The sequence below is a fragment of the Pseudomonas sp. PDM01 genome (genome assembly GCF_014852325.1).
Classification (GTDB): domain Bacteria; phylum Pseudomonadota; class Gammaproteobacteria; order Pseudomonadales; family Pseudomonadaceae; genus Aquipseudomonas; species Aquipseudomonas migulae.
Genome location: NZ_JACVBK010000003.1, coordinates 114,153 through 171,823, shown reverse-complemented (window position 1 = coordinate 171,823; position 57,671 = coordinate 114,153). Strand labels below are relative to the sequence as shown.

48 protein-coding genes and 2 tRNA genes (1 of these 50 only partly in view) are annotated in these 57,671 nt (G+C 60.1%); 31 read left to right on the top strand and 19 right to left on the bottom strand.

Translation table 11 applies throughout. From position 1 onward, the window contains the following. The first annotated feature begins 248 nt into the window (after positions 1–248). The 3 genes from IB246_RS08750 (at position 249) to IB246_RS08740 (ending at position 4,866) form a co-directional block, all read left to right on the top strand. Positions 249–1,436 carry an ATP phosphoribosyltransferase regulatory subunit gene (locus IB246_RS08750; RefSeq protein ID WP_008035324.1) on the top strand — a complete coding sequence of 396 codons (1,188 nt, stop codon included), beginning with the start codon at positions 249–251 and terminating at the stop codon, positions 1,434–1,436. A 55-nt stretch (positions 1,437–1,491) separates the two neighbouring features. Then, on the top strand, positions 1,492–2,781 hold the full coding sequence (locus IB246_RS08745; protein WP_008035326.1) for an adenylosuccinate synthase: 1,290 nt from the start codon (positions 1,492–1,494) through the stop codon (positions 2,779–2,781). Positions 2,782–2,931: 150 nt separating this feature from the next. Beyond that, a complete protein-coding gene (locus IB246_RS08740) occupies positions 2,932–4,866 on the top strand; it encodes a methyl-accepting chemotaxis protein (RefSeq protein ID WP_008043120.1) in 1,935 nt (644 codons plus the stop codon). 97 nt (positions 4,867–4,963) lie between these two features. Here IB246_RS08740 and IB246_RS08735 read toward each other — a convergent pair whose 3' ends face one another. The 4 genes from IB246_RS08735 to IB246_RS08720 all read right to left on the bottom strand — a co-directional run bounded on the left by IB246_RS08735 (position 4,964) and on the right by IB246_RS08720 (position 8,132). Continuing rightward, entirely contained in the window at positions 4,964–6,529 is a 1,566-nt protein-coding gene (locus IB246_RS08735; protein ID WP_008043122.1) for an ABC transporter permease, read from the bottom strand. Further along, positions 6,529–7,539 carry an iron ABC transporter substrate-binding protein gene (locus IB246_RS08730; protein WP_008043124.1) on the bottom strand — a complete coding sequence of 337 codons (1,011 nt, stop codon included), beginning with the start codon at positions 7,537–7,539 and terminating at the stop codon, positions 6,529–6,531. The genes IB246_RS08735 and IB246_RS08730 overlap by 1 nt, the downstream gene beginning before the upstream one ends. A 253-nt stretch (positions 7,540–7,792) precedes the next feature. Then, positions 7,793–7,879: transfer RNA gene (locus IB246_RS08725), tRNA-Leu, on the bottom strand. Between the two features lie 166 nt (positions 7,880–8,045). Then, a tRNA-Leu gene (locus tag IB246_RS08720) sits at positions 8,046–8,132 on the bottom strand. A gap of 224 nt (positions 8,133–8,356) precedes the next feature. On the opposite strand from IB246_RS08720, the gene rnr reads away from it, so the two are divergent. The 11 genes from rnr to IB246_RS08665 all read left to right on the top strand — a co-directional run bounded on the left by rnr (position 8,357) and on the right by IB246_RS08665 (position 25,244). Continuing rightward, positions 8,357–10,975, top strand: a complete 2,619-nt coding sequence (gene rnr / locus IB246_RS08715) for a ribonuclease R (protein WP_008043129.1) — start codon at positions 8,357–8,359, stop codon at positions 10,973–10,975. Then, positions 10,972–11,733 carry a 23S rRNA (guanosine(2251)-2'-O)-methyltransferase RlmB gene (gene rlmB / locus IB246_RS08710; RefSeq protein WP_008043131.1) on the top strand — a complete coding sequence of 254 codons (762 nt, stop codon included), beginning with the start codon at positions 10,972–10,974 and terminating at the stop codon, positions 11,731–11,733. Before rnr ends, rlmB begins: the two co-directional genes overlap by 4 nt. A gap of 286 nt (positions 11,734–12,019) precedes the next feature. Further along, a complete protein-coding gene (gene rpsF / locus IB246_RS08705) occupies positions 12,020–12,442 on the top strand; it encodes a 30S ribosomal protein S6 (protein WP_008035342.1) in 423 nt (140 codons plus the stop codon). A 28-nt stretch (positions 12,443–12,470) separates the two neighbouring features. Further along, positions 12,471–12,701: a 30S ribosomal protein S18 gene (gene rpsR, locus IB246_RS08700; RefSeq protein ID WP_002551829.1), complete on the top strand. Its 231-nt coding sequence runs from the start codon at positions 12,471–12,473 to the stop codon at positions 12,699–12,701. A 36-nt stretch (positions 12,702–12,737) separates the two neighbouring features. After that, positions 12,738–13,631, top strand: coding sequence for a hypothetical protein (locus tag IB246_RS08695; protein WP_008035345.1), 894 nt, complete (start codon positions 12,738–12,740; stop codon positions 13,629–13,631). A gap of 19 nt (positions 13,632–13,650) precedes the next feature. After that, entirely contained in the window at positions 13,651–14,097 is a 447-nt protein-coding gene (gene rplI / locus IB246_RS08690) for a 50S ribosomal protein L9 (protein ID WP_008035347.1), read from the top strand. A 119-nt stretch (positions 14,098–14,216) separates the two neighbouring features. Beyond that, on the top strand, positions 14,217–15,611 hold the full coding sequence (gene dnaB / locus IB246_RS08685) for a replicative DNA helicase (RefSeq protein ID WP_008035349.1): 1,395 nt from the start codon (positions 14,217–14,219) through the stop codon (positions 15,609–15,611). 191 nt (positions 15,612–15,802) lie between these two features. Next, on the top strand, positions 15,803–18,106 hold the full coding sequence (locus IB246_RS08680) for a YgiQ family radical SAM protein (RefSeq protein ID WP_008043135.1): 2,304 nt from the start codon (positions 15,803–15,805) through the stop codon (positions 18,104–18,106). A gap of 397 nt (positions 18,107–18,503) precedes the next feature. Beyond that, positions 18,504–21,779: a DUF2126 domain-containing protein gene (locus IB246_RS08675; RefSeq protein WP_008043137.1), complete on the top strand. Its 3,276-nt coding sequence runs from the start codon at positions 18,504–18,506 to the stop codon at positions 21,777–21,779. 88 nt (positions 21,780–21,867) lie between these two features. After that, positions 21,868–24,354 carry a circularly permuted type 2 ATP-grasp protein gene (locus tag IB246_RS08670; protein WP_008043140.1) on the top strand — a complete coding sequence of 829 codons (2,487 nt, stop codon included), beginning with the start codon at positions 21,868–21,870 and terminating at the stop codon, positions 24,352–24,354. Beyond that, positions 24,354–25,244 (top strand): transglutaminase family protein, encoded by an 891-nt coding sequence (locus IB246_RS08665; RefSeq protein WP_008035361.1) that lies wholly within the window; start codon positions 24,354–24,356, stop codon positions 25,242–25,244. Before IB246_RS08670 ends, IB246_RS08665 begins: the two co-directional genes overlap by 1 nt. A 255-nt stretch (positions 25,245–25,499) precedes the next feature. On the opposite strand, the gene IB246_RS08660 is transcribed toward IB246_RS08665, so the two are convergent. Both IB246_RS08660 and IB246_RS08655 read right to left on the bottom strand, forming a co-directional pair. Beyond that, a complete protein-coding gene (locus IB246_RS08660) occupies positions 25,500–25,691 on the bottom strand; it encodes a hypothetical protein (RefSeq protein WP_008035362.1) in 192 nt (63 codons plus the stop codon). A 68-nt stretch (positions 25,692–25,759) separates the two neighbouring features. Continuing rightward, positions 25,760–26,347 (bottom strand): TIGR00730 family Rossman fold protein, encoded by a 588-nt coding sequence (locus tag IB246_RS08655; protein WP_008035363.1) that lies wholly within the window; start codon positions 26,345–26,347, stop codon positions 25,760–25,762. A gap of 343 nt (positions 26,348–26,690) precedes the next feature. Between IB246_RS08655 and azu the strand changes: the two genes are divergently transcribed. Further along, the gene (gene azu / locus IB246_RS08650) at positions 26,691–27,137 is read left to right on the top strand and encodes an azurin (protein WP_008035372.1); all 447 of its coding nucleotides are present in this window, start codon (positions 26,691–26,693) and stop codon (positions 27,135–27,137) included. 168 nt (positions 27,138–27,305) lie between these two features. Here the strand turns inward: azu and nadE are convergent, their stop codons facing one another. The 3 genes from nadE to IB246_RS08635 form a co-directional block, all read right to left on the bottom strand. Then, positions 27,306–28,133 (bottom strand): ammonia-dependent NAD(+) synthetase, encoded by an 828-nt coding sequence (gene nadE / locus IB246_RS08645; protein ID WP_008043144.1) that lies wholly within the window; start codon positions 28,131–28,133, stop codon positions 27,306–27,308. Between the two features lie 4 nt (positions 28,134–28,137). Then, positions 28,138–29,364, bottom strand: coding sequence for a nicotinate phosphoribosyltransferase (pncB, locus tag IB246_RS08640; protein ID WP_008043148.1), 1,227 nt, complete (start codon positions 29,362–29,364; stop codon positions 28,138–28,140). A gap of 216 nt (positions 29,365–29,580) precedes the next feature. After that, the gene (locus tag IB246_RS08635) at positions 29,581–30,486 is read right to left on the bottom strand and encodes a LysR family transcriptional regulator (RefSeq protein WP_008043152.1); all 906 of its coding nucleotides are present in this window, start codon (positions 30,484–30,486) and stop codon (positions 29,581–29,583) included. Between the two features lie 174 nt (positions 30,487–30,660). On the opposite strand from IB246_RS08635, the gene IB246_RS08630 reads away from it, so the two are divergent. The 8 genes from IB246_RS08630 (at position 30,661) to IB246_RS08595 (ending at position 40,605) form a co-directional block, all read left to right on the top strand. Continuing rightward, entirely contained in the window at positions 30,661–32,151 is a 1,491-nt protein-coding gene (locus IB246_RS08630; protein ID WP_008043154.1) for an aldehyde dehydrogenase family protein, read from the top strand. 118 nt (positions 32,152–32,269) lie between these two features. Next, complete coding sequence (locus tag IB246_RS08625) at positions 32,270–33,553, top strand: NAD(P)/FAD-dependent oxidoreductase (RefSeq protein ID WP_008035381.1); 1,284 nt, start codon at positions 32,270–32,272, stop codon at positions 33,551–33,553. Between the two features lie 365 nt (positions 33,554–33,918). Further along, positions 33,919–35,052, top strand: coding sequence for a branched-chain amino acid ABC transporter substrate-binding protein (locus tag IB246_RS08620; RefSeq protein ID WP_008035383.1), 1,134 nt, complete (start codon positions 33,919–33,921; stop codon positions 35,050–35,052). A 171-nt stretch (positions 35,053–35,223) separates the two neighbouring features. Then, positions 35,224–36,138 (top strand): ABC transporter permease subunit, encoded by a 915-nt coding sequence (locus IB246_RS08615; RefSeq protein WP_008035385.1) that lies wholly within the window; start codon positions 35,224–35,226, stop codon positions 36,136–36,138. A gap of 3 nt (positions 36,139–36,141) precedes the next feature. After that, on the top strand, positions 36,142–37,425 hold the full coding sequence (livM, locus tag IB246_RS08610) for a high-affinity branched-chain amino acid ABC transporter permease LivM (RefSeq protein ID WP_008035387.1): 1,284 nt from the start codon (positions 36,142–36,144) through the stop codon (positions 37,423–37,425). Further along, positions 37,422–38,297 carry an ABC transporter ATP-binding protein gene (locus IB246_RS08605; RefSeq protein ID WP_008035389.1) on the top strand — a complete coding sequence of 292 codons (876 nt, stop codon included), beginning with the start codon at positions 37,422–37,424 and terminating at the stop codon, positions 38,295–38,297. The genes livM and IB246_RS08605 overlap by 4 nt, the downstream gene beginning before the upstream one ends. Beyond that, positions 38,294–39,010: an ABC transporter ATP-binding protein gene (locus IB246_RS08600; RefSeq protein WP_008035391.1), complete on the top strand. Its 717-nt coding sequence runs from the start codon at positions 38,294–38,296 to the stop codon at positions 39,008–39,010. Before IB246_RS08605 ends, IB246_RS08600 begins: the two co-directional genes overlap by 4 nt. A gap of 830 nt (positions 39,011–39,840) precedes the next feature. Next, positions 39,841–40,605, top strand: coding sequence for an SDR family oxidoreductase (locus IB246_RS08595; protein ID WP_008035394.1), 765 nt, complete (start codon positions 39,841–39,843; stop codon positions 40,603–40,605). A 94-nt stretch (positions 40,606–40,699) separates the two neighbouring features. On the opposite strand, the gene IB246_RS08590 is transcribed toward IB246_RS08595, so the two are convergent. The 7 genes from IB246_RS08590 to IB246_RS08560 all read right to left on the bottom strand — a co-directional run bounded on the left by IB246_RS08590 (position 40,700) and on the right by IB246_RS08560 (position 46,151). Next, complete coding sequence (locus IB246_RS08590; RefSeq protein ID WP_008043159.1) at positions 40,700–41,827, bottom strand: AGE family epimerase/isomerase; 1,128 nt, start codon at positions 41,825–41,827, stop codon at positions 40,700–40,702. Between the two features lie 191 nt (positions 41,828–42,018). Continuing rightward, a complete protein-coding gene (locus IB246_RS08585; RefSeq protein WP_008043161.1) occupies positions 42,019–42,591 on the bottom strand; it encodes a HupE/UreJ family protein in 573 nt (190 codons plus the stop codon). Between the two features lie 34 nt (positions 42,592–42,625). Continuing rightward, positions 42,626–43,240 (bottom strand): urease accessory protein UreG, encoded by a 615-nt coding sequence (gene ureG / locus IB246_RS08580; RefSeq protein ID WP_008035409.1) that lies wholly within the window; start codon positions 43,238–43,240, stop codon positions 42,626–42,628. 23 nt (positions 43,241–43,263) lie between these two features. Beyond that, positions 43,264–43,938, bottom strand: a complete 675-nt coding sequence (locus IB246_RS08575) for an urease accessory protein UreF (RefSeq protein ID WP_008043162.1) — start codon at positions 43,936–43,938, stop codon at positions 43,264–43,266. Beyond that, positions 43,935–44,435 (bottom strand): urease accessory protein UreE, encoded by a 501-nt coding sequence (gene ureE / locus IB246_RS08570; RefSeq protein ID WP_008035414.1) that lies wholly within the window; start codon positions 44,433–44,435, stop codon positions 43,935–43,937. The genes IB246_RS08575 and ureE overlap by 4 nt, the downstream gene beginning before the upstream one ends. Positions 44,436–44,806: 371 nt before the next feature. Then, the gene (locus tag IB246_RS08565) at positions 44,807–45,439 is read right to left on the bottom strand and encodes a TetR family transcriptional regulator (protein WP_008035416.1); all 633 of its coding nucleotides are present in this window, start codon (positions 45,437–45,439) and stop codon (positions 44,807–44,809) included. A gap of 157 nt (positions 45,440–45,596) precedes the next feature. Next, complete coding sequence (locus tag IB246_RS08560) at positions 45,597–46,151, bottom strand: hypothetical protein (protein ID WP_192226941.1); 555 nt, start codon at positions 46,149–46,151, stop codon at positions 45,597–45,599. 388 nt (positions 46,152–46,539) lie between these two features. Here IB246_RS08560 and IB246_RS08555 point away from each other — a divergent pair, with 388 nt between their 5' ends. Then, complete coding sequence (locus IB246_RS08555; RefSeq protein ID WP_008045217.1) at positions 46,540–48,615, top strand: AsmA family protein; 2,076 nt, start codon at positions 46,540–46,542, stop codon at positions 48,613–48,615. Between the two features lie 62 nt (positions 48,616–48,677). Here the strand turns inward: IB246_RS08555 and IB246_RS08550 are convergent, their stop codons facing one another. After that, positions 48,678–49,640, bottom strand: a complete 963-nt coding sequence (locus IB246_RS08550; protein WP_225609037.1) for a LysR substrate-binding domain-containing protein — start codon at positions 49,638–49,640, stop codon at positions 48,678–48,680. 108 nt (positions 49,641–49,748) lie between these two features. On the opposite strand from IB246_RS08550, the gene IB246_RS08545 reads away from it, so the two are divergent. From IB246_RS08545 to IB246_RS08535, 3 genes are all read left to right on the top strand, one after another. Next, positions 49,749–50,387: an FMN-dependent NADH-azoreductase gene (locus IB246_RS08545; RefSeq protein ID WP_008045212.1), complete on the top strand. Its 639-nt coding sequence runs from the start codon at positions 49,749–49,751 to the stop codon at positions 50,385–50,387. Further along, the gene (locus IB246_RS08540) at positions 50,388–50,693 is read left to right on the top strand and encodes a DMT family transporter (protein ID WP_008031171.1); all 306 of its coding nucleotides are present in this window, start codon (positions 50,388–50,390) and stop codon (positions 50,691–50,693) included. 108 nt (positions 50,694–50,801) lie between these two features. Further along, complete coding sequence (locus tag IB246_RS08535; protein ID WP_008045209.1) at positions 50,802–51,692, top strand: esterase/lipase family protein; 891 nt, start codon at positions 50,802–50,804, stop codon at positions 51,690–51,692. 97 nt (positions 51,693–51,789) lie between these two features. Here the strand turns inward: IB246_RS08535 and IB246_RS08530 are convergent, their stop codons facing one another. After that, on the bottom strand, positions 51,790–52,677 hold the full coding sequence (locus IB246_RS08530; RefSeq protein ID WP_008045208.1) for a DMT family transporter: 888 nt from the start codon (positions 52,675–52,677) through the stop codon (positions 51,790–51,792). Between the two features lie 96 nt (positions 52,678–52,773). Here IB246_RS08530 and IB246_RS08525 point away from each other — a divergent pair, with 96 nt between their 5' ends. The 3 genes from IB246_RS08525 (at position 52,774) to IB246_RS08515 (ending at position 55,179) form a co-directional block, all read left to right on the top strand. After that, positions 52,774–53,568 carry an AraC family transcriptional regulator gene (locus IB246_RS08525; protein WP_192226946.1) on the top strand — a complete coding sequence of 265 codons (795 nt, stop codon included), beginning with the start codon at positions 52,774–52,776 and terminating at the stop codon, positions 53,566–53,568. Between the two features lie 64 nt (positions 53,569–53,632). Continuing rightward, entirely contained in the window at positions 53,633–53,938 is a 306-nt protein-coding gene (locus IB246_RS08520; RefSeq protein WP_008031179.1) for a PsiF family protein, read from the top strand. Positions 53,939–54,165: 227 nt separating this feature from the next. Beyond that, entirely contained in the window at positions 54,166–55,179 is a 1,014-nt protein-coding gene (locus tag IB246_RS08515) for an AI-2E family transporter (protein ID WP_008038685.1), read from the top strand. Positions 55,180–55,297: 118 nt separating this feature from the next. Here the strand turns inward: IB246_RS08515 and IB246_RS08510 are convergent, their stop codons facing one another. Next, positions 55,298–56,572 carry an Hsp70 family protein gene (locus IB246_RS08510; RefSeq protein WP_008031182.1) on the bottom strand — a complete coding sequence of 425 codons (1,275 nt, stop codon included), beginning with the start codon at positions 56,570–56,572 and terminating at the stop codon, positions 55,298–55,300. A gap of 298 nt (positions 56,573–56,870) precedes the next feature. Between IB246_RS08510 and IB246_RS08505 the strand changes: the two genes are divergently transcribed. Further along, positions 56,871–57,671, top strand: partial view of a DnaJ C-terminal domain-containing protein gene (locus tag IB246_RS08505; protein ID WP_008038686.1) — the 5' portion only. The gene runs 147 nt beyond the window's last position; the window shows 801 of its 948 coding nt (coding positions 1–801); the start codon lies at positions 56,871–56,873; the stop codon falls past the right edge of the window.

The window sequence follows — 57,671 nt, the reverse complement described above, 5'->3', positions numbered from 1 at the left end:
ACGTGTGTATGATGCGGCAGCCGGGAAATTCCCGGCTTTTTTGCGTCTGCACGTTTGATTGCTGTTGTTTATGCAGGCGCCCGAGTTGAATGACTCGACAGGTTTTTCGAGGAAAGTGATTGGCGAAGCTTATTTTCAGGCTTTTCGCCGCGTTGTTTATGGGTGGCTTGTAAACAAAGCCGATCATTTTCTGCTTCACTCAAGGCTCGCCCATAGGCTTGCCGCCCGGACCATAGGGGAATGGCGTAATGGCAACGGTAGACCGCTGGCTGCTGCCAGATGGCATCGAAGAAGTACTGCCACCGGAAGCGGCGCGCATTGAAGTCGCGCGTCGTCAGGTGTTGGATCTGTTCCAGAGCTGGGGTTACGAGTTTGTCGTGACTCCCCATATCGAGTACCTGGAATCCTTGCTGACCGGCGCGGGCCAGGACCTCGATCTGCGTACCTTCAAGGTCATCGACCCGCAATCGGGCCGGCAGATGGGTTTCCGTGCCGACATCACGCCGCAAGTGGCGCGCATCGATGCGCATACCCTGCGTCGCGAAGGTCCGAGCCGTCTGTGCTATGCCGGCAGCGTACTGCACGCTCAGCCACGCGCCTTGTCGTCCTCGCGCAGCCCGATTCAACTGGGCGCCGAGTTGTACGGCGATGCCAGCCCGAGCAGCGACGTGGAAGTCATCAGCCTGATGCTGGCCATGCTGCAACTGGCCGACGTGCCGGAAGTGCACATGGACCTCGGTCATGTCGGCATCTACCGTGGCCTGGCTCGCGCGGCCGGTTTGTCAGGTGAGGTTGAACAACAGTTGTTCGATGCGTTGCAACGCAAGGCCATCGACGAGGTCATTACCTTGACCGAAGGTTTGCCTGCCGATCTGTCGGGCATGCTGCGTGCGTTGGTCGACCTGTGTGGCGGCCGTGAAGTGTTGAGCGCTGCTCGCGAGCGTCTGGCGAATGCGCCGGCGCCGGTTTTGGCGGCACTGGACGATTTGCTGGCGATTGCCGAGCGTTTGTCCGTGCGTTTCCCGGAACTGCCGCTGTACTTCGACCTGGGCGAGTTGCGCGGCTACCACTACCACACTGGTGTGGTGTTCGCGGTGTTCGTGCCGGGCGTTGGTCAGTCCATCGCTCAGGGCGGTCGTTACGACGACATCGGCGCTGACTTCGGTCGCGCTCGTCCGGCAACCGGTTTCTCTACCGATTTGAAAACCCTGGTGACCCTGGGGCGTGCTGAAATCGAGCTACCGTCTGGCGGTATCTGGATGCCTGACAGTACGGATGCAGCACTCTGGCAGCAGGTTTGCCAGTTGCGCAGTGAGGGTCAGCGTGTCGTTCAGGCATTGCCTGGGCAACCTTTGGCCGCCGCCCGTGAAGCGGACTGCGACCGGCAATTGATTCAGCAGAACGGGCTTTGGCAAGTATCGCCACTGGCTTCTTGAGTTTTCCTGCCGGCCCTTGGCCGGCACCAAGTTTGCGCGAATGAGGACAAGTGTTATGGGTAAGAATGTCGTAGTCCTGGGCACCCAATGGGGTGATGAGGGCAAAGGCAAGATCGTTGATCTGCTGACCGAACATGCTGCCGCCGTAGTGCGCTACCAGGGTGGCCACAACGCTGGTCACACCCTGGTGATCGATGGCGAAAAAACCGTCTTGCACCTGATCCCGTCGGGCGTGCTGCGCGAAGGCGTGCAGTGCCTGATCGGTAACGGCGTGGTGGTTGCTCCCGACGCTCTGCTGCGGGAAATCATCAAGCTGGAAGAGAAAGGCGTACCGGTGCGTGAGCGTCTGCGTATCAGCCCGTCCTGCCCGCTGATCCTGTCCTTCCACGTTGCGCTGGACCAGGCCCGTGAAAAGGCCCGTGGCGAGCTGAAGATCGGTACGACCGGTCGCGGCATCGGCCCGGCCTACGAAGACAAGGTTGCGCGTCGTGGCCTGCGTGTCGGCGACCTGCTCAACATGCCGCGCTTTGAAGACAAGCTGCGTGAACTGGTGGATTACCACAACTTCATGCTGGTGGGTTACTACAAAGAGCCGGCCATCGAGTTCGAAAAGACCCTGGCTGAATGCAAAGAATACGCTGAGCTGCTCAAGCCGCTGATGCTGGACGTGACCGCCGAGCTGCACGACCTGCGTCGCGCCGGCAAAGACATCATGTTTGAAGGCGCCCAAGGTTCGTTGCTGGACATCGACCACGGCACCTACCCGTACGTGACCAGCTCTAACACCACCGCTGGCGGCGTTGCTACCGGTTCGGGTGTTGGCCCGATGTTCCTGGACTACATCCTGGGCATCACCAAGGCTTACACCACGCGTGTAGGTTCGGGTCCGTTCCCGACTGAACTGTTCGACGAAGTCGGTGCACACCTGGCCAAACAAGGTCACGAGTTCGGTGCGACTACCGGCCGTGCCCGTCGTTGTGGCTGGTTTGACGCTGTTATCCTGCGTCGCGCTATCGATGTGAACAGCATCTCGGGCATCTGCCTGACCAAGCTGGACGTACTCGACGGTCTGGAAACCATCAACATCTGCGTCGGCTACAAAGATGCCGAAGGTAACGCTGTTGCCCCGACTGATGCTGACAGCTACGTGGGTCTGCAGCCTGTGTACGAAGAAGTGCCGGGCTGGACCGAGTCGACCGTGGGTGCCAAAGCCCTGGAAGAGCTGCCAGCTAACGCACGCGCCTACATCAAACGCGTCGAAGAGCTGATCGGTGCACCGATCGACATTATTTCGACGGGCCCGGACCGCAACGAAACCATCGTTCTGCGTCACCCGTTCGCTTAATAAGTCGTTGATGTAAAAAACAAAGGGCCCTTAATCGGGCCCTTTGTCGTTTATGCCTGTTGGACGGCATGACCTTTGCTGTGATCTTCATTAAGAGCGCGTCTTCTGGCGTGCCATCAATTTAATGGCGTCAATGCAGAGGGATATCAAGTGTCGGCGGTTCTCTCATTGTTACAAAGCCGTCTATTGCGGCCTGTGTTCGTTACCCTTGGTATCGCCCTTTTGGTGCAGGTGCTGGTAGCTGTTGCTCTGACGCGGAGCACAGTGACTGCACTGGAAGCTGATTTGGGTGTGCGCCTGGGTGCCGACAGTCAAAAACTTTCCGGCGAGTTGGAGCAGGCGGGACGTGAAGTCACGTCGAGCCTCGACAACCTCTCCACCAGCACGCGTCAGCGCCTCACGGCCGGTTTGTCCTCGCGACTGAAGGAAGAGCAGGTGCAGCTGCGTGCGACCCTGGAAAAGGACCTGAAGGACTCTGCCAATGATATGGCGCAGCTTCTTGCTTCCGTCGCGCCCCGCGCCATGTGGGACAGCGACGTTCCCACCCTGTCCGAATTCGCCCGCCGGGCCCAGCGCAATCCCAACGTGCTGTTCGTGATCTATGACGACGCAACGGGGCAGCACCTGACGCGCTACCTCAACCGCGAAAACCCGATCAACAAGGCCCTTCTGGAGAAAGGTCAGGGCGAGCGTGCGCTGGATAAAGTGCTGGATGCGGCGAAAAACGATCCATCGGTCTACTACGTCGAAGCCTCGATCAACCCTAATGGCGTGGAAATCGGCAAAGTCTTGATGGGCGTCTCCACCGCCTCGGTGGAAACCGATCTGGTGGCGCTGGACAAGCGTTTCTCGGCACTGATCTCCAGCAGTGATCAACTGGTCGGCGACAGTCTCAAGGGCGCGGCGGCTGATAGCGCCACGGCGATGCGGGCGCGTCTGACGTCTGCTCAGTCCACCGCCTCGGAAATGAAAGCCAACACCACCAGCACCGTGCAGGAAGCCGCGGCGACCTTGCGCTGGCGCATCGGTATGGGCCTGGCACTGGTCGGTTGCGGTGTGCTGCTGTTGCTGGCGGTCGTTTTGGGTCGGCGCGTAGTCAATCGCTTGAAGCTGTTGATTGCCGCGATGGACGACCTGGCGGCGGGCGAGGGCGACCTGACCAAGCGCGTGCAGATCAACAGCAAGGACGAAATCGGCGACATGGCCTCGGCGGTCAATCGGTTTGTGGATAAGTTGCAGCCGATCGTGCGCGAAGCGGGCGATGTGGCCCAGCGCACCGGCGTGGAAATCGGCGCCATGACCCTGCGTAACGCCGGTGCCGATGCGGCGGCGGGCATGCAGCGTGACGAAGTGGCCGAAAGTTTGCGCGCCTTGTCGCAAATGGCTGATGAGGCCCAATCTGAAAGCCACGCCATGCAGGCAGCCTTGAAGCAAGTGGTGGATATCCGTTCGGCCACCGATGAAAACACCCGGACCTCGGCGAAGGTCGGCAGCCTGATCGAAGCGTTGGCCGGGCAAGTCGATACCGGCGCGAAAGTCATCGAGCGACTGGCGCAGCAAAGTGAGCAGATTGAAGTGGTGCTGACCGTGATTCACGGGATCGCCGAGCAAACCAACCTGCTGGCACTGAACGCTGCCATCGAAGCGGCGCGTGCCGGTGAGACCGGTCGCGGCTTTGCCGTAGTGGCGGACGAAGTGCGGGCACTGGCGAGCAAGACCCAGAGTTCCACGGGCGACATTCAGGCGCACATCGTGGCGTTGCAGCAAGGTGCGCGTGAGGCGGTGGAAGTGATCGGCCAGGCCGGGCGTCAGGCCAGCGAGGGTTTGCTGGTGTTGCGTGACAGTGCGCAGTTGCAGCAATCGGTGCAGGTGTCGGTCGAGCAGGTGCATGCGGCGATTGGTCTGGCGACGCAAGCAGCGGCTCATCAGGCGCAAGGTGCGCAAGCGGTGCGGGGCCGGGTTGAAACCATTCATGCGCAGGCTGAGAAGGCGGCTCAGGCGGTGGTGGAAACCACGGCCAGCGGCAAGGTGCTGGATGGCCTCGCGGCGCAGTTGAAGGCGAGCCTGGGCCAGTTCAGGGCTTAAGATTTGTATTGGCGGGTATGACGCCTTCGCGGGCAAGCCTCGCTCCTACAAGGGTTGTGTAACCCCCTGTAGGAGCGAGGCTTGCCCGCGAAGCTTTTCAGCGGCTCAAATACATCCGGGTTGTTAACAGGTACACAGGCAGCCCCGACACCAATATCAACAACGCCGCATAAGGCGCCGCCGCCGCAAACTCCACATTCGCGGTATGCGCCCAAACCTCTGTCGCCAGCGTATTGAGCCCGGTCGGACTCAGTAGCAGCGTCGCCGTCAGTTCCTTCATCGCATCCAGAAACACCAGCGCAAACGCCGCGCCCAGCGCCGGGAAGATGATCGGCAACGTCACCCGACAAAACGCGCTGAACGACGAGGCGCCCAGCGTGCGAGCCGCCTCTTCCAGCTGCGGAGCAGCCTTGTTCAGTGCCGTGCGAATCGGTGCCTGTGCCAATGGTAAAAACAGCAGCGCATAAGCGATCAGCAGCAACGCCGACGTTTGGTACAGCGCCGGCACATAGTGCAGGGCGAAATACACCAACGTCAGCGCAATCACCAGCCCTGGCAGCGCATGCAACAGGTACGGCAAGCGCTCGGCCCAGATCGCCAGTTGGCCTTTGTAGCGCACGACCAACAAGCCCACCGGCACCGCCAGCACCAGGCACAGCGCGGCGCCACCCAGCGAAAGCGCAAGGGACGACAGCAGCGCCTCGCTGATCGCCGCCACCGGAAACGCTGCCGACGAACCTACCGCCAGCCAGTACACCAGCATCCCCAGTGGAATGCCGCTGCCGATGATCGCCAGTGCCAGACAGTAAATCTGCCCAAGGGCCGCCCAAGGCCCCAGCTGCACCTGTTCCGCCTGCCGCGCCGCGCCCTGGCCGGTGCGCACGTGCCGACCCTTGCCACGGGCTCGCAGCTCAAGCCACAAGAGCATCAGGCACAGCGCGAGCAGCACGGCGGAAAGCATCGCCGCATTGGCATTGCTGAATTCCAGTTCGAATTGCTGATAGATCGCCGTGGTGAACGTCTGCAAGCCAATAATCGACAGCGCGCCGAACTCAACGAGCATGTGCAATGCGATCAGCAGCGAACCGGCGAGCAGCGACGGCCACAGCAGAGGCAGGGTGATCCTGAAAAACACGCCCCAGCGATTCTGCCCGAGCGTGCGTGCGGACTCTTCAAGCGAAGGATCGAGATTGCGCAGGGTCGCCGCCACCGGCAGAAAAATCAGCGGGTACTTGGACAGGGTCATCACCAGAATCGCCCCGCCCAAACCCTCGAAGTGCGCGCTCAGCGAGACCCAGGTAAAGCTGCTGACAAACGCCGGCACCGCAAACGGCAAGCACAGGATCACGCCCCACAAACGTCGGCCTGGCAGATTGCTGCGTTCCAGCAGCCAGGCCAGCGACAAACCGATCACGCCACAGGCGACCGTTACGCCGACCATCAGCTCCAGGGTGTTACGCAGCAAGCCAAACACGTAGGGCCGCCACAGCAAATGCAGTGCTTGGGCCCAACCGGCCTGCCAGGTCTTGAGCCCGACATACACCAGCGGCAACACGCTGAGCAGTACCAACAGCAAAACCGGCAGCAGCAGCCAGATCGACGGCCGCTTGCGCCGTGGCACGTAGCTTCCGCGCACGGCTGGGGCAGATAGCGGTGCGCTCATCAGTTCAAGCCAACGTCGCGTTCCAGGTCCAGGGCTTCTTCGGCGTTGCCGAGGTCGGCTGGCGTGACTTTCGGTGCTTCAAGCTCGCTGAACGGCTTGAGGCCGCGGTCCGATTCCATGCCTTTGTGCAGCGGGTATTCGGCGGTGGTCTGGGTGATCACGCGCTGACCTTCTTCGCTGGCCATGTAGGCGAGGAATTGCTGGGCTTCCTTTGGGTGTTTGCTGGACTTCAGCACGGCTGCACTGGAAACGGTGATCAGCCCGCCGACGTCGCCGCCAGTGAAGTAATGCAGTTTCGAATCGAGCTGGCCTTTTTCGCGTTGCAGGGCGAACCAGTAGTAGTTGTTCACCAGCACGGTCGCGACTTCGCCGTTCTCCACGGCTTTCAAGGCGACCATGTTGTTGCTGTAGGTCTTGCCGAATGCGCGCAAGCCGGTCAGCCATTCTTCGGCTGCATCCATGCCGTGCACTTTGATGATTGCCACGGCCTGTTCCTGGAACGCGCCGCTGGTGGGCACGAAGCCAACCTTGCCTTGCCATTTTGGGTCGGAGAATTCCATCACCGATTTGGGCAGGTCTTTTTCATCGATCAGTTTGGGGTTGAACGCAACCACGCGGACTCGCGCGGTGATGCCGATCCAGGTGCCATTGCCGGCGACGTAGTCTTTTGGCAGCACGGCGAGGGTGGCGGCATCGGTTTGTGCCAGCAGGCCTTGCTCGCCGAGTTTGTTCAGCGGTGGCGATTCTTCGGTGTAGATCACATCGGCCGGGGAGCGATCGCCTTCTTCGACGATCTGGCTGGCAAGCTGGTTGCTGCTGCCTTTGCGCACGTTGACGTGGATGCCGGTCTTGGCTTCGAAAGCTTTGGCGACGGCGTCGCCGACTTCTTTGTGTTGACCGTTATAGAGTGTCAGGGAAACTGGATTAGCAGCCTGGGTGAGGGGGGTAGCGAGTGCCAGGCCGAGCAGGGTGATGGTCAGGCCGCGGCGCAGGGTATTTCGAAACGTCATTCGCAGGGTTCCTCACTGTCGCATTGCAAAAACTTGAAACAATGATAAACGATATTGTTTCTCAAGTGCGCCTTGCGGAGTGTGGCCTGACTCCTGTAGGAGCGAGCCTGCTCGCGATGGACGTGAACGATGACGGCGGCGCCTGTGAGTTCATCACGAGCAGGGGGGGGTGTGGTTTTTCGAATGCCAGAAACGCAAAAACCCGCTTTCGCGGGTTTTTGTGAAATTCCAGAGCAAGCTCTGAAATTTGAATTGGTGCCCAGAAGAAGACTCGAACTTCCACGACCGTAAGGTCACCAGCACCTGAAGCTGGCGTGTCTACCAATTTCACCATCTGGGCATAATCTTCAGCGTTGCCGCTGTTGATGTGGCGCACTATACGGAGAGCAGTTTGATCTGTAAACCCCTGATTTGGTTTTAATAAATCAGAACCGTAGAATGCAAAAAACCCGCTTTCGCGGGTTTTTGTGCGAGCCTTGAAATTGATCTAATCTCAAGCTCTGAATTGGTGCCCAGAAGAAGACTCGAACTTCCACGACCTTGCGGTCACCAGCACCTGAAGCTGGCGTGTCTACCAATTTCACCATCTGGGCAGTATCGGCAACGTCTCCGTCGTCGATGGCGCGCACTATACGGAGCGTCTTTTTAACTGTAAACCCCCAGCGTCAAAAAAACCTGGAAAATTTTACCAGCGGCATTTAAATCAGCTTTGCGCTGTCGATAAAGGGCTTTAGATGGGCTCTCGTAGCCTGAAATTTCCCGTTTCATTACGCCTATGCCAAACTAACCCGCATATAGACAAGGTGAAAACTCTCTAATGGCCGATTGGCAGTCCCTCGATCCCGAGGCCGCTCGTGAAGCGGAAAAATATGAAAACCCTATTCCTAGCCGCGAACTGATCCTTCAGCACCTTGCTGATCGGGGTTCGCCTGCTAACCGCGAGCAACTGGTCGAAGAGTTTGGTCTGATCACAGAAGACCAGATCGAAGCCCTGCGCCGCCGCCTGCGCGCCATGGAGCGCGACGCTCAACTCATCTATACCCGTCGTGGCACGTATGCGCCGGTGGACAAGCTCGACCTGATCCTGGGCCGCATCAGCGGTCACCGTGACGGCTTCGGCTTCCTGGTCCCGGACGACGGCAGTGACGACCTGTTCATGAGCCCGGCGCAAATGCGTCTGGTGTTCGATGGCGACCGTGCCCTGGCCCGTGTTTCCGGTCTGGACCGTCGCGGTCGTCGCGAAGGCATGATCGTCGAAGTGGTGTCCCGCGCTCACGAAACCATCGTCGGCCGTTACTTCGAAGAGGGCGGTATCGGCTTCGTGGTGGCGGACAATCCGAAGATCCAGCAAGAAGTGCTGGTGACTCCGGGCCGCAATGCCAACGCCAAAGTCGGTCAGTTCGTCGAAGTGAAGATCACTCACTGGCCGACGCCACGCTTCCAGCCGCAAGGCGACGTGGTCGAAGTCGTGGGCAACTACATGGCGCCGGGCATGGAAATCGATGTCGCCCTGCGCACCTACGATATTCCGCACGTCTGGCCTGAAGCGGTCTTGAAAGAAGCCGCCAAGCTCAAGCCGGAAGTTGAAGAAAAAGACAAAGAGAAGCGCATCGACCTGCGCCATCTGCCGTTCGTGACCATCGACGGTGAAGATGCGCGCGACTTCGATGACGCGGTCTACTGCGAAGCCAAACCGGGCAAGCTGCGCCTGTTCTCCGGTGGCTGGAAGTTGTACGTGGCGATTGCCGACGTTTCCAGCTACGTGAAAATCGGTTCCGCGCTGGACAACGAATCCCAGGTTCGCGGCAACTCCGTTTACTTCCCGGAGCGCGTAGTGCCGATGCTGCCTGAGCAGCTGTCCAACGGCCTGTGCTCGCTGAATCCACATGTCGATCGTCTGGCCATGGTCTGCGAGATGACCATCTCCAAATCCGGTGAGATGACCGACTACTGCTTCTACGAAGCAGTGATTCACTCCCATGCCCGTCTGACCTATAACAAGGTCAGCACCATGCTGGAGACGCCGAAAGTTACCGAAGCACGCCAGCTTCGCGGCGAATACACCGACGTTCTGCCACACCTCAAACAGCTGTATTCGCTGTACAAGGTGCTGCTGGCGGCCCGTCATGTGCGTGGCGCGATCGATTTCGAAACGCAGGAAACCCGGATCATCTTCGGTTCCGAGCGCAAGATTGCCGAAATCCGTCCGACCGTGCGCAACGATGCACACAAGCTGATCGAGGAATGCATGCTGGCGGCCAACGTGGCCACTGCCGAATTCCTGAAGAAGCACGAAATTCCTGCGCTGTATCGCGTCCACGATGGTCCGCCACCGGAGCGTCTGGAAAAACTGCGCGCCTTCCTTGGCGAGCTCGGCCTGTCCCTGCACAAAGGCAAGGACGGCCCGTCGCCGAAGGATTACCAGGCCTTGCTGGCAAGCATCAAGGACCGTCCGGATTTCCACCTGATCCAGACCGTCATGCTGCGTTCGCTGAGTCAGGCGGTGTACAGCGCTGATAACCAGGGCCACTTCGGCCTGAATTACGAAGCCTATACCCACTTCACTTCGCCGATCCGCCGCTACCCGGACTTGCTCACGCATCGGGCGATCCGCAGCGTCATTCATTCGAAAATGGACACCCCGCACGTTCGCCGTGCCGGCGCGATGACCATTCCGAAGGCGCGCATCTATCCGTACGACGAAGCCGCGCTGGAGCAACTCGGCGAGCAGTGCTCGATGAGCGAGCGCCGTGCCGACGAAGCGACCCGCGACGTGGTGAACTGGCTCAAGTGCGAGTTCATGAAAGACCGCGTGGGCGAGTCGTTCCCGGGTGTGATCACCGCCGTGACCGGTTTCGGCCTGTTCGTCGAGCTGACCGATATCTACGTCGAAGGCCTGGTGCACGTCACCGCGCTGCCGGGCGATTACTACCACTTCGATCCTGTGCATCACCGCCTCGCCGGTGAGCGCACCGGTCGCAGCTTCCGCCTTGGCGACACCGTTGAAGTGCGCGTCATGCGCGTCGACCTCGACGAGCGCAAGATCGACTTCGAGATGGCTGAAAAAACCATCAGCGCACCGATCGGCCGCAAAAAGCGCGGGGCTGAAACCGCTGCACCTGCTGGCAAGACTGCAGCAGAGCCGGCGCCGGCGAAAACCGGTCGTCGTCCTGCCAAGGAAAAAGCAGTCGAAGCCTATCGCCCAAGCGATGCGGCAGCGAAAAATGCTGAGCTGCGCAAAAGCCGTGAAATGAAGCAGGCGTTGCTGTCTGAAGCGAAAAGCGGTGGTAAAGCGGCGTCTGGGGGAAAGACCGGGCGGTCGGCGCCTGACAAGGCTCCCGGCAGCAAACCGAGCAAACACCGTAAAGGCCCGCCGAAAGCGGGCTCGGCCCCAGCCAAAAGCGGCGGGGCGCGTAAACCTAAGGCCAAGTCATGAGTCAGTTGGAAAAAATCTACGGCGTGCATGCGGTAGAAGCATTGCTGCGTCACCACCCGAAACGCGTCAAGCAGATCTGGCTGGCGGAAGGCCGCAGTGATCCGCGGGTTCAGACGCTGATCGCGCTCGCGGCCGAAAACCGCGTGGCCGTCGGCAATGCCGAACGTCGTGAGCTGGATGCCTGGGTTGAAGGCGTGCACCAGGGCGTGGTGGCGGATGTGAGTCCGAGTCAGGTCTGGGGCGAGGCAATGCTCGACGAGCTGCTCGATCGCACCGATGGTGCGCCGCTGTTGCTGGTGCTCGACGGCGTGACCGATCCGCACAACCTCGGCGCTTGCCTGCGTTCGGCCGATGCGGCCGGTGCGCTGGCGGTGATCGTGCCGAAAGACAAGTCGGCCACGCTGACTCCAACGGTACGAAAAGTCGCCTGTGGCGCGGCGGAAGTGATTCCGTTGGTCGCCGTAACCAACCTGGCGCGCACCCTGGAAAAACTCAAACAGCGCGGCTTGTGGGTCGTCGGTACCGCGGGCGAAGCCGAGCAGAGCTTGTATCAGCAAGACATGACCGGGCCGACCATCCTGATCATGGGCGCGGAAGGCAGCGGCATGCGTCGCCTGACCCGCGATCTTTGCGACTACCTGGTGCACCTGCCGATGACCGGTAGCGTCAGCAGTCTCAACGTTTCCGTGGCGACCGGCGTCTGCCTGTTCGAGGCCCAGCGCCAGCGCAGCGTAAAAGCCGCCACCAAAAAATCCTGATACACCCCCTGTAGGAGCCAGCTTGCTGGCGATCCAGGCACCTCGGTCCATTTGAAAGACCGCGTCGCCTGGATCGCCGGCAAGCCGGCTCCTACAGGTATGGGGTTGTTGGTGGTTGTTCAAATAATCACCAATTGCCTTGCACCTCTTCTGTCCCTTCTCTACAATTGCGCCCCTTGCTATGACGGCAGGCACGCATGTGTCTATCGCAAGCAAGTCCATAAGTGTCATTCACTCCTTGTCTGACCGCTTTTGAGCGGCAGGCTACAACCCGTAAGGAGCATTCATGCGTCATTACGAAATCATCTTTTTGGTCCACCCGGATCAAAGCGAGCAAGTCGGCGGCATGGTTGAGCGTTACACCAAGCTGATCGAAGAAGACGGCGGCAAAATCCACCGTCTGGAAGATTGGGGCCGTCGTCAACTGGCCTACGCAATCAACAATGTTCACAAGGCTCACTACGTGATGCTGAACGTTGAGTGCACTGGCAAGGCCCTGGCCGAGCTGGAAGACAACTTCCGCTACAACGATGCAGTGATCCGTAACCTGGTCATCCGTCGCGAAGAAGCCGTTACCGGCCAATCCGAGATGCTCAAGGCTGAAGAAAACCGCAGTGAGCGCCGTGAGCGTCGCGACCGTCCTGAGCACTCCGACGCCGAAGGCGTTGATGGTGATGACAGCGACAACAGCGATAACGCTGACGAGTAATCCACGGACCTTTTGAGGAGCCTATTACATGGCACGTTTCTTCCGTCGTCGTAAATTCTGCCGCTTCACCGCTGAAGACGTGAAAGAGATCGATTACAAAGATCTCAACACTCTGAAAGCCTACGTATCCGAGACCGGCAAAATCGTTCCAAGCCGCATCACCGGTACCAAAGCTCGTTATCAGCGTCAGCTGGCCACCGCTATCAAGCGCGCCCGCTTCCTGGCCCTGCTGGCCTACACCGACAGCCACGGCCGCTGAGACCGGGCAGTCGACACGTAGCAAAGGATTGAATGCATGCGTGCCATAGCTGAGTTCATCATGCGCGGCCGTATGCAGGCCACTCTCGTAGTGGCCGGATGCGCAACATTGCCGTTGTTGTATTGGTTGGGTGCTGCCGCCGGATGCCTTGTGCTCCTGCGGCGCGGATTGAAGGACGCCCTTGGCGTACTTGCTCTGGGACTGCTGCCGGCGTTGATCTGGTGGCTTTACTCCGATGACCCACGGGCACTTCTGGTGCTGCTGGGGTCTTCGAGCCTTGCGTTGGTTTTGCGCGCAAGCGAGTCCTGGAACCGCGTGCTGCTGGTCAGCATAGCGATGGGAGTGGTGTTTGCAGTGGTGCTGGGGACAGTTTTTGCTCCCCAAATCGAGATGCTGGCGCAGGCCTTGATAAAGGTCATGCCGTCGCTACTCGGTGATGTCTACCAGAAGTTGTCGGTAGACGAGCAAGCGCATTTTGCGTCCCTGATTGCACCGGTCCTGACTGGCCTGATTGCGGCCTTGTTGCAAATCGTCAGTGTGCTGAGCCTGATTGTCGGGCGCTACTGGCAGGCGTTGTTGTACAACCCGGGTGGTTTTGGTCGCGAATTTCGCGCCATCCGATTCCCGCTGGGGCTGGCGATGTTACTGCTGGCGTTCATGCTTCTGGGGCCGAACATCGGCCCGCAGATGGCCATGTTGACGCCGTTGTGCAGTGTACCGCTGGTGTTCGCCGGGCTGGCCCTGATTCACGGGCTGGTGGCGCAAAAGCGACTGGCCAGATTCTGGCTGGTGGGGTTGTACGTCACGCTGTTGCTGTTCATGCAGCTGATCTATCCGTTGCTGGTGGTCCTGGCCATCGTCGACAGCCTGATTGATTTTCGCGGTCGTTCGACGCCGAAAGACGTCGATAGCGCGAACGGTGAAGGTTAAAAGTTAAGAGGATTTTCACATGCAACTGATCCTTCTGGAAAAAGTCACCAACCTGGGCAACCTGGGTGACAAAGTAAACGTTAAGGCTGGTTACGGTCGTAACTACCTGCTGCCTTACGGCAAAGCTACCGCCGCGACCCCAGCCAACCTGGCTGCGTTCGAAGAGCGTCGCGCTGAGCTGGAAAAAGCCGCAGCAGACCGTAAAACTTCGGCTGAAAGCCGTGCCGCCCAACTGGCTGAGCTGGAAGTGACTATCACTGCCACCGCTGGTGACGAAGGCAAGCTGTTCGGTTCGATCGGTACTCACGACATCGCTGATGCACTGACCGCCTCTGGCGTTGAAGTTGCAAAAAGCGAAGTTCGTCTGCCGAACGGCACCATCCGCAACGTAGGCGAATTCGACGTAGCCGTGCACCTGCACGCCGAAGTTGAAGCCACCGTACGCGTTGTCGTGGTAGCAGCTTAAGCAGCACTTGTCGGCTGGCACCCTCGGGTGCTTGCCGGTAACATCGGGCACGATCCTGTTTACAGGTCGTGCCCTTTGTCTTTCTGCAGTTCCTGATTTTCACAACTATTCAAGTGGCCATGAACGATATCTCCGCTCCCGAGCAATACGATCTGCAAACCGCTTCCCTGAAGGTGCCGCCGCATTCCATCGAGGCCGAACAGGCCGTGCTCGGTGGTCTGATGCTGGACAACAACGCCTGGGAGCGCGTGCTTGATCAAGTCTCCGACGGCGATTTCTATCGACATGACCACCGCCTGATTTTCCGCGCGATCGCCAAACTCGCCGACCAGAACTCCCCGATCGACGTCGTGACCCTTGCCGAGCAATTGGACAAGGAAGGTCAGACCTCGCAGGTCGGTGGCCTCGGTTACCTCGGTGAACTGGCGAAAAACACGCCGTCCGTCGCCAACATCAAGGCGTATGCGCAGATCGTTCGCGCGCGAGCGACGTTGCGGCAGTTGATCGGCATCGCCACCGAGATTGCCGACAGCGCCTTCAACCCGGAAGGTCGCACGGCTGAAGAGATTCTCGACGAAGCCGAGCGGCAGATCTTCCAGATCGCCGAGGCCCGGCCTAAAACCGGCGGCCCGGTGAGCGTGAATGACCTGCTGACCAAGGCCATCGACCGCATCGACACCTTGTTCAACACCGATAACGCCATCACTGGCTTGTCCACCGGTTACACCGACCTCGACGAGAAGACCAGCGGCCTGCAGCCGGCCGACTTGATCATCGTCGCTGGCCGTCCGTCGATGGGTAAAACCACCTTTGCGATGAACCTGGTGGAAAACGCCGTGTTGCGAAGTGACAAGTGCGTACTGGTTTACTCGCTCGAGATGCCAGGCGAATCGCTGATCATGCGTATGTTGTCGTCCCTCGGCCGTATCGACCAGACCAAGGTCCGTGCCGGTCGCCTGGACGACGACGATTGGCCGCGCCTGACATCGGCGGTCAACCTGCTCAACGACCGCAAGCTGTTCATCGACGATACGGCGGGTATCAGCCCGTCGGAAATGCGCGCGCGGACCCGGCGTCTGGTGCGTGAGCACGGCGACGTCGCCCTGATCATGATCGACTACCTGCAATTGATGCAGATTCCGGGTTCCGGTGGTGACAACCGGACCAACGAGATTTCCGAGATCTCGCGTTCCTTGAAGGCCCTGGCCAAGGAATTCAATTGCCCGGTGGTGGCGCTGTCCCAGCTCAACCGCTCCCTGGAGCAACGACCGAACAAACGGCCGATCAACTCCGACCTCCGGGAATCCGGAGCGATCGAGCAGGATGCCGACGTCATCATGTTCGTTTACCGGGATGAGGTTTATCACCCGGAAACCGAACACAAAGGCATCGCCGAAATCATTATCGGTAAACAGCGGAACGGCCCGATCGGCACGTCGCGACTGGCGTTCATCGGTAAGTACACCCGCTTCGAAAACCTGGCGCCGGGTAGCTACAACTTCGACGACGAGTAAATTATGTAGCGCCTGTCAGGGCCTCATTCGCGGGCAAGCCTCGCTCCTACAGGGGATCACATTCCTCTGTAGGAGCGAGGCTTGCCCGCGAATGAGGTCGCCACCAATTTCCGACCATAACCGTCGGAATTGGTCATTTTTTGTGCTATATTCCGCGCCCGCGATTTTTCATCTCAACACCGGTCATCGTCATGCAAACAGCCAAGCCGTTATTTGACTATCCCAAGTACTGGGCCGAATGCTTCGGTCCAGCGCCATTCCTGCCAATGAGCAGGGAGGAGATGGATCAGCTTGGCTGGGATTCATGCGACATCATCATCGTCACCGGTGATGCCTACGTTGACCATCCGTCGTTCGGCATGGCGATCATCGGCCGGCTGCTGGAGTCCCAGGGCTTCCGCGTCGGGATCATTGCCCAGCCGAACTGGCAGTCCAAAGACGATTTCATGAAGCTCGGCGAGCCGAACCTGTTCTTCGGTGTCGCGGCCGGCAACATGGACTCGATGATCAACCGCTATACCGCCGACAAGAAGATCCGCTCCGACGACGCCTACACCCCCGGTGGCCTGGCGGGCAAACGTCCGGATCGCGCGAGCCTGGTTTACAGCCAGCGCTGCAAGGAAGCCTACAAGAACGTGCCGATCGTACTCGGCGGTATTGAAGCGTCCCTGCGCCGCATCGCCCACTACGACTACTGGCAGGACCGGGTGCGCAACTCGATCCTGATCGACGCCTGCGCCGATATCCTGCTCTACGGCAACGCCGAGCGTGCGATTGTCGAAGTCGCCCAGCGCCTGTCCTACGGCCACAAGATCGAAGACATCACCGATGTGCGCGGCACTGCGTTCATCCGTCGCGATACGCCGAAAGACTGGTACGAAGTCGACTCCACGCGCATCGACCGTCCGGGCAAGATCGACAAGATCATTAACCCGTACGTGAACACCCAGGACACCCAGGCCTGCGCCATCGAGCAGGAAAAGGGGCCGGTTGAAGACCCGAGCGAAGCCAAAGTCGTACAGATTCTGGCCAGCTCGAAAATGACCCGCGACAAGACGGTGATCCGTCTGCCGTCGGTCGAGAAGGTCCGTGGCGATGCGGTGCTTTACGCTCACGCCAACCGCGTGCTTCACCTGGAAACCAACCCGGGCAACGCCCGCGCGCTGGTGCAGAAGCACGGCGAAGTCGACGTCTGGTTCAACCCGCCGCCGATTCCGATGACCACCGAAGAAATGGACTACGTGTTCGGCATGCCTTACGCACGTATTCCACACCCGGCGTACGGCAAGGAAAAAATCCCTGCCTACGACATGATCCGCTTCTCGGTGAACATCATGCGTGGCTGCTTCGGCGGCTGCACCTTCTGCTCGATCACCGAGCACGAAGGCCGGATCATCCAGAACCGTTCCGAAGAGTCGATCATTCGCGAAATCGAAGAGATCCGCGACAAGGTGCCAGGTTTCACCGGCGTCATTTCCGACCTCGGCGGCCCGACCGCGAACATGTACCGCATCGCGTGCAAGAGCCCGGAAATCGAATCCGCGTGCCGCAAGCCATCGTGCGTGTTCCCAGGCATCTGCCCGAACCTGAACACCGACCACTCGTCGCTGATCCAGTTGTATCGCAGCGCCCGTGCGTTGCCGGGTGTGAAGAAGATTTTGATCGCGTCCGGTCTGCGCTATGACCTCGCGGTCGAGTCGCCGGAATACGTCAAGGAGCTGGTGACCCACCACGTTGGTGGTTACCTGAAGATCGCCCCGGAACACACCGAGGAAGGTCCGCTCAATCAGATGATGAAACCGGGCATCGGCAGCTATGACAAGTTCAAGCGCATGTTCGAGAAGTACTCCAAGGAAGCCGGGAAAGAGCAGTACCTGATTCCGTACTTCATTGCCGCTCACCCGGGCACGACCGACGAAGACATGATGAACCTGGCCCTGTGGCTCAAGGGCAACGGCTTCCGTGCCGACCAGGTGCAGGCGTTCTACCCGTCGCCGATGGCCACCGCCACCGCGATGTACCACTCGGGCAAGAACCCGCTGCGCAAGGTCACTTACAAGAGCGACGCCGTGACCATCGTCAAGAGCGAAGAGCAGCGTCGTCTGCACAAGGCGTTCTTGCGTTACCACGACCCGAAAGGCTGGCCGATGCTGCGTGAAGCGCTGACCCGCATGGGCCGCGCCGACCTGATCGGGCCGGGCAAGAACCAGTTGATCCCGCTGCATCAGCCAGCGAGCGACAGCTACCAGAGCGCCCGTCGCAAGAACTCGACGCCGGCCGGCAGTCACAAGGTCGCGGGTGAGAAGACCACCAAGATCCTGACCCAGCACACCGGTCTGCCACCACGTGCCAGCGATGGCGGTAACCCGTGGGACAAGCGTGAACAGGCCAAGGCAGCGGCATTCGCCCGCAACCAGCAGGCGGCCAAGGAACGCAAGGATGCAGCCAAAGGCAAAGGGCCGAAGCCCGCGCGCAAGCCGGTTGTGCCGCGCTAAACCGCACTTGAGCTGAACAGAACGCCAACCTTCGGGTTGGCGTTTTTGTGTGCGGCAACCAAGCGGGCGTTTTCAGAGTCAGATAATGGGTTGTAGCGACTGGCCTCATCGCGAGCAGGCTCGCTCCCACAGGTTTTTCTTTGGATGCAGAATTTGTGAACGACAGAGATCATTGTGGGAGCGAGCCTGCTCGCGATGAGGCCACTACAGCCGCAGCCAATTCCAGCTGACAGCCCACTGGTCGCCACATTTGCGTGCAACGCCCCCAAAGCAATTTCCTGCATCGCCCGATTTTGGTGCTGTACTGCCTCAAGCAACCGGAGAAAGCGCCAGCGCCACTGGATGGCATAAGTCTTGCGCGCTTTCGATAACGCTTAAGGCTCGCAGGAGGCACGCCGTGTCGATTCATGTCGCATTGCACCACGTCACGCATTACCGCTACGACCGCGCTGTCGAGCTCGGTCCGCAGATAGTTCGCCTGCGCCCGGCCGCCCACAGCCGTACGCGGATACTGTCGTATGCGCTGAAAGTCTCGCCCGAGCAGCACTTCATTAACTGGCAGCAGGACCCCCAAGGTAATTACCTGGCGCGTCTGGTGTTCCCGGAGAAAACCGAGGAACTGCGGATCGAGGTCGATCTGCTGGCGGAAATGGCGGTGTTCAATCCATTCGACTTCTTCCTAGAACCCTACGCGGAAAAAATCCCGTTTGCCTACGCCGCGGACGAGCGCAAGGAACTGGCGCCGTACCTGGAAACCCTGCCGCTGACGCCTAAATTCAAGGCCTATCTGGACGGCATCGACCGCACGCCGCTGCCCAGCGTGGATTTCCTCGTCGCGCTCAATCAGCGCCTGAGCGAGGACATCGGTTACCTGATCCGCATGGAGCCGGGCGTGCAAACGCCCGAACACACCCTCGAACATGCCTCCGGTTCCTGTCGCGACTCGGCGTGGCTGCTGGTGCAGCTGCTGCGCAACCTGGGCCTGGCGGCGCGTTTTGTCTCCGGCTACCTGATTCAACTGACCGCCGACGTCAAAAGCCTCGACGGCCCGTCGGGCACCGACGTGGATTTCACCGATTTGCACGCCTGGTGCGAGGTCTATTTGCCCGGTGCCGGCTGGATCGGCCTGGACGCGACCTCAGGCCTGTTTGCCGGTGAAGGACACATTCCGTTGGCGTGTAGTCCCGATCCGGGCTCTGCGGCACCGATCAGTGGCCTGGTGGAGCCGTGCGAGTGCGAATTCACCCACGAAATGTCCGTTGAGCGGATTTGGGAGGCGCCGCGCGTCACCAAGCCCTACACCGAAGATCAATGGCTGGCGATCCAGGCGTTGGGCCGGCAGATCGATGCCGACCTGCTGGAAGGCGACGTACGCCTGACCATGGGCGGCGAGCCGACCTTCGTCTCCATCGACGATCCGGACGGCGCCGAGTGGAACACCGCCGCGCTGGGGCCAGACAAGCGGCGTTTGTCCGCCGAGCTGTTCCAGCGAATGCGCAAACATTACGCACCCAAAGGACTGGTGCATTTCGGTCAAGGCAAGTGGTACCCCGGCGAGCAACTGCCGCGCTGGTCGCTGAATTGCTACTGGCGCCGCGATGGCGTGCCGATCTGGCACAACAGCGCGCTGATTGCCGATGAGCAAGAAGACTACGGTGCCGATGGCGAACTGGCCGGGCGTTTTCTGGCGAGTGTCGCCGAACGCCTGAAAATTCCGACACGCTTTGTGTTCCCGGCTTACGAAGACAATTTCTATTACCTCTGGCGCGAGGGCGCTTTGCCGCAGAACGTCAGCGCCGAAGATTCGCGTCTGGAAGAACCCTTGGAGCGTGCGCGACTACGCAAAGTCTTCAGTCAGGGGTTGGATAAAGTGATCGGCCAGGTGCTGCCATTGGCGCGCACCGCCAAGGGCGATCAGTGGCAAAGCGGTCGCTGGTACCTGCGCGACGAGCACTGCCGGTTGGTGCCGGGCGATTCGCCACTGGGTTATCGCTTGCCGCTGGGCTCGCAGCCGTGGGTGAAAGCCGCCGAGTATCCGTTCATCTACCCCAACGATCCCAATCAGGAATTCCCGACGCTCCCGGATACTCAGCAGTTGAGCCGCCCCGTCGCCGCGGCCGAAGCGGTCGAGCGTGATCTGGAAATCGACGAATCCGCCGATTGGCTGACGCGCACCGCGTTCTGCGCCGAGGCGCGGGAGGGGCGGTTGTACTTGTTCATGCCGCCGCTGGAGCGGGTCGAGGATTATCTGGAGCTGGTCACTGCAATCGAGGCCACGGCTGAGGAGCTGCATTGTCCGGTGCTGCTGGAAGGCTATGAACCGCCAAGCGATCCGCGTCTGAGCAACTTCCGCATTACCCCGGACCCAGGCGTGATCGAGGTCAACGTGCAGCCGTCCGCCACCTGGGATGAACTGGTCGAGCGCACCGAGTTTCTCTACGAAGAAGCGCGCCAGACGCGGCTGACCACTGAAAAATTCATGATCGACGGCCGACACACCGGCACCGGCGGCGGTAACCATTTCGTACTGGGCGGTGCGACACCGGCTGACTCACCGTTCTTGCGCCGTCCCGATTTGCTGCGCAGCCTGATCAGTTACTGGCATAACCACCCGTCGTTGTCCTACCTGTTTTCCGGATTGTTCATCGGCCCGACGTCTCAGGCGCCGCGCGTCGATGAAGCGCGCAATGATGCGTTGTACGAGCTGGAAATCGCCTTCGCCCAGATGCCTTCACCCGGCGAAGAATGCGCACCGTGGCTGGTCGACCGGCTGCTGCGCAACCTGTTGATAGACGTGACGGGTAACACTCATCGCGCCGAATTCTGCATCGACAAGCTTTATTCGCCCGATGGCGCAACGGGGCGCCTTGGCTTGCTGGAGTTGCGCGCTTTTGAAATGCCGCCCCACGCGCGCATGAGCCTGGCGCAGCAGTTGTTGCTGCGAGCGCTGGTTGCGCGGTTCTGGCGCGAGCCTTATGCGCCGCCGAAACTGGCGCGCTGGGGCACGGAATTGCACGACCGGTTCCTGTTGCCACACTTTATCGAGCAGGATTTCGCTGATGTGATCGTCGACCTCAATGCCGCGGGTTATCCGGTGCGGGCCGAGTGGTTTGCCGCGCATCTGGAGTTTCGCTTTCCCAAGGTCGGCGATTACGCCGTCAGCGGCATCGAACTGGAAGTGCGTCAGGCGCTGGAGCCTTGGCATGTACTGGGCGAGGAGGGCGCGGTCGGCGGCACGGTGCGCTACGTGGATTCATCCCTGGAGCGCTTGCAGGTGAAACTCACCGGCCTGGCACCGCAGCGCTATTTGCTGACCTGCAACGGCGTTCCGGTGCCTTTGCAGCCGACCGGCCGGGTTGGCGAGTTCGTCGCAGGCGTGCGCTTTCGTGCCTGGCAGCCGGCCAACTGTCTGCAACCGACGATCCCGGTCCATGCGCCGCTGGTGTTCGACCTGCTCGACACTTGGATGCAGCGTTCGCTGGGGGGGTGTCAGTACCACGTCGCCCATCCGGGCGGGCGCAACTATGACAGCTTGCCGGTGAACGCCAATGAAGCCGAGAGTCGGAGGATGGCGCGTTTCTTCCGCATCGGACACAGCCCGGGGAAACTTCCTATACCGATTCTGGAAATAAACGACGAGCTGCCGATGACTCTCGATTTGCGACGTTTCTAAACCGTACGCGACGCTCGGATTTTTCGTATATCCGGGCGTCATGAGCGTGCGTTAGTCTGACCGTTCCTTGCTGTCTGCCGAGCTTTCCATGCCTGACCTGCTTGACCGCTACCCGCTGACGGCGGGCACTTATCACGAACTGCTCGACGACAGTGGCGCCGTACGCCCGCACTGGCGCCGGTTGTTCGACCAGTTGCAACGCAGCACGCCCGCGCAGCTGGTGCAGCGTCAGGCACTGCTGACCCGGCAGATCCAGGAAAACGGCGTGACCTACAACGTCTATGCCGATCCCAAGGGCGCGGACCGGCCGTGGGAGCTGGACTTGCTGCCGCACGTGATCGCTGCGGATGAATGGGAGCACTTGTCGGCCGGGATCGCCCAGCGGGCTCGACTGTTGAATGCTGTGCTGGCGGACTTGTACGGCCCACAACGGTTGATCGCTGAAGGCTTGTTGCCGGCTGAGCTGGTATTCGGCCACAACAACTTCCTCTGGCCCTGTCAGGGCATCTCGCCGCCCGACGGGGCCTTTCTGCATCTGTATGCCGTGGATCTGGCGCGCACGCCCGACGGTCGCTGGTGGGTGACCGCGGATCGGACCCAGGCACCGTCCGGCGCCGGTTACGCCCTGGAAAACCGCACGATCGTGTCCCGGGCCTTCCCCGAGTTGTACCGTGATTTGAAGGTGCAGCATCTGGCTGGGTTCTTCCGCACGCTTCAGGAAACCCTGGCCCGTCAGGCGCCAAGCGACGATGAAGTGCCGTTGGTGGTGCTGCTGACACCGGGGCGTTTTAACGAAAGCTATTTCGAGCACCTGTATCTGGCGCGGCAACTCGGTTATCCGTTGGTGGAGGGCGGCGACCTCACGGTGCGCGATGCCACGGTTTACCTGAAAACCTTGAGCGGCCTGCGTCGGGTCCACGCGATCATGCGCCGGCTCGACGACGACTTCTGTGATCCGCTGGAGCTGCGCACCGACTCGGCGCTCGGTGTGCCGGGCCTGCTCGAAGCCGTGCGACAAGGGCGGGTGCTGGTGGCCAACGCGCTGGGCAGCGGCGTGCTGGAATCACCAGGGTTGCTGGGCTTCCTGCCGAAGATCAATCAATTCCTGTTCGGCGAAGAGTTGATCCTGCCCTCTATCGCCACGTGGTGGTGCGGCGAAGCGCCGGTGCTGGCCCAGGCGCTGGAAAAACTGCCGGAATTGCTGATCAAACCAGCGTTCCCCTCACAGAGCTTCGCGCCGGTGTTTGGCCGCGATTTGAGTGAAAAACAGCGTCTGGCGCTTTCCGAGCGCATGCAGGCACGACCTTATGCCTATGTGGCGCAAGAACTTGCACAGTTGTCCCAGGCGCCGATCTGGCAGGCCGAGGGTGGCCAGTTGCAACCCCGGGCCATCGGCATGCGCGTGTACGCGGTGGCGAGTCGTGACGGGTACCGGGTTCTGCCCGGCGGTTTGACCCGGGTGGCCGCCGAGGCCGACGCTGAAGTGGTGTCGATGCAACGCGGCGGTGCGAGCAAGGACACTTGGGTGCTGGGGGATCGACCACCCAGCGGCGAACAATGGAAAGCCCAGCGCAACATTGGCGTGCACGACCTGGTGCGACGCGATCCGTATTTGCCGTCGCGGGTGGTGGAAAACCTGTTCTGGTTCGGCCGTTACTGCGAGCGCTGCGATGACAGTGCTCGGTTGCTGCGGATCATGCTGGCGCGCTACGTCGATGGCGATGACCCGCAAGCGCTGGAGGCCGCGGTCGATCTGGGTGAGCGGCTAATGTTGCTGCCCGAAGAAGGCGAGCTGCCTGAACGGTTGTTGGCGGCGCTGCTCGGTGACGACTGGCCGTTCAGCCTGCGTTCCAACCTGCAGCGCTTGCAGTGGGCGGCGTCGCAAGTGCGCGGAAAGCTCTCGCGGGAAAACTGGCAGGCGCTGGTGGAGTTGCAGCGTGAGGCCGTCGAACTGGAAACCGAAGAACCGGATTTCGGCGAGTTGCTGGATTTTCTCAACCGTCTGGTGATGTCGCTGGCGGCACTGTCGGGTTTTGCACTGGACGACATGACCCGGGACGAAGGCTGGCGCTTCCTGATGATCGGTCGACGGATCGAGCGCCTGCAATTTCTCAGCGGCAGCCTCGCGGCGTTTCTGCGCGGTAGCGGCGCCTTTGATCAGGCCGGGCTGGAGTGGCTGCTGGAGCTGGGTAACAGCAGCATCACCTACCGCTCGCGGTATCTGGCGGTGGCGCAATTGATTCCGGTGCTGGACCTGTTGCTGCTCGACGAACAAAACCCGCATGCGGTGCTGTTCCAGTTGAAGCTGGTGACCCGCACGCTTAAACGTTTGAACGATGATTTTGGTGTGCCGCGCGAAGCTGGTCTGCCGTTTCTGGTGGAGCGTCTGGCGCGCTTTGATCTTGGGTGTCTGGAGAATTCGCTGTTCGGTGAAGCCAGCGTACGCGCCGCCATCAATGGCCTGGCCGACCTGCTGCAAGAGATCGCCGATGCGAGCGGGCAGGTGTCGGATCGTTTGGCATTGCGCCATTTCGCCCACGTCGATGATGTCAGCCAACGCACGGTGTCCGTCTGATGAGCGCTCATTACCAGATTTTCCATGACACCCATTATCACTACGACAGCCCGGTGTCCCTCGCTCAGCAGTTGGCGCATCTGTGGCCGCGCTCGTGCGCCTGGCAGCGTTGTACTGCGCAACAATTGCAGATCAGCCCGGACCCGACGGCGCGCCGCGACGAACTGGATGTATTCGGCAACCCACTGACCCGGCTGGCGTTCGAGCGGCCTCACGATGAGTTACTGGTTAATGCCAGTCTTACCGTCGAAGTGCTGGCCCGGCCAACGCTGGATTTCAATCAATCGCCGGCCTGGGAAGAAACCCGCAACGCACTGACCTACAGCAGCCAGCCGCTTTCGTCCGACGTGCTCGAAGCGTGTCGTTACCGGTTTGAATCGCCCTATGTGCATTTGAAGCGCAACTTCGTCGAATTCTCGGAAAGTTGTTTTCCTGCGGGGCGGCCGCTGTTGCTCGGCGTCCAGGCGTTGATGGAAAAAATCTTCAGCGAATTCACCTTCGACGCCGAGGCCACTCAAGTGGCAACGCCTCTGGTGGAAGTGCTGGAGCGCCGTCGCGGGGTGTGCCAGGACTTCGCTCACCTGATGCTCGCGTGCGTGCGGTCCCGTGGGTTGGCGGCGCGTTACATCAGCGGCTACCTGCTGACTCAGCCGCCACCGGGCCAGCCGCGGCTGATCGGTGCCGATGCATCGCACGCCTGGGTTTCAGTGTTTTGCCCGGTGTTGGGTTGGGTGGATTTCGATCCGACCAACAATGTGCAACCGGCACTCGAACACATCACCCTGGCCTGGGGCCGGGATTTCTCCGATGTATCGCCGTTGCGTGGGGTGATTCTGGGGGGCGGAAATCACGATCCGGAAGTCCGGGTCACCGTGATGCCACTGGAGTAACCCAGAACCCCATGTGGGAGCGGCGGTGCGACGATTCGACTTGCTCGCGAAAGCAGTCTGTCAGCCACAAAGATGTTGGATGTGCCGCCGCTTTCGCGAGCAAGTCGAATCGTCGCACCGCCGCTCCCACGTGGAATTGTGTAAGGACTTTCGGATGGGGGGGATTTCGGAAGGGATTGTGAGGGTCAGCAACATCGCTGCTGACCCTGGACACAGATCCGGTGGGCCTGATCAGATCATCGGGCCCTGAGGGTCTCAGGCGTCGGGCGCCTGATCTTTCGGTGCTTCAACATCACTTTCTGCGGTCACTTCACCGTCTGCTTCCGGGTTCAGTGCGGCGGCGTCTTCTTCAGCTGAAGCTTTCTTGCGCTGAAGCTTTTCCTCTTTCTTCTGCTCCTTGGCCAAGTCTCTCTGACGTTTGGCGAAGGAATAATTAGGTTTAGCCATGGGCGATCCTCTGGGGTCGAAGGTGAGGTTGAGCGGCGCATATTCTGCCCTGTATCGGTGCCTAGCCGTTAGCTGGGTTTTTGCTCGGCCCATTTTGGCAGTACCGAGGGCTGCCAGGCGTCCAGTGCATCGAGCAGGGTGTGCGGCGATTCGCTCACTTGCAGCATGTCACGGTGTGCTTCGCGAACGAAGCCTTCGCCGACGATATGATCAAGAAAACCGGTCAACTTGCTGTAGAAACCGTTCACTTCCAGCAGTCCCAGCGGTTTGCCGTGGTAGCCGAGCTGGCCCCAGGTCCAGACTTCGAACAGTTCTTCCAGAGTGCCCAGGCCACCGGGCAGCGCGATAAAAGCGTCGCTGAGCTCAGCCATCCGCGCCTTGCGCGCATGCATGCCGTCGACCACTTCCAGGCGCGTGAGGCCGCTGTGACCGATTTCCTTGTCTTTGAGGCTTTGCGGGATGATCCCGATCACTTCACCGCCGGCCGCCAGTGCGGCGTCGGCGACGATCCCCATCAGCCCGACGGCACCGCCGCCATAGACCAGGGTCAGCTTGCGCTCGGCCAATGCTCGCCCGAGGGCGACAGCCGCTTCACGATAAGCCGGGTTGGTGCCGGTGCTGGCACCGCAAAATACACAAACGGACGCTAAAGACATGCCTTACTCCATGGTCAGGATGGCCACAGAGTAAAGGCAGAGGCGCTATGCTCCAAGGTCTAAACTTCACGCCGGGACGTTTCACAGGTGCCACTGGCGCCACAGGCGTAAGCGGCGAGCAAACTGCACAACAGGCTATTGATGGACATGACAGACGCTCCGTATAAGTGATGACGACCTGATGATAGGGCCGCCCTAGACGTCTGGCTGGTAGATTGTTTCGATAGGTGTCATAGCCCGAAAGTTGTATACAATTTTTGATTCAGGTCATAGGAACTTGCGAAGTTTTCAGGCAGTCTTCTGTCCATTCGCACTTTTGTTAACCCTGCCTTGGAGATTCACCATGTTTGCCAAACTTGTTGCGGTATCCCTGCTGACACTGGCCAGCAGTCAATTGATGGCTGCCGAGTGCAAGACGACCATCGATTCCACCGACCAAATGGCCTTCAACACCAAGGCCATCGAAATCGACAAAAGCTGCAAGACCTTCACCGTTGAACTGACCCACTCCGGCAACCTGCCGAAAAACGTCATGGGCCACAACTGGGTGCTGAGCAAAGAAGCGGACATGCAGCCGATCGCTACCGATGGCCTGTCTGCCGGCATCGACAAGAACTACCTGAAAGAAGGTGATGCGCGCATTATCGCTCACACCAAAATCATCGGCTCCAAGGAAACCGACTCGGTGACCTTCGATGTGTCCAAGCTTGATGCTGCCGAGAAATACGGCTTCTTCTGCTCGTTCCCGGGCCACATTTCGATGATGAAAGGCACGGTTACGCTGAAGTAAGCGAATCGCGCGCATAAAAAAAGCGTCCACTTGGGACGCTTTTTTTGTGCCCGGCGTTTGACCGTGTAATCGTTATTCGCGGGCAAGCCTAGCTCCTACAGGGGCGGTGTCGAAACCCTGTAGGAGCGAGGCTTGCCCGCGAAGGCGTCGGATCAGGCACCACCTAAATCAAGGGGCGAAAGGCATCACCCGCTTGTGATGGGTCTTCCTGTACGTATCGCAAATGATCTTGAACGCTTCCTCGCGCACCGGCTGCCCATGCAGGAACGCGTCGATCTCGGCATACGTCACGCCATGGGACGCTTCATCCGGTTTACCCGGCGACAGGTCTTCAAGGTCCGCCGTCGGGACTTTTTCCACCAGCGATTCCGGCGCGCCGAAACTGCGGGCAATCGCCCGGACCTGATTTTTCACCAGACCGCTCAACGGGGCCAGGTCGCAGGCGCCGTCGCCGAATTTGGTGAAGAAACCCATCACAGCTTCCGCTGCATGATCGGTGCCGATCACCAGGCCATGGGCCGCGCCGGCGATGGTGTACTGGGCGACCATGCGCATCCGCGCCTTGGTGTTGCCAAGGACGAAATCCACCGAGACCGCGTGCTTGCCTTCGAACGCTGCCACTTCATTGGCCAGGGATTTGACCGCCGGGCCGATGTTCACGGTGTGACGCTCGTCTGGCTTGATGAAATCCACCGACGCCTGGGCGTCGTGTTCATCGAACTGGGTTTCGTACGGCAGGCGCACGGCGATGAACTTGTAGTTGTCATCACCGGTGCGGGTGCGCAGTTCACACATGGCGCGCTGGGCCAGCAGGCCGGCGGTCAGGGAATCGACGCCGCCGCTGATCCCGAGCACCAGGGTCTTGAGCCCGGAATTGACCAGGCAATCCTGGATGAAACTGATGCGCCGCGCGATTTCAGCCTCGAGGGCGGCCTCGTCGGCGAATGGCGGTTGAACCTTGAGCTGCTCAGCAATCTCACGCTGTACGGCTTGCATGAATTCACTCCTTGCTTGGTGTGCTGGAAAGGGCGGCAGGAACTTTGAAAACGTGTCGCAAATAGGCAACGAAATTCGGGTCTTTACAGTGAGTCTTGCCAGGCTCGTCGGAGATCTTTGCCACCGGCTGGCCGTTGCAGGCCGCCATTTTAAGCACGATGCTCATCGGTTCGACACCCGGAATATCGCACGTCAGGTTGGTACCGATGCCGAAGCTGACATTGATCCGACCGCGCAATGCGCGAAATATTTCCAGCGCCTTGGGCAGCGTCAGGCTGTCGGAGAACGTCAGCGTCTTGCTCATCGGGTCGATACCCAGCTTTTGATAGTGGGCGATCGCCTTTTCCGCCCAGATCACCGGATCACCGGAGTCATGTCGCAGACCGTCAAAGAGCTTGGCGAAAAACAAGTCGAAGTCGTTGAGGAAGGCATCCATGGTGATGCAGTCAGTCAAGGCGATCCCCAACAGGCCGCGGTACTCGCGGACCCAGCAATCGAGGGCGGCGGCCTGGCTGTCGATCAGCCGCGGGCCCAGTTGCTGGTGGGCCATGATCCACTCGTGGGCCATGGTGCCCAGCGGTTTCATGTCCAGCTCTCGCGAAAGGTGCACGTTGCTGGTGCCGACGAAGCGCCCGGGGAAATCGTGCTTGAGCACGTTCACCACTTCTTCCTGCACACGGTAAGAGAAGCGACGGCGAGTACCGAAATCGGCTACTTGCAATTCGGACAATTCGTCGCTGCCGGCATTCGCGGTCAGCCAGTCGAACTTGCGATAGAGCTGCTCACGCGCCTGCACCAGCACGATCTCCCGGTAGCGATAGCGGTTGCGCACTTCGCTGACGATGGACAGCAGCGGCACTTCGAACAGGATCACATGCAGCCACGGTCCGCGCAGGCGGATGAACAGTTCGCCGTTTTCGATGCCGGTGTGGACGTAGCGCAGATTGAAGCGGAACAACCCGAGAAAACGCAGGAAATCCGGCTTCATGAAGCTGATGCGCTCCATGAAGCTCAACTGGTCGGCGCTCAGGCTCAGCTCGGCCAGGCGCTCGATCTGAAAGCGGATTTCCGCCAGGTACGGGCGCAAATCCTCACTATTACGGCAACGAAACTCCCATTCGACTTCTACGTTCGGGTAGTTGTGCAGCACCGCCTGCATCATCGTCAGTTTGTAGAAGTCGGTGTCGAGCAGGTTCTGCACGATGCGATCGGCAAACACACTCTCGCTCATAACGGGATTCTCCAGGCTGGCCGCGGCCCGTGGCGGCGACGTTGCAGCTGTTTCAATGATGGGGGCTAGTGGCGCATATCAGCGCGGGGTATTGCCAGTGTTTTTTTGTGAGGGTTGTGCCGCTGCCGATGGCCTCTTCGCCGGCAAGCCCGGCTCCTACAGGACCTTTGTCTGGCCCGAAACCTGTAGGAGCACGGCTTGCCGGCGAAGGCGTCCTCAAGGCATTACAGGGCTGTCGATCTGCTCCAGCATCCACTTCACAAAATCCCGCACCTTCGGCACTTCCGCCGAATGCTCCGGGTACGCCAGGTAATAGGCGTCGGAACTGGGCATTGCATGCTGCCAGGGAATGACCAGTTTGCCGTCGGCCAATTCCTCTTCCACCAGAAACCGCGGCAACAACGCCACGCCGCAGCCGACCTGTGCGGCACGGATGCACATATAAAAGGTTTCGAAGCGCGGGCCGTGGTAGCTGTGTTCGGTGTGGTAACCCTGGCTGTCGAACCAGTCGTGCCAGGCCTGCGGCCGGGAGGCGTTTTGCAGCAGGACCAGGTCGGTAAGTTGCGTCGGATCGGTGAACGGCGTGGCCGGCAGGCTACTCGGTGCACACACCGGAACAAGCTCTTCGCCGAACAGTTTCAGGCATTCGGTGCGGGGCCGTGAGCCCTGGCCGAAATAGAACGCCAGATCGCTGCGACCTTGCAGCAGGTCATCGGCTTCCTGCTCGCTGCACAGGTCCAGATGAATCGACGGATGGCGCAGTCGCCAACCCTTCAAACGGGGGACCAGCCAGCGGGCGCCGAACGTCGGCGGGGTCGAGACGCGCAGGACTTCGGTCTCTCCGCCGTAGGAGCGCAGGTAATGGGTCGACATCTCGACTTGCGTGAGGATTTTTCGTACCTCAACCAGATACAAATCACCGGCCGGGGTCATTTGCAGGCGTCGGCGCACCCGCCGGAACAACAGGTGCTGCAACAATTCTTCGAGTTGCGCGACCTGTTTGCTGACGGCGCTCTGGGTCAGGTTCAGCTCTTCGGCGGCCCGCGTGAAGCTCAAATGCCGGGTCACGGCCTCGAAACACTGCAGCGCGGTGATCGACGGCAGGTAGCGTTTATTCAGCATGGGTTGTCCTTTTTTCTTGTTTCTTGCTGACCAGCAATTCGCAGCATGAATAAACGGAATGATATCTCTCTTAAAGGTCGTTTGTTGGGTAACCTCCGGCGAGCTAAAACTACAGGTCTGATCAGCCGTGATATTCCGGCTGCACGTTTTCTGTTTTAGCTCGAGGAGTGACCCATGGTTGCCGCATTGCTTGATCGTCTTGGTGTGAACCCGGCCCTGTACCAGAACGGCAAAGTGCCGGTGCATTCGCCGATCGATGGCAGCAAGATCGCCTCTGTGAACTGGGAAGGCGCCGCTGAAGTCGAGCAGCACATCAGTCGCGCAGATCATGCGTTCGAATTGTGGCGCAAGGTCCCGGCCCCGCGCCGTGGCGAATTGGTGCGTCAACTGGGCGACATTCTGCGCGAATACAAGGCCGACCTCGGCGAGCTGGTGTCCTGGGAAGCGGGCAAGATTACTCAGGAAGGCCTGGGTGAAGTTCAGGAGATGATCGACATCTGCGACTTCGCCGTCGGTCTGTCCCGTCAACTGTACGGCTTGACCATCGCCTCCGAGCGTCCAGGCCACCACATGCGCGAAACCTGGCACCCGCTGGGCGTCGTGGGCGTGATCAGTGCGTTCAACTTCCCGGTCGCGGTCTGGGCCTGGAACACCACGCTGGCGCTGGTCTGCGGCAACCCGGTGATCTGGAAACCGTCGGAGAAAACCCCGTTGACCGCACTGGCCTGCCAGGCGCTGTTCGACCGCGTACTGAAAAACTTCAGCGATGCACCTGCGCACCTGAGCCAGGTGATCATTGGCGGTCGCGATGCTGGCGAAGCACTGGTCGATGACCCGCGTGTCGCGCTGATCAGCGCCACCGGCAGCACCCGCATGGGCCGCGAAGTGGCACCGAAAATTGCTGCACGTTTCGCCCGCAGCATTCTCGAACTGGGTGGCAACAACGCCATGATCCTCGGCCCAAGCGCAGACCTGGACATGGCCGTTCGCGCCATCCTGTTCAGCGCCGTCGGCACTGCCGGTCAGCGTTGCACCACCTTGCGTCGCCTGATCGCTCACGAATCGGTGAAAGAAGAAATCGTCACCCGCCTGAAAGCCGCGTACTCGAAAGTGCGTATCGGCAACCCGCTGGAAGGCAACCTGATCGGCCCGCTGATCGACAAACACAGCTTCGACAACATGCAGGATGCGCTGGAGCAGGCCTTGAGCGAGGGCGGCCGGGTCTTCGGCGGCAAGCGTCAGCTGGAAGACAAATACCCGAACGCTTACTACGTCTCGCCGGCCATTGTTGAAATGCCGGAGCAGAGCGACGTGGTCTGCCACGAAACCTTCGCGCCGATTCTTTATGTGATCGGCTACAAAGACTTCGACGAAGCCCTGCGTTTGAACAATGCCGTGCCACAAGGCCTGTCCTCGTGCATCTTCACCACTGACGTGCGTGAAGCCGAGCAATTCATGTCCGCAGTGGGCAGCGACTGCGGCATCGCCAACGTCAACATCGGCCCGAGCGGCGCGGAAATCGGCGGCGCGTTTGGTGGCGAGAAAGAAACCGGCGGTGGTCGTGAGTCGGGCTCCGATGCCTGGCGCGGGTACATGCGCCGCCAGACCAACACCGTGAACTACTCGCTGGAGTTGCCGTTGGCGCAGGGGATTACGTTCGACTGATGGGCCCCTTCGCGGGCAAGCCTCGCTCCTACACAGGATCACTCAACACCTGTAGGAGCGAGGCTTGCCCGCGAAGCTTTTGCTTTGTTGTTTGTTAGGTTTCTGTTGGAGTCTGGCAATGCCGTTACGCGAAGAGTGTCTGTGGGAAAAACTGACGCCACAAAGGCCCGACAATGCTGCGCTCAAGGGCGAAGTAACGGTCGATGTCTGCGTCATCGGTGCCGGGTTCACCGGTCTGTCGGCGGCAGTGCATCTGCTGGAGCAAGGCAAGACGGTGTGTGTGCTGGAAGCTCATCGTGCCGGTCATGGCGGTTCTGGACGCAATGTCGGGCTGGTCAACGCCGGCATGTGGATTCCACCGGACGAGATCGAAGCCGGGTTCGGCGAAGCGGTGGGCAGTCAGCTCAATCGCATGCTGGGTGCCGCGCCGTCCCTGGTGTTCAGCCTGGTCGACAAATACAACATCGATTGCCAGTTACGCCGCGAAGGCACGTTGCACATGGCGCACAACGCCCGTGGCGAAGCGGATTTGCGCAGTCGTGAAGAACAATGGAAACGTCGCGGCGCCCCGGTGGAACTGCTGACCGGTCAAGCCTGCGAACAAGCAACCGGCACCAAAAAGATCGCCGCCGCGTTGCTCGACAAGCGTGCCGGCACGATCAACCCGATGGCTTACACCACGGGGCTGGCCAAGGCGGCCATCGGCCTTGGTGGTCGGCTGTTCGATCATTCTCCCGTGACCAGGCTCGAACGTCAGGGCCAGCGCTGGTCGGTGCAAACGGCGCAGGGTTCGGTGCTTGCCGAGCAAGTCGTCATTGCGTCCAACGCTTACACCGAAGGTGACTGGACGGAACTGCGGCGCAATTTCTTCCCCGGTTATTACTATCAAGTGGCCTCGGTGCCGCTGACTGACGACGCCGCGCAGCAAATTCTCCCGGGTGGCCAGGGCTCGTGGGACACCCGGCAGGTGCTCAGCAGTATTCGTCGCGACAAAGACGGTCGCCTGTTGCTCGGCAGTCTGGGTAATGGCAATCAGAAGCCGACCTGGTTCCTCAAGGCCTGGGCCGACCGGGTTCAGCAGCACTATTTTCCGTACCTCAAACAGGTGGAATGGGAGTGCACCTGGACCGGTTGCATCGCGTTCACGCCCGATCATTTGATGCGCCTGTTCGAACCGGCGCCCGGTTTAGTGGCAGTCACCGGTTACAACGGTCGGGGCGTGACCACGGGGACGGTGGTCGGCAAAGCCTTTGCCGATTATTTGTGTAACGGAAATCCTCAGGCGCTGCCGATTCCCTTCGCACCCATGCAGCCACTGGCGGGGGTGGGGCTGCGTAGCTGTCTATATGAGGCCGGATTTTCGCTGTATCACGCGGGCCAGTGCCTGCGGATCGTGATTTGATTGTTGAAATTTGTTGCTGGAAGCGGCGCTTTTCGGCGCAGCGGCTAGCCTGTAAAAGGTGCGGGTTGTAGCAGTACCGCACCAGCAGTGTGCACTTCGGTGACGCACGTTGTTACAGGCTGGTTGCACGTCGTTTGGCGCCGCGGTTGCAATGATGGCGCGCGTGGGTTGCGCCTTAAAAAATAAATGGTTTCACCTTCCGCGGTTTAGACGGTTGCACGCCCAATGAAAATGGGCTCGAAACAGTCGAAATAACAATAAAGCAGCGACTTTTTTCAGAATAAAAAACCGATGGCACGGCCCTTGCTCTGAGCATTCAGTGAAGTCGCAGTGCCAACTAAAAAAAAACCTTGGAGCACCACCTCATGTCCCAGACGTTTTACAAGAAAGGCTTTCTGGCCCTCGCAGTGGCAGCTGCGCTGGGTGTTTCTGCGTTTGCACAGGCTGACGTAAAAATCGGTGTTGCGGGTCCTATGACAGGCGCCAACGCAGCATTTGGCGAGCAGTACATGAAGGGTGCACAGGCAGCAGCCGACGCAATCAACGCGTCGGGCGGCGTCAACGGGGAAAAAATCGTACTGGTCAAGGGCGATGACGCCTGCGAACCGAAACAGGCTGTGACGGTCGCCAAGGACCTGACCAACCAGAAAGTGGCAGGCGTGGTTGGTCACTTCTGCTCCTCGTCGACCATCCCGGCCTCCGAGATCTACGACGAAGCAGGCATCATCGCAATCACTCCGGGTTCCACCAACCCACAGGTGACCGAGCGTGGTCTGAGCGCCATGTTCCGTATGTGCGGTCGTGACGACCAGCAGGGCATCGTTGCCGGCGACTACATCGTCGACGTGCTCAAGGGCAAGAAAGTCGTGGTTCTGCACGACAAAGACACCTACGGCCAAGGTCTGGCCGACGCCACCAAGGCTCAACTGGCCAAGCGCGGCGTAACGCCGGTTCTGTACGAAGGCCTGACCCGCGGCGAGAAAGACTTCAGCGCCGTGGTAACCAAGATCCGTGCAGCCGGTGCCGATGTCGTCTATTTCGGCGGCCTGCACCCGGAAGCCGGTCCACTGGTTCGCCAACTGCGTGAACAAGGCCTCAAGGACGTCAAATTCATGTCCGATGACGGCATCGTTACTGACGAACTCGTGACCACCGCCGGTGGCCCGCAGAACGTTGATGGCGTGTACATGACCTTCGGTGCCGACCCACGCCTGCTGCCAGACAGCAAAACCGTGGTAGACACCTTCCGCAAAGCCGGCACCGAGCCAGAAGGCTACACCCTGTACGCCTACGCTTCGGTTCAGACCCTGGCGGCTGCTTTCAACGGTGCCAAGTCCAACAGCGGCGAAAAAGCGGCTGAGTGGCTGAAGAAAAACCCGGTTAAAACCGTGATGGGCGAGAAGACCTGGGACGCCAAGGGCGACCTGAAAGTCTCCGACTACGTGGTTTATCAGTGGGACAAGGATGGCAAATACCACCAACTGGAAAAACAGAAGTGATATGAGCTGTTGATCTGCCCGGCGCCTTGAGCGCCGGGCAATCGAAGAACATGTCCGTGCAGTACCTGTCTTTTCTCGTAGAGCTGCACACAACCGTGTTGCGCGGGTGGCTGAACCCCGGTCCGTCGCACCTCGCTTTTGTGCAGTCTCTCAAATGCGTGAGATTGCGTTATGGATGGTATTTTCCTGCAGCAACTGGTCAACGGCCTGACCCTCGGGTCGGTCTATGGCCTGATCGCCATCGGCTACACAATGGTCTATGGCATCATCGGCATGATCAACTTCGCCCACGGCGAGGTTTACATGATTTCCGCTTACCTCGCGGCAATCAGTCTGGCTCTGCTGGCATACTTCGGTATTGAATCCTTCCCTCTGCTGATGCTTGGCACACTGGTCTTCACCATCATTGTCACAGCGGTATATGGCTGGGTCATCGAGCGTGTCGCCTACAAACCCCTGCGTAACTCCACCCGACTGGCACCGCTGATCAGCGCCATCGGTATTTCGCTGATCCTGCAAAACTATGCACAGATCGCACAGGGCGCCCGTCAACAAGGCGTACCGACCCTGCTGACCGGTGCATGGCGAGTGGAAGTCGGAAGCGGCTTCGTTCAGCTCACCTACACCAAGATCTTCATCCTGGTTGCCGCATTCGCCGGCATGGCCCTGCTGACCTACGTCATCAAGTACACCAAGCTCGGCCGCATGTGCCGCGCCACCCAGCAAGACCGCAAGATGGCCTCCATCCTTGGGATCAACACCGACCGCGTCATTTCCTACGTGTTCATCATCGGTGCGGCAATGGCGGCCCTGGCCGGCGTGCTGATCACCATGAACTACGGCACGTTCGACTTCTACGCAGGCTTCGTCATCGGCATCAAGGCGTTCACCGCAGCGGTACTCGGCGGGATCGGCTCGCTGCCTGGCGCGATGCTCGGCGGGATCATCCTCGGGATTTCCGAGTCGCTGTTCTCGGGTCTGGTCAACTCGGACTACAAAGACGTTTTCAGCTTCTCGCTGCTCGTTCTCGTTCTGGTCTTTCGGCCCCAAGGCCTGCTCGGCCGTCCTCTTGTGTCGAAGGTGTAAGCGATGTCTTCAACCACTAAAAAAACCATTGATCTCAAAAGAAGCCTGGTTGACGCGATTCTTGCCGGTCTTGTTGCCCTCATTGTGTTCGGCCCGATTGTTGGCATAGTCCTCGACGGCTACGGCTTCAATCTGGAAACGACCCGAGTGGCGTGGATTGTCGCCATTGTCATGGCCGGCCGCTTTGCCTTGAGCCTGTTCCTGCAAACGCCGAAAGGCCTGAGAATTCTCGAAGGCTTTGAAACCACCGGTTCGGGGGTTCATGTACTGGCACCCGATTACAAATCCCGGCTGCGCTGGATCATTCCGCTGATGATCGTCATCGCCGTGGTGTTCCCGTTTTTCTCCAACTCCTACCTGCTGGGCGTGGTCATCCTCGGGTTGATCTACGTGCTGCTCGGGCTTGGTCTGAACATCGTGGTTGGCCTGGCCGGCCTGCTCGACCTCGGTTACGTGGCGTTCTACGCCATCGGCGCCTATGGGTTGGCACTCGGTTATCAATACCTGGGGCTGGGTTTCTGGACGGTGCTGCCACTGGCGGCGATCACGGCGGGGCTGGCCGGTTGCATCCTCGGTTTCCCGGTGTTGCGCCTGCACGGTGACTACCTGGCGATCGTGACCCTGGGCTTCGGTGAAATCATTCGCTTGATCCTCAATAACTGGCTGACCCTGACTGGTGGCCCCAACGGTATGCCGGCGCCCCTGCCAACCTTCTTCGGCCTCGAGTTCGGCAAAAGGGCGAAGGACGGTGGCGTTCCGTTCCACGAGTTTTTCGGCATCGCCTATAACCCTGACGTGAAGTACTACTTCATCTACGCGGTATTGTTCCTGGTCGTGCTGGCCGTGCTGTACATCAAGCACCGTTTGACTCGCATGCCGGTCGGTCGCGCCTGGGAAGCCTTGCGTGAAGATGAAATCGCCTGCCGTTCCATGGGTTTGAACCACGTGCTGGTCAAGCTTTCGGCGTTCACCATCGGTGCGTCGACAGCCGGCCTCGCTGGCGTGTTCTTCGCCACCTACCAGGGCTTCGTCAACCCGACCTCGTTCACCTTCTTTGAATCGGCCCTGATCCTCGCCATCGTGGTACTCGGCGGCATGGGTTCGACCATCGGCGTGGTTATCGCAGCCTTCGTGCTGACGGTGGCCCCGGAACTGCTGCGTGGCTTCGCGGAATACCGCGTGCTGCTGTTCGGCATCCTGATGGTGTTGATGATGATCTGGCGACCGCGCGGCCTGATTCGGATCAGCCGTACCGGTGTGACCCCGCGTAAAGGAGTAGCGCCATGAGCGAAGTCGTACTCTCGGTCGAGAAGCTGATGATGCACTTCGGCGGCATCAAGGCGTTGAACGATGTCAGCCTGAAGGTTAAGCGCAACTCGATCTTCGCCCTGATCGGCCCCAACGGCGCCGGCAAGACCACCGTGTTCAACTGCCTGACCGGGTTCTACAAGGCCTCGGGCGGCAAGATCGAACTCAACGTGCGCGGCGAGCGCACCGATGTCATCAAAATGCTCGGTGAACCGTTCAAGGCGACTGATTTTGTATCGCCGAAAAGCTTCATCAGCCGGCTCCATTACAAGATGTTCGGCGGCACTCACCTGGTGAACCGTGCCGGCCTGGCGCGGACCTTCCAGAACATTCGCCTGTTCAAGGAAATGTCGGTGCTGGAAAACCTGCTGGTGGCCCAACACATGTGGGTCAACCGCAGCATGCTCGCGGGCATCCTCAACACCAAGGGCTATCGCAAGGCTGAAAGCGATGCGCTGGACCACGCCTTCTACTGGCTGGAAGTGGTGGACCTGGTGGATTGCGCCAACCGTCTGGCCGGTGAGTTGTCCTACGGCCAGCAGCGTCGTCTGGAGATTGCGCGGGCCATGTGCACCCGGCCGCAGATCATCTGCCTCGACGAACCGGCCGCCGGCCTCAACCCTCAGGAAACCGAAGCGCTGAGCGCGATGATCCGGCTGCTGCGCGACGAGCACGATCTGACCGTGGTGCTGATCGAACACGACATGGGCATGGTTATGAGCATTTCCGACCACATCGTGGTGCTGGACCACGGCGTCGTCATCGCCGAGGGCGGCCCCGAGGCGATTCGCAACGATCCGAAAGTGATTGCAGCCTATCTGGGCGCCGATGAAGAGGAGGTGGTGCTATGAGCAAACCGATCCTCGAACTCAAAGACCTGGACGTGTTTTACGGCCCGATCCAGGCCCTGAAAAAAGTCTCGATGCACATCAACGAAGGGGAGACCGTCAGCCTCATCGGTTCCAACGGTGCGGGCAAGTCGACCCTGCTGATGTCGATCTTCGGCCAGCCGCGCGCGGCAGACGGGCAGATCATCTATCAGGGCGTGGACATCACCCATAAGTCGTCGCACTACATTGCGTCCAACGGCATTGCGCAATCACCGGAAGGCCGGCGCGTGTTCCCCGACATGACCGTCGAGGAAAACCTGCAGATGGGCACCATCCCGATTGGTGACAAGTACGCCAAGGAAGACATGCAACGCATGTTCGAGCTGTTTCCGCGTCTCGAAGAGCGGCGGACCCAGCGGGCCATGACCATGTCCGGCGGCGAACAGCAAATGCTCGCCATCGCCCGTGCGTTGATGAGCCGGCCGAAACTGCTGTTGCTCGATGAGCCGAGCCTGGGGCTCGCGCCGATTGTGGTGAAACAGATCTTTGCCACCCTGCGGGAACTGGCCAAGACCGGCATGACCATCTTTCTGGTCGAGCAGAACGCCAACCACGCCCTGCGGTTGTCGGATCGGGCATACGTGATGGTCAACGGCGAGATCCGCCTCAGTGGCACCGGCAAGGAGCTGCTGGTGAACGAAGAGGTGCGTAACGCTTATCTCGGCGGGCATTGAGTCCTGTTGAAATACCTAAAGCCCCGACGAGCAATCGTCGGGGCTTTTTTACGCCTCCAATACACCGCAAATCCCTTGTGGGAGCGAGCCTGCTCGCGATTGCGGTGGGTCTGTGAAAAGCATGGCGACTGACACTGCGCTATCGCGAGCAGGCTCGCTCCCACAGGGACCGCGGTGAATTGTGGAAAACAAATTTGCCAAGCTCTCAAAGCGCGACATAAAGCCGCTGCAAATAGTTGTTTTGTCACGGTTTTGACTTGTCCCCGTTTGCTGTGGAACTGGCTGTGAATAACGTGGGAGTAGCTGGCTGAGAGCCTTTTAAATCGTGGCCTGTAGCGATGTGGTTGTTTTTTGATCAGGCGTTTTTGCCGGGCTTGAGGTCAGCGTTGTCAACCTTTTTATTGATTGCAAAAGAGGCCTGAAACACACGATGGCAGCCTGTGGATAAGTCTGTGGTTAAACTCTGGAAAGACTCGGCTAAGGGCCGTAGTTACTGGCTTGGCGCCATCGTTGGCAAACCCGGTCAATCGTGCAAAACGCCTTGGGCTACACAGCCCGCACTTCAGGGTCAAGCGAAAAACTTTCTGATCTGCCCGCAAAGCCTTGTGCACAGCGGCTTCCAGCTTTTTCACTTGCCCCCGGAAACTGTGGACCGGCCTGTGGATAACGTGCGCGTACATAGCTACAGGCCACGGTGTATATGGCGTTGCTCGCGTTGGTTGTTTTTCGTACAGATTTTCTGATAGTTGCCGCTGTCGGCAAGGCCGGGCATGCTGCCAGCTGATTTTCTAATCCAATGGCGGCCCGTCGGCCGAAGCAAGGAGAACACGATGTCCAACACCCTGTTTATTACCGGCGCGACTTCCGGTTTTGGCGAAGCCTGTGCCCGTCGTTTTGCCGAGGCTGGCTGGAAACTGGTGCTGACAGGTCGTCGTGAAGAGCGCCTCAATGCCTTGTGCGCCGAGTTGTCGAAGCAGACCGAGGTCCATGCCCTGGTGCTCGACGTGCGTGATCGCAAGGCCATGGAGGAGGCGATCGCCAACCTGCCACCGTCCTTCGCCAAGCTGCGCGGGTTGATCAACAACGCTGGCCTGGCGCTCGGCGTGGACCCGGCGCCGAAGTGCGATCTTGATGATTGGGACACCATGGTCGACACCAACATCAAGGGCCTGATGTACAGCACTCGCCTGCTGTTGCCGCGTCTGATCGCCCATGGTCGTGGCGCCGGCATCATCAACCTCGGTTCCATTGCCGGCAACTACCCGTATCCGGGCAGCCACGTGTATGGCGCGAGCAAGGCGTTCGTCAAACAGTTCTCCCTGAACCTGCGCTGCGACCTGCAAGGCACGGGCGTTCGCGTCAGCAACATCGAGCCGGGCCTGTGTGAGAGTGAGTTCTCGCTGGTGCGCTTTGCCGGTGACCAGGAGCGTTACAACGCGACCTACGCCGGTGCCGAGGCGATCCAGCCGCAAGACATCGCCGAGACCATTTTCTGGGTGCTCAATGCGCCGGCGCACATCAACATCAACAGCCTCGAGTTGATGCCGGTGAGCCAGACGTGGGCCGGGTTTGCGATTGAGCGTAACAAGGGGTAAGACTGCGTAACGTCCATTCGCGGGCAAGCCTCGCTCCTACAGGTCTATGCAAAACCTGTAGGAGCGAGGCTTGCCCGCGAATACGATCTATTTTTCAACGAAGATAGTCGACCAACCCGCGATAGCAGGTCGCCAAATGATAAGGCGTGGTAGACGGCATATCCTGCCGGCTCACTTCACCGTTCTCGTCACGACACTCATACCAGCCGCGCGCATGCAGAGAACGCTGTTGCAGCGCCTGCAACTGGTGCAATACCGATGCCCCGCTGTCCGGGCGCAGCGTCAACGCACGCAGGTATTCAGCCTGAGCCCAGATGCGTTGGGTGGCATCTTTCGAATGCCCGTCGAGCGTGAGCATCGCGCGCACGGCGCCACTCGATTGATCGACGCCCAGTTGCTCGGTGAACGCAAAGGCGCGCTCCACAGAGGCGTGCAGTTTTGTACCGCGCAACAACGGCGAAGATTCCAGCAGGAAATACCATTCAAACTGGTGTCCCGGTTCAAACCAGTTATCCACAGACCCCAGCGGTTTTTCCATCAACACACTGTGTTGCGGATCGATAAAGCGTTGTTGCATGGCTGTGCATAACTCGACGAGCGCACGCTGCACGGCGAGGTCTTCACGCACTGATAGCGTGGCAAGAAACGCTTCGGCGAGGTGCATCAGCGGGTTTTGCAGCGGCCCGGTGTTCAGCAACGACCAATCACGCTCAAGGCAGGCTTCGTACAAGCCGTCGCCCGAACTGAAGCGCTGATCAAGCACTTCCAGCACAGCGTTGAGCACCGACTCCACCAGCGGTTCGCGAACCTTGTCCCAGTAATGGGCGCAGGCGAAGAGGATGAAGGCGTGGGTGTAGAGATCTTTGCGCTGATCCAGCGGCGCGCCCTGCGGGTCGATGCTGTAGAACCAGCCACCGTGTTCGGCATCGTGGAAATGTTGCTGCAACGAGCGGAACAACGCAGCCGCACGCTCTTTCGCGCCCGGCACCTGGCCGATCAGGCTGGAAAACAGATACAGCTGCCGCGCGCAGGCCATGGCCCGGTAGCGTTGCGGTGGCAAGGGATGATGCTCGGCATCCAGTGCTTCGTAGGGCAGCGCCAGTTCGGCATTCCAGCCGGGGCCTTGCCAGAGGGGCACGATCACGTCCTGGAAATGCTGTTGCACCGCGGCAAACAGAGCGGTCAATTCAGGCTGGGAAGCGGAGCGGGGAGCATGAGGCATTGGCTGGCGTCGTCACGGCAGGGTCGAATGCGCGACATGTTATCAGGCCTGAGAGATGTGGTGTCTGTCAGGCCTCTTCGCGGGCAAGCCTTGCTCCTACAGGATTTGCGTCGGATCGCGATAATGTGAACGACGCAAATCCTGTAGGAGCGAGGCTTGCTCGCGAAGAGGTCATCACCGGCAATACGCAATCAACCCGCCAACAACCACACCCCGGTCGCTGCCGAAGCCGCGCCCGCCAGACGAACCAGCGGTGCCGCTGCTTGCGGCAACACGCGAACCAGCGCATAACCCGCCGCATGCAACGCCGCCGTTGCCGCCACAAACCCTGAGGCATAGGCCCAAGGGCTCGACATGTCCGGCAATTCCAGCCCATGCGCCACGCCATGGAACAACGCAAACAACGCCGTCGCACCCACTGCCATGCTCAGTGGCGGACGTACCGCCAGCGCCACCGCCAGCCCCAGCGCCAGTACCGACGCGGCAATCCCGCTTTCCAGCGCTGGCAGGTTCAGCCCTTCAAAACCGAGCAGGCCGCCGATCAGCATGGTGCCAACGAACGTGCACGGCAGCGCCCAGCGTGCAGCGCCTTTCTGCTGTGCTGCCCACAGCCCGACGGCAACCATTGCCAGCAAGTGATCGAGGCCGCCGATCGGGTGGCTGATGCCGGCGATCAAGCCATTGTCGCCGTGACCGGGGTGGGCGAAGGCGATGGCCGGAGTCAGCAGCAGGGCCATGGCGCCCAGGATGCGTTTAAGTGTCATGGATAAGCTTCCTTGTTGATAAGTTTGATCGTAATCAGGCTGCGGTCAGCAGGCCCTGGCGCTCGATGAAGGCGATGATTTCTTCCAGGCCCAGCCCGGTTTTCTGGTTGCTGAAGACAAACGGTTTGCCGTTGCGCATGCGCTTCGTGTCGCTGTCCATCATCGAAAGCGACGCGCCTACCAGCGGTGCGAGGTCGACTTTGTTGATCACCAGCAGGTCGGATTTGCAGATCCCCGGCCCACCCTTGCGCGGCAGTTTGTCGCCCGCCGAGACGTCGATTACGTAAATTGTCAGGTCGGACAATTCCGGGCTGAACGTGGCTGAAAGGTTGTCGCCTCCGGACTCCACCAGAATCAGATCCAGCCCCGGAAAGCGTCGGTTCAGTTGATCCACGGCTTCGAGGTTGATCGAGGCGTCTTCGCGGATCGCCGTGTGCGGGCAGCCGCCGGTTTCCACGCCGATGATCCGTTCCGGCGCCAGGGCCTGGTTGCGCACCAGAAAATCGGCGTCTTCGCGGGTGTAGATGTCGTTGGTCACGACCGCCAGGTTGTAGCGCTCGCGCAGCGCCAGGCACAGGGCCAGCGTCAGGGCGGTTTTGCCGGAACCGACCGGGCCGCCGATGCCGACGCGCAGAGGTTGTGTGTTCATGTGATTCTCCAAAATAACAGGCCCTAGGAACGGAACAGACGGCTGTACTGGCGCTCATGGGCCATGCACGCCAGGGACAGGCCGAAAGTGGCGCTGCCATAGTGGTCGGGGTTGATTCGGGTGGCGTCCTGCTGGGCTTGTTGCAGCAGCGGCAGCAGTTCGCTGGTCAGGCGTTGCGCGGCTTGCTGGCCCAGCGGCAGGGTTTTCATCAGCACCGCCAACTGGTTTTCCAGCCAGCTCCAGAGCCACGCGGCCAGCGCGTCTTGCGGGCTGATGTGCCAGGCGCGTGCGGCCAGCGCCCAGCCGAGGGCCAGGTGCGGTTCGGGGCGTTGTTCGAGAAAGGCGCGGGCCGGTGCATCGAGTTCCGGCAAACCGTTGAGCAGTTGCTGCAGGGAGTAGCCCATCTGTCGGCTCTCCTGATGCAACTCGCGGGTTTCCCGGCTGGCGCGGTGTTCTTCGCAGCGTTGCAGCAGTTCGGCCCAGTTTTCTGTGGCGGCGGCCACGCAATGGGCGAGCAGCAGCGGCGCCTCGAAGCGTGCCAGGTTCAGCAGCAATTGATCGCTGATCCAGCGACGGGCGCTGTCTGAATCATTCACCCGGCCGTTATCCACCGCCATTTCCAGACCTTGGGAATAGCTGTAGCCGCCAATCGGCAATTGCGGACTGGCCAGGCGCAACAGCGCCCAGGCCGGGTTCATTGGCGTACGCCGAACTGATGCAGTTTCGGCGGGTAGTTGAAGTCTTCGTCGCCATGCCGCGAGTGGTGATGGCCACCACCATAGGCGCCGTGCTCCGGCTGGAACGGCGCTTCGATGTTTTCGACCTTGGCTTCAAGTTGTTCGAGCATGGCCTTGAGCACGTAGTCGTCGAGCAGGCGCAACCAGCCATCACCGACTTGCAGGGCGACGTGGCGATTGCCCAGGTGATAGGCCGCGCGGGTCAGTTCGAAGGCATTGGCGCAGGTGACGTGCAGCAGTTGTTCGGGGCGGGCGCAGACGCGGACGATGCGACCGTCTTCAGCCTGTAGGCATTCGCCATCAGTCAGGGGCGACTGACCGCGCTCCAAAAACAACCCGACGTCTTCACCCTCGGCACTGAAACAGCGCAAACGGCTTTTGCTCCGGGCTTCGAAGGTCAGGTGCAACTCGGCGGCCCAGACGGGTTGAGGGTCGATTCTGCGATGAATCACCAGCATCGGAAAGCTTCCAGCTATGGACAATAGTCAGGCTAGAGCAAGGGGCTTGCCAATCGGCGCAAGTGTAGGAAATGCCTGTCGGCGCATGGAGGGCGTTTCAGTTTGTTGCGGCAATTTGGTGCGGGGCTGGGAAAGGCGCACCAAATGACGGCGCAGGGCGTGCTCCAGATTGTTCGCGATCCCGCATTCACCACCCAACCTTGTAGGAGCCGGCTTGCTGGCGATAGCGGTCGACCAGACGACATCTTTATTGGCTGAAGGGCGCCATCGCTGGCAAGCCAGCTCCTACAAGGGAGGTGGTGGTTCAGACGCACCGTGTTGCCTGAATCGCCAGCAAGCCGGCTCCTACAGGAGATCGGCGTGCAGGAGGGTTATTCCGTGCTGCCCAGGCCTTGCCAGTGCTTGAGGCCGATAAAGATAAAGCGCAGCTGCTGAGTGATTTTCGCCTGCGGTGTCAAATGCGCGGGCAACGCCTCGGCCGGCGGATCAATGATTTCCGGCAGGGTCGCAAACACGCTTTTGACGATGAGATCGGCCATGACACTCAGGCCGGCGATGTCCAGGTGTTGCAGCTTTGGCATCAGCGACAAATCGGCCGCAAGGTCCGAGCTGATGTCTTCGCGCAAGCGACCGATGGCCAGGCGCACCGGTAGCGAACCGCCGTACTGCTCGCGGGCCAGAAACAGGAATTGCGAACGATTGGCCGACACCACGTCGAGAAAAATCCGCACCGAGGCATCGATGATGCCGCCCATGACGAACTCGTTGTGACGCACCAAGCGGATGGTTTCGCGGAAGGTTTGTCCGACTTCGCTCACCAGCACCAGGCCCAGTTCATCCATGTCGGCGAAATGCCGGTAGAAACCGGTGGGGACGATGCCGGCGGTTTTCGCCACTTCGCGCAGGCTCAGGCTGCCGAATCCTCGGCCGCACTCCATCAAATGGCGGGCAGCGTCCATCAAGGCGTTGCGGGTTTGTTGTTTCTGTTCGGCGCGGGGCAGCATCGCAAGGGTGTTTTCTGGACAAGACAGCGGCGCACTCTAGCAAATCGGCTTTGCCGGCGTCGAACGACTATCGGGAGTGATGCGAGGGAATGCGTGGCTTCTATAAAGTCAAAAGCCCAATCCGTGGATTGGGCTTTTTTTCAAGGCCGCCATGGGCTTAGCTCACAGCGCTGTTGCGTTCGATTACACGGTCACCACCACCTTCAGCCAGGGTTTGGCCTTGTGGGGTACGGTCGGAACCGTCGGCAGCCAGGGTTTGGCCTTGTGGAGTGCGGTCGGAACCGTCGGCAGCCAGGGTTTGGCCTTGTGGGGTACGGTCGGAACCGTCGGCAGCCAGGGTTTGGCCTTGTGGAGTGCGGTCGGAACCGTCAGCAGCCAGGGTTTGGCCTTGTGGAGTGCGGTCGGAACCGTCAGCAGCCAGGGTTTGACCTTGTGGGGTGCGATCGGAACCGTCGGCAGCCAGGGTTTGGCCTTGTGGGGTGCGATCGGAACCGTCAGCGGCCAGGGTTTGACCTTGTGGAGTGCGGTCCGAACCATCTTGAGTGATCAGGCCTTTTTCTTTCAGGCGATCATTACCACCTTCGGCAACGGTTTGACTGAACACCGAGTGGCTGTCTTTCACTTGTGGGGTGGCCTGGTCAGCGGCTGGCAGGGCGAAAGCGGTGCTGGCCAGCATGGAGAGGGTAAGGCTAAACAGTAGTTGGCGTTTCATGATCATGTGCTCCGTGGGAGGGCGGCAAAGTGGGTACGAGGCCAATGCTACTCTCGATAAGTCGATATAAAAGTTCATAAACGCAATGGTAATAATCAACAGAATTGATTGTTCCGTGCGAAGGCTCTAGACCGGGCCTTTCCGGCGGATGTTTTCGCACTGATGTGGGTATTTTCTACTCACGTGCGTCGCACAAAAGTGCGGGGTCGGTAACGCCGGATTTCGAGTGCAGGGTGTCCCCGACCGATTATTTGAACGTTAAGCCGCATTTCGATTAAACCTGCGCGCCGTTTCCCAGTCCTAGGCTTCATGCCAGGCCGGTTCTGGCCTGGGGTTTCACACGCGCGTCGCGGTCAGGGCGCTCAGTCGTATTCAGGAGCCCTGTGCAATGACGCGCACCCCGAAAATTCTTGCCTGGACCTTTGCCAGCCTGGTTGTGTTACTGGCGATACTGGTTCTGATCATCGCGTTCTTCGATTGGAACCGGATCAAACCGACCCTCAACGCCAAAGTCTCCGAAGAGCTGCATCGACCGTTTGCCATCAATGGCAACCTCGCGGTGGTCTGGCGGCGTGAGCTTGACGAAGGTGGGTGGCGCGCCTGGGTGCCGTGGCCGCATGTGGTGGCGCAGGACCTGAGCCTCGGCAACCCGGACTGGTCGAAGCAACCGCAAATGGCCACGCTCAAACGCGTCGAGCTGCGCATTTCGCCGCTGGCTCTGTTGGCGCAACGGGTGACGATCCCGCGCATTGACTTGACCGAACCAAACGCAGACCTCCAGCGCCTGGCCGATGGCCGCGCCAACTGGACCTTCAAGTTCGACCCGAAAGACCCGAACGCCAAACCTTCCAGTTGGGTGGTCGACATCGGTGCGATCGGCTTCGACAAAGGCCACGTCACCCTCGACGACCAGAGCCTGAAAACCCAGCTCGACCTGATCATCGACCCGCTGGGCAAGCCGATCCCGTTCAGCGACATCGTCGGCGAAAAAGCCGCGAAAACTGCGCAGGAGAAGGGCGCGGCTCCCCAGGATTACGCGTTTGCACTGAAGGTCAAAGGCCAATACCACGGCCAGAAACTGACGGGCGAAGGCAAGATCGGCGGCCTGCTGGCCTTGCAGGATTCGGCCCGGCCGTTCCCGCTCCAGGCCCAGGTCAAGATTGCCGACACCAGCGTCGAGCTCGCCGGTACGCTGACCGACCCACTCAACCTTGGTGCGCTGGACCTGCGGCTGAAACTGGCCGGCAGCAGCCTGGGCAATCTCTATCCGCTGACCGGCGTGACCCTGCCGGATACACCGCCCTACGCCACCGACGGCCACTTGATCGCCAAGCTGCATGAGCCGGGCGGCGCGGTGTTCCATTACGAAGCGTTCAACGGCAAGATCGGCGAGAGCGACATCCATGGCAGCCTGGCCTACGTCGCCAGCCAGCCTCGGCCGAGACTCAGCGGTTCGCTGCTCTCCAATCAACTGTTGTTTACCGACCTTGCGCCCTTGATCGGCGCCGACTCCAACGCCAAGCAAAAGGCTCGCGGCGGCGAAAGCAAGCAGCCGGCGGACAAGGTGTTACCGGTCGAAGAGTTCAAGACCGAGCGCTGGCGCGACATGGACGCCGACGTCGAATTCACCGGCAAGCGCATCGTCCACAGTGAAAAACTGCCGTTCAATGACCTCTACACGCACCTGGTGCTGACCGACGGCGTGCTCAGTCTCGAACCCCTGCGTTTCGGCGTGGCCGGCGGCAAACTGGATGCGCAGATTCGCCTGAACGGTCGCACCGAGCCGCTGGAAGGCAACGCCAAGCTGACCGGGCGCGGTTTCAAGCTCAAGCAGCTGTTCCCGACCTTTGAACCGATGAAGACCAGTTTCGGCGAACTCAATGGCGATGCCGACATCAGTGGTCACGGCAACTCGGTGGCCAAGCTGCTGGGTTCGGCCAATGGCAATCTGAAGATGCTGATCAACGACGGTGCCATCAGCCGCGAGTTGATGGAACTGGCTGGGCTGAACGTTGGCAACTACGTGGTCGGTAAAATCTTTGGCGACAAAGAAGTGAAGATCAATTGCGCGGCGGCCGACTTCGACATCAAGACCGGCCTGGCCACCACCCGGTTGTTTGTCTTTGATACCGAGAACGCGATCATCTACATCGATGGCACGGCGAACATGGCGACTGAGCAACTGGACCTGACCATCACCCCGGAATCCAAGGGCTGGCGCCTGATTTCCCTGCGTTCGCCGCTGTACGTACGGGGCAAGTTCATCAAGCCGGATGCGGGCGTGAAGGCGGTGCCGCTGATATTGCGCGGGGCGGGGATGGTGGCCTTGGGCGTGATTGCGGCGCCGGCGGCGGGGTTGCTGGCGCTGGTGGCACCGAGTGGGGGTGAGCCGAATCAGTGTGCGCCGTTGCTGGAGCAGATGAAGGCAGGCAAGGCACCCGTCACCGTTAAGCCCACCAAATAAACCGATGACGGTCTGACAGGCGCTACAAATCTTTCAGGATGTCGGCCACAGGGAAGTGATCGCTACTCCGGTGTGAGTGACAAGCGCGACGAAAATTTTGATGTGATTGGCGATCTTGGCAACAAGCCAGACAATCGGGCTTCCTCCTGCAACCACGCAAAAAATGCCCGCACCGGCGGATGGCGTTCTCGACCCGGTACGCACAGCGCGCTGTAACCGGCGCCACTCACCTGAATGTCACTCCGGTAAGCCACCAACAAACCACTGGCCACGCTCTCGGACACCAGGATATTGCTCGCCAGCACCAGGCCTTGTCCGGCGATCGCGGCTTGCAGCGCGTAATGCTCTTCGTCGTATTCGCGGACCGCCGGGTTTGCCGTCAGCCAGGTTTCTGCAGACTGCGAGCACCACGCTTCCCAGCCATGGGCGTACAGCTTCGAGTTGTGCCAACGCACGCTGATCAACGTCGGTGCGCGGATGCTGGCCTGTGCAACCTGTTCCGGCGAGCCATAAACGCCGAACGATTCATCGAACAGGCACAGGCCATAAAGGTTCGGGTAGTCATCGAGGCTATAGCGCACCACCAGATCGACGCTGGCGTCCTGATGCAAATCGATGACTTCGCAATGGGTGTCCAGCCGCACGCTGATGTTCGGATGCCGGGCGTAAAAACGCCCCAGTCGCGGTACCAGCCACAGCGCAGCAAAAGCGGCGGTGGTGGAGATTGTCAGGCTGGTGCCGCTGCGTTGCGGGCGCAAGGTGTCGACGCTTTGCGCCACTTCCAGAAAAGCGCCGTGCAGGCTGTGAAACAGGCGCTCGCCGCATTCGGTCAGGCGCACTTGCCGTGGCAGTCGCTCGAACAGCGGCACGCCGAGCCAGGTTTCCAGCGAGCGGATCTGATGAGAAACCGCCGTTGGCGTCACCGACAGTTCTTCGGCGGCGGCCTTGAAACTCAGCAGGCGTGAGGCGGATTCGAAGGCGCGCAGGGCGGTCAGTGGCAGCGAGGCAAACATTGAACACTCCATGGATGAAATGAATTCACCCAAGCTGATTTTTGCTCATTTGAGGCGAGGCGGTTGCGGGCACAAGCTGCATGCCACACGCCGTTTTAGTTTAGTCCTCAGGAGATTCAGATGAACAGAATTCTTGCGATTCACGCCAGCCCACGGGGCGAACGTTCCCACTCCCGTCGCCTGGCCGAAGTGTTTCTCGGCGCCTGGCAGGCCCGCCATCCGCACGCGCAACTGACTCGCCGCGAAGTCGGACGGGCGTTGATTCCTCCGGTCAACGAAGCGTTTGTGGCCGCCGCGTTTTACCCCGAGCCCGAGGCGCGGCCGCTGACGATGCAGGCCGATCTCGCGTTCAGCGATGAACTGGTCGCCGAGTTGCTGGGCCACGATCTGCTGCTGATTTCCACGCCGATGCACAACTTCAGCGTGCCCAGCGGCCTCAAGGCGTGGATCGATCAAATCGTGCGGCTCGGGCTTACCTTCAATCACACGCTGGACAATGGTGTCGCGCAATACGAGCCGCTGGTGCACGGCAAGAAAGCGCTGATCGTCACCAGCCGTGGCGGCTTCGGTTTCGGTCCCGGTGGTGAACTGGAAGCCTTGAACCATGCCGATACGCTGTTGCGCACGGCGTTGGGGTTTATCGGCATTACCGACGTGACCGTCGTGGCCGCCGAGGGTGAGGAATCCGCCGAGCGCACCTTCGAGATCTCCGTCGCCGAGGCCGAGCAGCGTCTGCTGACGCTGGCCAGGGAGTGCTAGATGGCCTGGGTGTTTTTGCTGATCGCCGCCGGGTTCGAAGTCACCTTCGCCATGGGCATGAAGTATGCCGAAGGCTTCACCCGGCTCTGGCCGTCACTGATCACGGTAGTGGCGGCAGTGGGCGGGATTTACTTCCTGACCCTGGCGATGCGCGAATTGCCGGTGAGCATCGCTTACCCGATCTGGACCGCTATCGGTTCGCTGGGCACGGTGTTTCTCGGGTTTGCGTTGCTCGGCGAAAGCCTGACGGCGGTCAAACTGGTATCGGTCGGATTGATCGTGGCGGGGGTGGCGGGGCTGAAATAGGGCGGATGTCATAGACTGGTCGTCGAGCTGTCACATTCGATGTCGATGCTGGGCTGATGTCTTGTATTCAGCCTTGCGTCACCTCACCGATCACAAGGACGTTTGCCCATGTCGCAAGGTTCTGCCACGCGTTATCCGTTGGTGCTGGTCCCGGGAATGCTCGGATTTATCCGTCTGGTGCTTTATCCGTACTGGTACGGGATCGTGGCGGCGTTGCGCCAGGGTGGGGCGACGGTGATTGCGGTTCAGGTGTCGCCGCTGCACTCGACTGAAGTGCGCGGTGAACAATTGCTGGCGCGGATCGATGAAATCCTGCGCGAAACCGGTGCCGAGAAGGTCAACCTGATCGGCCACAGCCAGGGCTCGCTGACCGCCCGTTATGCCGCCGCCAAACGCCCGGATCGCGTGGCTTCCGTGACCTCGGTGGCAGGCCCCAATCACGGCTCGGAACTGGCGGACTACTTGCACAAACATTACCCGGCGGACAGCGCGAGGGGGCGGCTGCTGGCGTTTTTTCTTCGAATCATCGGTGCGTTGATGAGTTTGCTGGAGACGGGTTATCGCGGGCCGAAGCTGCCGGTGGACATCCACGCGTCCCATGAGTCGCTGACGACAGCGGGGGTGGCGCTGTTCAACCAACGTTATCCACAGGGCTTGCCTGAAACATGGGGCGGGCACGGGCCGGAAGAGGTCAACGGCGTGCGCTATTACTCGTGGTCCGGCACGTTGCAGCCAGGCAAGACCGATCGCGGGCGCAATCTGTTCGACGGGACGAACCGCAGTTGTCGGCTGTTTGCCAAAACCTTCGTGCGTGAAGTCGGGCATTGCGACGGGATGGTCGGGCGTTACAGCTCACATCTGGGCACGGTGATTGGCGATGAGTATCCGCTGGATCACTTTGACATCGTCAACCAATCGTTGGGGTTGGTGGGGAAGGGGGCCGAGCCGATCCGGTTGTTTGTGGAGCATGCGGCGCGGTTGAAGGCGGCGGGGGTTTAGCCGTCAGACCGCATTATCGTTCTTCGCGGGCAAGCCTCGCTCCTACAGGGACAGCGCATGAACTGTAGGAGCGAGGCTTGCCCGCGAAGGCGCCATGTCAGGCGACGCTAACCTTGCGCCCCAACACCATGGTCCAACGCTCCGAAACAATCACCCCACCCAACGTCAACATCCCGCCCACCAGGTGATACATCGCCAATTGCTCATGCAACACCAGCGCGGCAATCAATGCGGTAATCACCGGCAGCAAATTGAAAAACAGCGTCGTCCGGCTCGGTCCCAGACGCACCACGGCCTGCATCCATGCGAGCGGCGCAACCATCGACGCCAGCAGGCAGGCATACAGAACCAGCGGAATGTTTTGCAGCGTCGGACCGATTTTCGGCGACACGGCGAACAACGGAAACAGCACCACCACCGCCACCCACACCTGCAGATACAACAACACCAGCGGCGGCAAACGCAGCTGCCATTTTTTCAGCAGCGTGCTGTAAATCGCATAGGCCAGCGTGGCGATCAGCATCATTGCATCGCCCAGATTCACCCCGTGCTCAAGCAATGCACTGAGGCTGCCGGACGACACCACCACCAACACACCGCCAAACGACAACACCGCACCGGCCAGCGCGCCGGCGGTCAGGCGCTGGCCGAGGCTGACGATCGCCATGGCCAGCGACATCAACGGCATCAACGACAGGATGATGCCCATATTGGTGGCGGAGGTCAGCGTCGCCGCGAAGTACGCCAGGCTCTGATAAACCGCCATGCCCAGCACGCCGAGGATGAAGATCTTGCCCAGGTTCGGGCGGATGGCCGACCAATGGGCGATCACCGGTTTGAGCATAAAGGGCGTGAACAACAATCCGGCCAGCAGCCAGCGGTAAAAACCGATCTCCGCCGGGAAGATCGCCCCGGCCGACATTTTGGTGATCACGGTATTGCCAGCCCAAATGAAAATGGCCAGCAGGGGATAAGCGTATTGCATCAGGAACAACCAGAACGTTAATGAGGGAGAATTATCGCCTGTCCGGATGCAAGCCTATACTGCGATCCAGACAACCTGACCCTGATGACAGACAGCATGAGCAGCAAACACATCGACCTGCTGGATTTCAGCGAATTGCCCGCGCCGGTGTACTTCCGCTACGCCGACTTCAATAGCCACGAATATGCCTCGGCCCACCGTCACCCCTGGGGCACCCTGGAGTATTCGGCCAACGGTGTGTTGCACATGGAGATCGGCAGCAGCCGTTTCATGTCGCCGCCGCAATACGCCGTGTGGGTGCCGCCGCAGATCGAGCACAGTTTCTACAGCAATCAACCGATCAACTACCGCGCCGTCTGCCTGGCGCCGGCGCTGTGCCACGAACTGCCGAAGCAGGCCTGCACCCTGGCGATCAGCGACATCCTCAAGGCAATCCTCAAGGACTTCGCCGCCCGTGACGTGAAGATTCCCGAGCAAGAGACCGACCAACGCCTGGCCCAAGTGCTGGTGGATCAGCTGCAGCAGGCGCCCATTCACCAATGCTACTTGCCCTACGCCAGCAGTCCCGGGCTGCTCGGTATTCTGGAAGCCTTGCAGGTTGAGCCCGGAGATAACCGGCCGTTGTCGGCATGGGCCGAGCAGATTCACGTCAGCGAGCGCACCCTGGCGCGGCAGTTTGTGCGCGAGTTGGGCATGAGTTTCGGCGAGTGGCGGCAGCGCCTGCGTTTTCTGGCGGCGATCGAAGCGCTGGACAGTCATCGCAGCATTCAGGAAATCGCGTTCGACATGGGCTACAGCACCGGGTCGGCGTTTATCGCCATGTTCCAGCGTCAAGCCGGATGTACGCCAGAGCAGTATCGCCGAAGCCATCTGCCGGGCAGGAAGCTGTAACAGGCTTTGTCTACACTCCAGAGCGAGGCCGTGCCCCTCGGTGCGGCAACAAGGAGAAAACTCCATGACGATGTTGCGTGTCCCTTTGTTGATGATCGGTTTGCTGCTCTGCTCCCAGGGCTTCGCCGCCACTGCCCAACAGAACAAGATGACCACCTGCAATGCCGACGCTACCGCGAAAAGCCTCAAGGGCGATGAGCGCAAAGCCTTCATGAGCACCTGCCTTAAAGCCGCGCCCGCCGCCAATGACGCGAAAGCCTTGACCCCTCAGCAAGAGAAGATGAAAACCTGCAATGCCGATGCCGCGACCAAGGCCCTCAAGGGTGATGAGCGCAAGGCGTTCATGAGTGATTGCCTGAAGAAGAAATAAACGGATTTGCGGGGATTGTGAGGGCCCCATCGCGAGCAGGCTCGCTCCCACAATGGATCTGCATACACAGGACAAATGTGGGAGCGAGCCTGCTCGCGATGAGGCCGGCCAGAGCGCTGCAGAAATCGCCTCTGCCCCCGACCAACGTCGCCCCACACAATCCCTAGTGCTGACACCCGAACGCTGGCAGACTGCCAATCCTTTTACGCCGTTCGTTTTGAGGCTGTATGCCAACGTTTTCTCAACGCCAAGTCTTGCTGCTCATCAGTTGGGTCATCATCTTTGGTGGTTTGCTGCTGGTGATTCCGTTGCGCTTGCTGCCAAGCCTTCTGGCCGGTCTGCTGGTGTTCGAACTGGTCAACATGCTCACCCCGCAATTGCAGCGACTGATCGAAGGTCGGCGTGCGCGCTGGCTCGCGGTGGCGTTACTGGGGACGTTAGTGGTCAGTGTGCTGACGCTGATCTTTGCCGGCGCTTTCAGTTTCCTGCTGCATGAGGCGGAAAACCCCGGCGCTTCCCTCGATAAATTCATGCTCGTGGTCGACCGCGCTCGCGGTCAGTTGCCGCCGTTCATCGACGCCTACCTGCCGGCCAGCGCCGCCGAGTTTCGCGTGGCGATTGGCGAGTGGATGAGCAAACACCTCAGCGATCTTCAACTGGTGGGCAAGGACGCGGCGCACATGTTCGTGACGTTGCTGATCGGCATGGTGCTCGGCGCGATCATCGCCCTGCAACGGGTGCCGGACCTGACCAAGCGCAAGCCGCTGGCCGCCGCACTGTTTGATCGCTTGCACCTGCTGGTCCAGGCGTTCCGCAACATCGTGTTCGCACAGATCAAGATTTCCCTGCTCAACACCTTCTTCACTGGGATTTTCCTGGCGGTGGTCCTGCCGATGTTCGGCATCAAGTTACCGCTGACCAAAACCCTGATCGTGCTGACCTTCCTGCTCGGCCTGTTGCCGGTGATCGGCAATCTGATGTCGAACACGCTGATCACAATCGTCGGTTTGTCGCTGTCGATCTGGGTCGCGGTGGCCGCGCTGGGTTATCTGATTGTTATCCACAAGCTCGAATACTTCCTCAACGCGCGCATTGTCGGCGGGCAGATCAGTGCCAAGTCGTGGGAGTTGCTGTTGGCGATGCTGGTGTTCGAGGCCGCGTTCGGCCTGCCGGGGGTGGTGGCGGGGCCGATTTATTACGCGTATTTGAAGAGTGAGTTGAAGCAGGTGGGGATGGTTTGATCCGGTCGATATGTATTGCCTGATCTGACGCCTTCGCGGGCAAGCCTCGCTCCTACAGGGATTGAATTGATTCTGTAGGAGCGAGGCTTGCCCGCGAAGGGCGCGACTCGGTTCTGGATCAGTCCATCGGCCCGTAACGCTTGGCCGCTTCAATCGCCAAACCACTGCCGATGCTGCCAAAGATGTTGCCTTCCACATGCCGCGCATTCGGCAACATCGCCGAGACGCTGTTGCGCAATGCCGGAATCCCGCTCGAACCACCGGTGAAGAACACCGTATCCACCTGATCGACCCGCACGTCGGCGTCGTTCAGCATCTGGGTCACGCTGTTGCGCACGCGCTCCAGCAAGTTGTCGATGGCCGATTCGAACAACGCCCGGCTCAACTCCACGCTCAGGCCCGGCTCGATGCGGTCCAGCGGCACATGGCGGCTGTCGGCGTGGGTCAGCTGGATCTTGGTTTCTTCCACTTCCATCGCCAGCCAGTGCCCGGCACGTTGCTCGATCAGCTTGAACAGACGGTCGATGCCGCCGGTGTCTTCGATGTCGTAGCGCATGCTGCCCAAGGCCAGGGTCGATTTCTGCGAATACACCGAGTTGATGGTGTGCCAGGTCGCCAGGTTCATGTGGTGGCTGGTCGGCATGTAGGCGCCGCTCTTCATGCGGCTGCCGTAGCCGAACAGTGGCATCAGGCCTTGCAGGCTCAACTGCTTGTCGAAATCGGTCCCGCCGATGTGCACGCCGCCGGTGGCGAGGATGTCCTCGTGACGGTTGTCGTGGTTGCGGCGTTCAGGAGACAGGCGCACCAGCGAGAAGTCAGACGTACCACCGCCGATGTCGACGATCAGTACCAACTCTTCCTTTTCGATGGTCGACTCATAGTCGAACGCTGCCGCAATCGGCTCGTACTGGAACGACACATCCTTGAAACCGATGGCGCGGGCCACGTCCACCAAGGTGTTTTCCGCTTCCTGGTCAGCCATTTCGTCGTCATCGACGAAGAACACCGGACGACCCAGCACCACTTCATCGAACTCGCGACCAGCGGCGGTTTCAGCACGTTTCTTCAACTGACCGATGAACAACCCGAGCAAGTCCTTGAACGGCATCGCCGTGCCGAGAACGCTGGTGTCGTGCTTGATCAGCTTGGAACCCAGCAGGCTCTTGAGCGAGCGCATCAGCCGGCCTTCGTAGCCTTCCAGGTACTCGTGCAGCGCCAGACGGCCGTACACCGGGCGGCGTTCTTCCATATTGAAGAAGACCACCGAGGGCAGGGTGATCTTGTCGTCCTCCAGCGCGATCAGCGTTTCCATGCCGGGGCGCAGCCAGCCGACGGTGGAGTTGGACGTGCCGAAGTCGATACCACAGGCACGGGCTGGAGATGCGTTTTTCATGTCTATCAGGTTCCGGTTAAAAAACGGCCGCGCAGTGTATGCCAGTGCGGCGCAGATTCGAAGGCCGACTATCCGCTAAATCTCGGTAATTAGCGCCTTGATAAGACGGCCCGATGCCCCAAACTTGTCTGCATTGGTCCTGGCAGCCATTGGGACGGACAAAAGAACCGCCCGCCGCTGCCGATAAACTTCTAATGCGCTGTCCGGTCACAAACTTGAGATCGGTCAAACCTCGTGCGGCAATTAAGAGCATGCTGAGGCTGATGGCGCGATTTTGATAATGGATGGTGATTCCACGATGGACTTCAAAGACTATTACAAGATTCTCGGTGTGGAACCGACCGCGGACGATAAGACGATCAAGGCGGCTTATCGCAAGCTGGCGCGCAAATACCACCCCGACGTCAGCAAGGAAAAGGACGCCGAGTCCAAATTCAAGGACGCTTCGGAAGCCTATGAAGCGCTGAAAAGCGCCGACAAGCGCGCCGAATACGACGACTTGCGCAAATACGGCCAGCACGGCCAACCGTTCCAGGGCCCGCCAGGTTGGCAGGGGCGTGGCGGCGGTGGTTTTGGTGGTGGTCAGGACTCGGGCGATTTTTCGGACTTCTTCAGTTCGATCTTCGGTAACCGTGGTCCTGGGTTTGGTGGTGGAGAGTCGCGCCGCAGTGCCGGACGTCGAGGGCAAGACGTGGAAATGGAACTTGGGATCTTTCTGGAAGAAACCCTCTCGAACGAATCGAAGAAGGTCACCTTCCAGGTGCCTCAGTACAACGCTGCCGGCCAGCACGTCAGCAACACCAGCAAAAGCCTGAATGTGAAAATTCCCGCCGGCGTGACCGACGGCGAGCGCATCCGCCTCAAAGGCCAGGGTGCACCGGGCATCGGTGGTGGTGCCAACGGCGACTTGTTCCTGATCATTCGCTTTGCGCCGCATCCGAAGTTCGACGTCGAAGGCGAGAACCTGATCATTACGCTGCCGCTGGCTCCGTGGGAATTGGCGCTGGGCACCGAAGTGGCCGTGCCTACACTGACAGGCAAGATCAACCTCAAGGTGCCGGCCGGTAGCCAGAACGGCCAGCGTATGCGTGCCAAGGGC

Bases quoted from the DNA above. Each gene is read 5' to 3' on its own strand.
- IB246_RS08750 (WP_008035324.1), top strand. From the start codon at position 249: ATGGCAACGGTAGACCGCTGGCTGCTGCCAGATGGCATCGAAGAAGTA.
- IB246_RS08745 (WP_008035326.1), top strand. From the start codon at position 1,492: ATGGGTAAGAATGTCGTAGTCCTGGGCACCCAATGGGGTGATGAGGGC.
- IB246_RS08735 (WP_008043122.1), bottom strand. From the start codon at position 6,529: ATGAGCGCACCGCTATCTGCCCCAGCCGTGCGCGGAAGCTACGTGCCA.
- IB246_RS08730 (WP_008043124.1), bottom strand. From the start codon at position 7,539: ATGACGTTTCGAAATACCCTGCGCCGCGGCCTGACCATCACCCTGCTC.
- rnr (WP_008043129.1), top strand. From the start codon at position 8,357: ATGGCCGATTGGCAGTCCCTCGATCCCGAGGCCGCTCGTGAAGCGGAA.
- rlmB (WP_008043131.1), top strand. From the start codon at position 10,972: ATGAGTCAGTTGGAAAAAATCTACGGCGTGCATGCGGTAGAAGCATTG.
- rpsF (WP_008035342.1), top strand. From the start codon at position 12,020: ATGCGTCATTACGAAATCATCTTTTTGGTCCACCCGGATCAAAGCGAG.
- rpsR (WP_002551829.1), top strand. From the start codon at position 12,471: ATGGCACGTTTCTTCCGTCGTCGTAAATTCTGCCGCTTCACCGCTGAA.
- IB246_RS08695 (WP_008035345.1), top strand. From the start codon at position 12,738: ATGCGTGCCATAGCTGAGTTCATCATGCGCGGCCGTATGCAGGCCACT.
- rplI (WP_008035347.1), top strand. From the start codon at position 13,651: ATGCAACTGATCCTTCTGGAAAAAGTCACCAACCTGGGCAACCTGGGT.
- dnaB (WP_008035349.1), top strand. From the start codon at position 14,217: ATGAACGATATCTCCGCTCCCGAGCAATACGATCTGCAAACCGCTTCC.
- IB246_RS08680 (WP_008043135.1), top strand. From the start codon at position 15,803: ATGCAAACAGCCAAGCCGTTATTTGACTATCCCAAGTACTGGGCCGAA.
- IB246_RS08670 (WP_008043140.1), top strand. From the start codon at position 21,868: ATGCCTGACCTGCTTGACCGCTACCCGCTGACGGCGGGCACTTATCAC.
- IB246_RS08665 (WP_008035361.1), top strand. From the start codon at position 24,354: ATGAGCGCTCATTACCAGATTTTCCATGACACCCATTATCACTACGAC.
- IB246_RS08660 (WP_008035362.1), bottom strand. From the start codon at position 25,691: ATGGCTAAACCTAATTATTCCTTCGCCAAACGTCAGAGAGACTTGGCC.
- IB246_RS08655 (WP_008035363.1), bottom strand. From the start codon at position 26,347: ATGTCTTTAGCGTCCGTTTGTGTATTTTGCGGTGCCAGCACCGGCACC.
- azu (WP_008035372.1), top strand. From the start codon at position 26,691: ATGTTTGCCAAACTTGTTGCGGTATCCCTGCTGACACTGGCCAGCAGT.
- nadE (WP_008043144.1), bottom strand. From the start codon at position 28,133: ATGCAAGCCGTACAGCGTGAGATTGCTGAGCAGCTCAAGGTTCAACCG.
- pncB (WP_008043148.1), bottom strand. From the start codon at position 29,364: ATGAGCGAGAGTGTGTTTGCCGATCGCATCGTGCAGAACCTGCTCGAC.
- IB246_RS08635 (WP_008043152.1), bottom strand. From the start codon at position 30,486: ATGCTGAATAAACGCTACCTGCCGTCGATCACCGCGCTGCAGTGTTTC.
- IB246_RS08630 (WP_008043154.1), top strand. From the start codon at position 30,661: ATGGTTGCCGCATTGCTTGATCGTCTTGGTGTGAACCCGGCCCTGTAC.
- IB246_RS08625 (WP_008035381.1), top strand. From the start codon at position 32,270: ATGCCGTTACGCGAAGAGTGTCTGTGGGAAAAACTGACGCCACAAAGG.
- IB246_RS08620 (WP_008035383.1), top strand. From the start codon at position 33,919: ATGTCCCAGACGTTTTACAAGAAAGGCTTTCTGGCCCTCGCAGTGGCA.
- IB246_RS08615 (WP_008035385.1), top strand. From the start codon at position 35,224: ATGGATGGTATTTTCCTGCAGCAACTGGTCAACGGCCTGACCCTCGGG.
- livM (WP_008035387.1), top strand. From the start codon at position 36,142: ATGTCTTCAACCACTAAAAAAACCATTGATCTCAAAAGAAGCCTGGTT.
- IB246_RS08605 (WP_008035389.1), top strand. From the start codon at position 37,422: ATGAGCGAAGTCGTACTCTCGGTCGAGAAGCTGATGATGCACTTCGGC.
- IB246_RS08600 (WP_008035391.1), top strand. From the start codon at position 38,294: ATGAGCAAACCGATCCTCGAACTCAAAGACCTGGACGTGTTTTACGGC.
- IB246_RS08595 (WP_008035394.1), top strand. From the start codon at position 39,841: ATGTCCAACACCCTGTTTATTACCGGCGCGACTTCCGGTTTTGGCGAA.
- IB246_RS08590 (WP_008043159.1), bottom strand. From the start codon at position 41,827: ATGCCTCATGCTCCCCGCTCCGCTTCCCAGCCTGAATTGACCGCTCTG.
- IB246_RS08585 (WP_008043161.1), bottom strand. From the start codon at position 42,591: ATGACACTTAAACGCATCCTGGGCGCCATGGCCCTGCTGCTGACTCCG.
- ureG (WP_008035409.1), bottom strand. From the start codon at position 43,240: ATGAACACACAACCTCTGCGCGTCGGCATCGGCGGCCCGGTCGGTTCC.
- IB246_RS08575 (WP_008043162.1), bottom strand. From the start codon at position 43,938: ATGAACCCGGCCTGGGCGCTGTTGCGCCTGGCCAGTCCGCAATTGCCG.
- ureE (WP_008035414.1), bottom strand. From the start codon at position 44,435: ATGCTGGTGATTCATCGCAGAATCGACCCTCAACCCGTCTGGGCCGCC.
- IB246_RS08565 (WP_008035416.1), bottom strand. From the start codon at position 45,439: ATGCTGCCCCGCGCCGAACAGAAACAACAAACCCGCAACGCCTTGATG.
- IB246_RS08560 (WP_192226941.1), bottom strand. From the start codon at position 46,151: ATGAAACGCCAACTACTGTTTAGCCTTACCCTCTCCATGCTGGCCAGC.
- IB246_RS08555 (WP_008045217.1), top strand. From the start codon at position 46,540: ATGACGCGCACCCCGAAAATTCTTGCCTGGACCTTTGCCAGCCTGGTT.
- IB246_RS08550 (WP_225609037.1), bottom strand. From the start codon at position 49,640: ATGGAGTGTTCAATGTTTGCCTCGCTGCCACTGACCGCCCTGCGCGCC.
- IB246_RS08545 (WP_008045212.1), top strand. From the start codon at position 49,749: ATGAACAGAATTCTTGCGATTCACGCCAGCCCACGGGGCGAACGTTCC.
- IB246_RS08540 (WP_008031171.1), top strand. From the start codon at position 50,388: ATGGCCTGGGTGTTTTTGCTGATCGCCGCCGGGTTCGAAGTCACCTTC.
- IB246_RS08535 (WP_008045209.1), top strand. From the start codon at position 50,802: ATGTCGCAAGGTTCTGCCACGCGTTATCCGTTGGTGCTGGTCCCGGGA.
- IB246_RS08530 (WP_008045208.1), bottom strand. From the start codon at position 52,677: ATGCAATACGCTTATCCCCTGCTGGCCATTTTCATTTGGGCTGGCAAT.
- IB246_RS08525 (WP_192226946.1), top strand. From the start codon at position 52,774: ATGAGCAGCAAACACATCGACCTGCTGGATTTCAGCGAATTGCCCGCG.
- IB246_RS08520 (WP_008031179.1), top strand. From the start codon at position 53,633: ATGACGATGTTGCGTGTCCCTTTGTTGATGATCGGTTTGCTGCTCTGC.
- IB246_RS08515 (WP_008038685.1), top strand. From the start codon at position 54,166: ATGCCAACGTTTTCTCAACGCCAAGTCTTGCTGCTCATCAGTTGGGTC.
- IB246_RS08510 (WP_008031182.1), bottom strand. From the start codon at position 56,572: ATGAAAAACGCATCTCCAGCCCGTGCCTGTGGTATCGACTTCGGCACG.